At 68.0% G+C, this 52,457-nt stretch carries 50 protein-coding genes; 26 read left to right on the top strand and 24 right to left on the bottom strand.

The window, feature by feature from the left end; genetic code table 11:
- The 3 genes from QNJ67_11470 to QNJ67_11460 all read left to right on the top strand — a co-directional run.
- Positions 1–843, top strand: an 843-nt coding sequence (locus QNJ67_11470; GenBank protein ID MDJ0609585.1) for a CoA-transferase, incomplete at its 5' end; no start/stop codon positions are given.
- Positions 840–1,589, top strand: a complete 750-nt coding sequence (locus tag QNJ67_11465; protein MDJ0609584.1) for a CoA-transferase — start codon at positions 840–842, stop codon at positions 1,587–1,589. The genes QNJ67_11470 and QNJ67_11465, both read left to right, overlap by 4 nt.
- Entirely contained in the window at positions 1,586–2,788 is a 1,203-nt protein-coding gene (locus QNJ67_11460; protein MDJ0609583.1) for a CoA transferase, read from the top strand. The genes QNJ67_11465 and QNJ67_11460 overlap by 4 nt, the downstream gene beginning before the upstream one ends.
- Before the next feature lie 35 nt (positions 2,789–2,823).
- Here QNJ67_11460 and QNJ67_11455 read toward each other — a convergent pair whose 3' ends face one another.
- From QNJ67_11455 to QNJ67_11435, 5 genes are all read right to left on the bottom strand, one after another.
- Positions 2,824–3,585 (bottom strand): SDR family oxidoreductase, encoded by a 762-nt coding sequence (locus QNJ67_11455; GenBank protein ID MDJ0609582.1) that lies wholly within the window; start codon positions 3,583–3,585, stop codon positions 2,824–2,826.
- A gap of 74 nt (positions 3,586–3,659) precedes the next feature.
- Positions 3,660–5,744 (bottom strand): hypothetical protein, encoded by a 2,085-nt coding sequence (locus QNJ67_11450; GenBank protein ID MDJ0609581.1) that lies wholly within the window; start codon positions 5,742–5,744, stop codon positions 3,660–3,662.
- The gene (locus QNJ67_11445; GenBank protein ID MDJ0609580.1) at positions 5,741–8,473 is read right to left on the bottom strand and encodes a DUF4159 domain-containing protein; all 2,733 of its coding nucleotides are present in this window, start codon (positions 8,471–8,473) and stop codon (positions 5,741–5,743) included. The genes QNJ67_11450 and QNJ67_11445 overlap by 4 nt, the downstream gene beginning before the upstream one ends.
- Before the next feature lie 3 nt (positions 8,474–8,476).
- Complete coding sequence (locus QNJ67_11440; protein ID MDJ0609579.1) at positions 8,477–9,373, bottom strand: DUF58 domain-containing protein; 897 nt, start codon at positions 9,371–9,373, stop codon at positions 8,477–8,479.
- Positions 9,373–10,329, bottom strand: coding sequence for a MoxR family ATPase (locus QNJ67_11435; protein MDJ0609578.1), 957 nt, complete (start codon positions 10,327–10,329; stop codon positions 9,373–9,375). The genes QNJ67_11440 and QNJ67_11435 overlap by 1 nt, the downstream gene beginning before the upstream one ends.
- A 113-nt stretch (positions 10,330–10,442) precedes the next feature.
- Here QNJ67_11435 and QNJ67_11430 point away from each other — a divergent pair, with 113 nt between their 5' ends.
- The 4 genes from QNJ67_11430 to QNJ67_11415 are packed head-to-tail and all read left to right on the top strand — an operon-like array spanning position 10,443 to position 13,157.
- On the top strand, positions 10,443–11,012 hold the full coding sequence (locus tag QNJ67_11430; protein MDJ0609577.1) for a DUF1285 domain-containing protein: 570 nt from the start codon (positions 10,443–10,445) through the stop codon (positions 11,010–11,012).
- Entirely contained in the window at positions 11,009–11,644 is a 636-nt protein-coding gene (locus QNJ67_11425; protein MDJ0609576.1) for a CoA pyrophosphatase, read from the top strand. Before QNJ67_11430 ends, QNJ67_11425 begins: the two co-directional genes overlap by 4 nt.
- Complete coding sequence (locus QNJ67_11420; protein MDJ0609575.1) at positions 11,641–11,931, top strand: hypothetical protein; 291 nt, start codon at positions 11,641–11,643, stop codon at positions 11,929–11,931. Before QNJ67_11425 ends, QNJ67_11420 begins: the two co-directional genes overlap by 4 nt.
- The gene (locus tag QNJ67_11415; GenBank protein ID MDJ0609574.1) at positions 11,928–13,157 is read left to right on the top strand and encodes a CCA tRNA nucleotidyltransferase; all 1,230 of its coding nucleotides are present in this window, start codon (positions 11,928–11,930) and stop codon (positions 13,155–13,157) included. Before QNJ67_11420 ends, QNJ67_11415 begins: the two co-directional genes overlap by 4 nt.
- Positions 13,158–13,163: 6 nt before the next feature.
- Here the strand turns inward: QNJ67_11415 and speE are convergent, their stop codons facing one another.
- The 4 genes from speE to QNJ67_11395 form a co-directional block, all read right to left on the bottom strand.
- Positions 13,164–14,015: a polyamine aminopropyltransferase gene (speE, locus tag QNJ67_11410; protein ID MDJ0609573.1), complete on the bottom strand. Its 852-nt coding sequence runs from the start codon at positions 14,013–14,015 to the stop codon at positions 13,164–13,166.
- Positions 14,016–14,136: 121 nt separating this feature from the next.
- A complete protein-coding gene (locus QNJ67_11405; protein ID MDJ0609572.1) occupies positions 14,137–17,124 on the bottom strand; it encodes a DUF2914 domain-containing protein in 2,988 nt (995 codons plus the stop codon).
- Positions 17,125–17,353: 229 nt separating this feature from the next.
- A complete protein-coding gene (hemF, locus tag QNJ67_11400) occupies positions 17,354–18,217 on the bottom strand; it encodes an oxygen-dependent coproporphyrinogen oxidase (protein MDJ0609571.1) in 864 nt (287 codons plus the stop codon).
- Entirely contained in the window at positions 18,204–18,686 is a 483-nt protein-coding gene (locus QNJ67_11395; GenBank protein MDJ0609570.1) for a tRNA (cytidine(34)-2'-O)-methyltransferase, read from the bottom strand. Before QNJ67_11395 ends, hemF begins: the two co-directional genes overlap by 14 nt.
- A 347-nt stretch (positions 18,687–19,033) precedes the next feature.
- Between QNJ67_11395 and petA the strand changes: the two genes are divergently transcribed.
- From petA to QNJ67_11380, 3 genes are read left to right on the top strand one after another with little or no spacing between them, the layout of a single operon-like run.
- Positions 19,034–19,582 (top strand): ubiquinol-cytochrome c reductase iron-sulfur subunit, encoded by a 549-nt coding sequence (petA, locus tag QNJ67_11390; protein MDJ0609569.1) that lies wholly within the window; start codon positions 19,034–19,036, stop codon positions 19,580–19,582.
- Between the two features lie 14 nt (positions 19,583–19,596).
- The gene (locus tag QNJ67_11385; GenBank protein MDJ0609568.1) at positions 19,597–20,895 is read left to right on the top strand and encodes a cytochrome b/b6; all 1,299 of its coding nucleotides are present in this window, start codon (positions 19,597–19,599) and stop codon (positions 20,893–20,895) included.
- The gene (locus QNJ67_11380; protein ID MDJ0609567.1) at positions 20,895–21,662 is read left to right on the top strand and encodes a cytochrome c1; all 768 of its coding nucleotides are present in this window, start codon (positions 20,895–20,897) and stop codon (positions 21,660–21,662) included. The genes QNJ67_11385 and QNJ67_11380 overlap by 1 nt, the downstream gene beginning before the upstream one ends.
- Positions 21,663–21,735: 73 nt before the next feature.
- Here QNJ67_11380 and QNJ67_11375 read toward each other — a convergent pair whose 3' ends face one another.
- From QNJ67_11375 to QNJ67_11360, 4 genes are all read right to left on the bottom strand, one after another.
- A complete protein-coding gene (locus QNJ67_11375) occupies positions 21,736–22,023 on the bottom strand; it encodes a DUF2312 domain-containing protein (GenBank protein MDJ0609566.1) in 288 nt (95 codons plus the stop codon).
- 92 nt (positions 22,024–22,115) lie between these two features.
- Positions 22,116–22,421 (bottom strand): DUF1244 domain-containing protein, encoded by a 306-nt coding sequence (locus QNJ67_11370; protein MDJ0609565.1) that lies wholly within the window; start codon positions 22,419–22,421, stop codon positions 22,116–22,118.
- 82 nt (positions 22,422–22,503) lie between these two features.
- Complete coding sequence (locus QNJ67_11365) at positions 22,504–23,637, bottom strand: carboxylate-amine ligase (GenBank protein ID MDJ0609564.1); 1,134 nt, start codon at positions 23,635–23,637, stop codon at positions 22,504–22,506.
- A complete protein-coding gene (locus tag QNJ67_11360; protein ID MDJ0609563.1) occupies positions 23,634–24,521 on the bottom strand; it encodes an N-formylglutamate amidohydrolase in 888 nt (295 codons plus the stop codon). The genes QNJ67_11365 and QNJ67_11360 overlap by 4 nt, the downstream gene beginning before the upstream one ends.
- Here QNJ67_11360 and QNJ67_11355 point away from each other — a divergent pair.
- The 4 genes from QNJ67_11355 to pyk all read left to right on the top strand — a co-directional run bounded on the left by QNJ67_11355 (position 24,520) and on the right by pyk (position 29,607).
- The gene (locus QNJ67_11355; protein ID MDJ0609562.1) at positions 24,520–25,521 is read left to right on the top strand and encodes a 4-hydroxyproline epimerase; all 1,002 of its coding nucleotides are present in this window, start codon (positions 24,520–24,522) and stop codon (positions 25,519–25,521) included. The two genes, QNJ67_11360 and QNJ67_11355, sit on opposite strands and share 2 nt — an antisense overlap.
- 27 nt (positions 25,522–25,548) lie before the next feature.
- The gene (locus QNJ67_11350) at positions 25,549–26,841 is read left to right on the top strand and encodes an MFS transporter (protein ID MDJ0609561.1); all 1,293 of its coding nucleotides are present in this window, start codon (positions 25,549–25,551) and stop codon (positions 26,839–26,841) included.
- Positions 26,838–28,121 carry a glycerate kinase gene (locus QNJ67_11345; protein MDJ0609560.1) on the top strand — a complete coding sequence of 428 codons (1,284 nt, stop codon included), beginning with the start codon at positions 26,838–26,840 and terminating at the stop codon, positions 28,119–28,121. Before QNJ67_11350 ends, QNJ67_11345 begins: the two co-directional genes overlap by 4 nt.
- 67 nt (positions 28,122–28,188) lie before the next feature.
- Positions 28,189–29,607 carry a pyruvate kinase gene (gene pyk / locus QNJ67_11340; GenBank protein MDJ0609559.1) on the top strand — a complete coding sequence of 473 codons (1,419 nt, stop codon included), beginning with the start codon at positions 28,189–28,191 and terminating at the stop codon, positions 29,605–29,607.
- A 179-nt stretch (positions 29,608–29,786) separates the two neighbouring features.
- Here the strand turns inward: pyk and QNJ67_11335 are convergent, their stop codons facing one another.
- Positions 29,787–30,341 (bottom strand): tetratricopeptide repeat protein, encoded by a 555-nt coding sequence (locus tag QNJ67_11335; protein MDJ0609558.1) that lies wholly within the window; start codon positions 30,339–30,341, stop codon positions 29,787–29,789.
- Positions 30,342–30,479: 138 nt separating this feature from the next.
- On the opposite strand from QNJ67_11335, the gene QNJ67_11330 reads away from it, so the two are divergent.
- Both QNJ67_11330 and QNJ67_11325 read left to right on the top strand, forming a co-directional pair.
- Positions 30,480–31,223 carry a hypothetical protein gene (locus tag QNJ67_11330; GenBank protein ID MDJ0609557.1) on the top strand — a complete coding sequence of 248 codons (744 nt, stop codon included), beginning with the start codon at positions 30,480–30,482 and terminating at the stop codon, positions 31,221–31,223.
- 19 nt (positions 31,224–31,242) lie between these two features.
- Positions 31,243–32,331 carry a M14 family metallopeptidase gene (locus tag QNJ67_11325; protein MDJ0609556.1) on the top strand — a complete coding sequence of 363 codons (1,089 nt, stop codon included), beginning with the start codon at positions 31,243–31,245 and terminating at the stop codon, positions 32,329–32,331.
- Between the two features lie 5 nt (positions 32,332–32,336).
- On the opposite strand, the gene glcF is transcribed toward QNJ67_11325, so the two are convergent.
- The 5 genes from glcF to QNJ67_11300 all read right to left on the bottom strand — a co-directional run bounded on the left by glcF (position 32,337) and on the right by QNJ67_11300 (position 37,988).
- A complete protein-coding gene (gene glcF, locus QNJ67_11320) occupies positions 32,337–33,662 on the bottom strand; it encodes a glycolate oxidase subunit GlcF (GenBank protein MDJ0609555.1) in 1,326 nt (441 codons plus the stop codon).
- Positions 33,663–33,666: 4 nt separating this feature from the next.
- Entirely contained in the window at positions 33,667–34,905 is a 1,239-nt protein-coding gene (gene glcE, locus QNJ67_11315; GenBank protein MDJ0609554.1) for a glycolate oxidase subunit GlcE, read from the bottom strand.
- Between the two features lie 145 nt (positions 34,906–35,050).
- Positions 35,051–36,538 (bottom strand): FAD-linked oxidase C-terminal domain-containing protein, encoded by a 1,488-nt coding sequence (locus QNJ67_11310; protein MDJ0609553.1) that lies wholly within the window; start codon positions 36,536–36,538, stop codon positions 35,051–35,053.
- 222 nt (positions 36,539–36,760) lie between these two features.
- Positions 36,761–36,886: a type B 50S ribosomal protein L36 gene (ykgO, locus tag QNJ67_11305; GenBank protein MDJ0609552.1), complete on the bottom strand. Its 126-nt coding sequence runs from the start codon at positions 36,884–36,886 to the stop codon at positions 36,761–36,763.
- A gap of 130 nt (positions 36,887–37,016) precedes the next feature.
- Positions 37,017–37,988 carry a class I SAM-dependent methyltransferase gene (locus QNJ67_11300; GenBank protein MDJ0609551.1) on the bottom strand — a complete coding sequence of 324 codons (972 nt, stop codon included), beginning with the start codon at positions 37,986–37,988 and terminating at the stop codon, positions 37,017–37,019.
- Between the two features lie 167 nt (positions 37,989–38,155).
- Here QNJ67_11300 and QNJ67_11295 point away from each other — a divergent pair, with 167 nt between their 5' ends.
- Complete coding sequence (locus QNJ67_11295) at positions 38,156–38,668, top strand: thermonuclease family protein (GenBank protein ID MDJ0609550.1); 513 nt, start codon at positions 38,156–38,158, stop codon at positions 38,666–38,668.
- Between the two features lie 58 nt (positions 38,669–38,726).
- Here QNJ67_11295 and QNJ67_11290 read toward each other — a convergent pair whose 3' ends face one another.
- Positions 38,727–39,230 carry a DUF192 domain-containing protein gene (locus QNJ67_11290; protein MDJ0609549.1) on the bottom strand — a complete coding sequence of 168 codons (504 nt, stop codon included), beginning with the start codon at positions 39,228–39,230 and terminating at the stop codon, positions 38,727–38,729.
- 159 nt (positions 39,231–39,389) lie between these two features.
- On the opposite strand from QNJ67_11290, the gene QNJ67_11285 reads away from it, so the two are divergent.
- Positions 39,390–40,151, top strand: coding sequence for a pentapeptide repeat-containing protein (locus QNJ67_11285; protein MDJ0609548.1), 762 nt, complete (start codon positions 39,390–39,392; stop codon positions 40,149–40,151).
- 362 nt (positions 40,152–40,513) lie between these two features.
- On the opposite strand, the gene QNJ67_11280 is transcribed toward QNJ67_11285, so the two are convergent.
- Positions 40,514–40,939: an NUDIX hydrolase gene (locus QNJ67_11280; protein ID MDJ0609547.1), complete on the bottom strand. Its 426-nt coding sequence runs from the start codon at positions 40,937–40,939 to the stop codon at positions 40,514–40,516.
- A gap of 200 nt (positions 40,940–41,139) precedes the next feature.
- Here QNJ67_11280 and QNJ67_11275 point away from each other — a divergent pair, with 200 nt between their 5' ends.
- The 6 genes from QNJ67_11275 to QNJ67_11250 all read left to right on the top strand — a co-directional run bounded on the left by QNJ67_11275 (position 41,140) and on the right by QNJ67_11250 (position 47,013).
- Positions 41,140–42,693, top strand: coding sequence for an acyl-CoA carboxylase subunit beta (locus tag QNJ67_11275; GenBank protein ID MDJ0609546.1), 1,554 nt, complete (start codon positions 41,140–41,142; stop codon positions 42,691–42,693).
- Positions 42,694–42,708: 15 nt separating this feature from the next.
- Positions 42,709–43,038, top strand: a complete 330-nt coding sequence (locus QNJ67_11270; protein MDJ0609545.1) for a hypothetical protein — start codon at positions 42,709–42,711, stop codon at positions 43,036–43,038.
- Positions 43,039–43,079: 41 nt separating this feature from the next.
- Positions 43,080–43,469, top strand: a complete 390-nt coding sequence (locus QNJ67_11265; protein MDJ0609544.1) for an acetyl-CoA carboxylase biotin carboxyl carrier protein subunit — start codon at positions 43,080–43,082, stop codon at positions 43,467–43,469.
- A 17-nt stretch (positions 43,470–43,486) separates the two neighbouring features.
- Positions 43,487–44,692 carry a sodium ion-translocating decarboxylase subunit beta gene (locus QNJ67_11260; GenBank protein ID MDJ0609543.1) on the top strand — a complete coding sequence of 402 codons (1,206 nt, stop codon included), beginning with the start codon at positions 43,487–43,489 and terminating at the stop codon, positions 44,690–44,692.
- An 18-nt stretch (positions 44,693–44,710) separates the two neighbouring features.
- Positions 44,711–45,271, top strand: coding sequence for a histidine phosphatase family protein (locus QNJ67_11255; protein ID MDJ0609542.1), 561 nt, complete (start codon positions 44,711–44,713; stop codon positions 45,269–45,271).
- A gap of 320 nt (positions 45,272–45,591) precedes the next feature.
- Positions 45,592–47,013, top strand: a complete 1,422-nt coding sequence (locus QNJ67_11250) for a HAMP domain-containing protein (GenBank protein ID MDJ0609541.1) — start codon at positions 45,592–45,594, stop codon at positions 47,011–47,013.
- 94 nt (positions 47,014–47,107) lie between these two features.
- Here QNJ67_11250 and QNJ67_11245 read toward each other — a convergent pair whose 3' ends face one another.
- Positions 47,108–47,542, bottom strand: coding sequence for a universal stress protein (locus tag QNJ67_11245; GenBank protein MDJ0609540.1), 435 nt, complete (start codon positions 47,540–47,542; stop codon positions 47,108–47,110).
- Between the two features lie 437 nt (positions 47,543–47,979).
- Between QNJ67_11245 and QNJ67_11240 the strand changes: the two genes are divergently transcribed.
- Both QNJ67_11240 and QNJ67_11235 read left to right on the top strand, forming a co-directional pair.
- On the top strand, positions 47,980–48,660 hold the full coding sequence (locus tag QNJ67_11240; protein ID MDJ0609539.1) for a TIGR00153 family protein: 681 nt from the start codon (positions 47,980–47,982) through the stop codon (positions 48,658–48,660).
- Between the two features lie 31 nt (positions 48,661–48,691).
- Complete coding sequence (locus QNJ67_11235) at positions 48,692–49,957, top strand: inorganic phosphate transporter (protein ID MDJ0609538.1); 1,266 nt, start codon at positions 48,692–48,694, stop codon at positions 49,955–49,957.
- 117 nt (positions 49,958–50,074) lie between these two features.
- On the opposite strand, the gene QNJ67_11230 is transcribed toward QNJ67_11235, so the two are convergent.
- Both QNJ67_11230 and QNJ67_11225 read right to left on the bottom strand, forming a co-directional pair.
- Entirely contained in the window at positions 50,075–51,541 is a 1,467-nt protein-coding gene (locus QNJ67_11230) for a metallophosphoesterase (GenBank protein ID MDJ0609537.1), read from the bottom strand.
- A gap of 6 nt (positions 51,542–51,547) precedes the next feature.
- Positions 51,548–52,396, bottom strand: coding sequence for a hypothetical protein (locus QNJ67_11225; protein MDJ0609536.1), 849 nt, complete (start codon positions 52,394–52,396; stop codon positions 51,548–51,550).
- Positions 52,397–52,457: the final 61 nt, after the last annotated feature.

The following is a 52,457-nucleotide window of genomic DNA, read 5'->3' as shown; positions in this document are numbered from 1 at the left end:
GGGAGCCGAAAGGATGCCCCGATGACCGACTTCGCCGCTTCAGCCGACGAGATCGCCGCCCTGGTGCCGGACGACTGCCTCCTGGCGCTGCCGCCGGACTACTCGGGCTGCGCCATGGCGGCCGTGCGCGCGCTGATCCGCCGCGGCGCCCGGGACCTGAGCTTGCTCGCCGTGCCGCAGATGGGGTTCCAGGCCGACCTGCTGATCGGCGCCGGCTGCGTCGCCGCCGTTGAGGCGGCCGCGGTGACCTTGGGCGAGCACGGCCCGGCGCCGCGCTTCACGGAGGCCGTCAAGACGGGGCGTATCGAGATCCGCGATTCCACCTGCCCGGCGATTCACGCGGCGCTGCAGGCGGCTGAGAAGGGCCTGCCGTTCCTGCCGCTGCGCGGCATCCTGGGCTCCGACCTGCTGACCCATCGGCCGGACTGGCACGTGATCGAGAACCCCTTCGAATCGGACGATCCGATCCTGGCCCTGCCGGCGATAAAGCCGGACGTCGCGCTGTTTCACGCGCCGCTGGCGGACCGGGAAGGCAACGTCTGGATCGGCGTCCGGCGCGAGCTGATGACCATGGCGCACGCGTCGCGGCTGACGCTGGTGACGGTCGAGGAGATCACCGACGAGGACCTCCTCGCCGACGACACGCGGGCGGCCGGCACCATCCCGGCGCTCTATGTCTCGGCGCTCGCCGAGGCGCCCCGGGGCGCCTGGCCGCTGGGCCTTCGGGGCTGCTACCCGGCCGACGCGGACGAGCTCCGCCGCTACGCCGAGGCGGCGCGCAGCGAGGCCGGTTTCGCGCGCTATCTGGCGCAATCGGCGGGCCCCAGGGCGGCCGCCGAATGATGGCGTATTGCAAGGAAGAGCTGCTGATCGCGACGATCGCGCCGATGCTGGAAGACCTCGACCACGTCGCGGTCGGCGCGGCCTCGCCGATCCCGGGCGCCGCCGCGCTTCTCGCCAAGGCGCGGAGCGGCGGCCGGCTCAGGGTCTCGCTGCTCGGCAGCGAGCGGGACAACTTCTTCACCGATGGCGCACGGGAGCTGTTCGACTGCGCGGCCCAAGGGCGGATCGACGCCTTCTTCCTGGGCGGCGCCCAGATCGACGGCGGCGCCAACATCAATCTGGTCGGCATCGGCGGCTATCCGCGGAGCGAGGTGCGCTTCCCGGGCAGCTTCGGCTCGGCCTACCTGGCCTTCCTGGTACCGCGCATCATCCTGTTCCAGCCCGAGCACTCGACCCGCACGCTGGTGCCCAAGGTCGACTTCGTCAGTGCGCCGGGCACCAGCCCGGCCGAAGTCTACCGCCCCGGCGGGCCGATCGCCCTGGTCACCGGCCGCTGCGTCTTCGCCTTCGACCGCGCCGCCGGCCGCTTCCGCCTGGCCAGCCGGCATCCGGGCGAAAGCGTCGCGTCGATCGCCGAGAACACCGGGTTCGACTTCGACCTGGACGAGCCCGTGCCGGAAACCGCCAAACCCGACGAAGCGACTCTGGCGATGATCCGCGGCGCGGTCGGCGCCGCGATCGCCGAGACCTATCCGCACTTCGCCGCCCGGGTGCTCAACCGCGAGACAGCGAGGGCCGCATCGTGACCGGAACCGGGGGCGCTCTCACCGGGCTGGTGGTGATCGATCTGACCCGGGTGCTGGGCGGCCCCTATTGCACCCAGGTCCTGGGCGACCACGGCGCGGAGATCGTCAAGATCGAGCCGCCCCAGGGCGACGAGGTGCGCGACTGGGGCCCGCCGTTCCGCGACGGCGACGCCTCCTATTTCATCGGGGTCAACCGGAACAAGCGGTCGCTCGGCCTCGATCTGTCGAAGCCGGAAGGCCGGGAGGTGCTGCTGCGCCTGCTGGAGCGGGCCGACGTCCTGATCGAGAACTACAAGCCGGGCGCCATGGAAAAGTGGGGCCTCGGCTACGAGGAGGTCTTGAAGGCGCGCTTTCCGCGGCTGATCCACTGCCGCATCAGCGGTTTCGGGTCCGACGGCCCCCTCGGCGGCTACCCGGGCTACGACGCCGTGATCCAGGCCATGACCGGCATGTTCTCGATCAACGGCACGACCGAGTCGGGCGCGACGCGCCTCGGCATTCCCATGGTCGACATCGGCACCGGACTTTACGCCGCCATCGGCATCCTCATGGCGCTGCAGGAGCGCGAGAGGTCGGGCCAGGGTCAGTACATCGACCTGACGCTCTACGACTCGGGGATCGCGCTCATGCACCCCCACATCCCGAACTACGCCCTCTCCGGCAAGGTCCCGGTACAGACCGGCAACGGCCACCCCAACATCGCGCCCTACGACAAGTTCGAGACCAGAACCGTCGATATCTTCATCGCGGCGGGCAACGACCGGGCGTTTCAGCGCATCTGCCAAGCCCTGGACCGGCCCGACCTGGCGGCGGACGAGCGCTTTCAGGACAACGCGGGCCGCGTAACCCACCGCGAAGACCTGAACGCGGCCCTCCGCGAGAGCCTGGCCCAGGTCGACGGCGAAGAGATCTGCGAGCGCCTGCTGGCCAAGGGCGTCCCGATCGGGCCGGTGCACGACGTCGCCCAGGTCATGGCCCACGCCCACACCCAGCACCGAGAAATGGACCTCCAGCGCGACGGCTACCGGGGCTGGGGCTTGCCGATCAAGTTCTCGCGGACGCCCGGTTCGCTGCGGCACACGCCGCCACCCTTCGGCACCCAGGGACGCGAGATCCTGGCGGAGTTCGGCTTCTCCGCCGAGGAGATCAAGGGCTTGGCGGAGGGCGGCGTGCTGATCGAGGAACGGCGCAAGATCTAGCCCGAACTTCTCAAAAGGGCCGGAATTGCGGGGCCCTATTTGTCGCCGGAGGGCGTCACGACAATCTGGGCGATGTTGACCCGCTCGGGCTGTTCGAGAGCGAAGAGAACAGCGGCGGCGATGTCTTCCGGCTCCAGGGCGGCAAGGAAGGAATCATAGAAGGCGGCCGCCTTGTCGCTGTCGCCCCGGTGACGGGCCTCCGCGAAGCCGGTCCGGACCAGGCCGGGAAGAATCTCGGTGATCCGGATCGGATCGTTCTTGTAGTCCTTGCGCAGCCCCTCGGTGAAGGCTCGGACGGCGTGCTTGGTCGCCGCATAGATCGAGCCGCCCGCGTAGGTGCCCAGGCCGGCGATCGATCCCAAGGTGACGACATGGCCCCGGCCGCGCGCGAGCATGCCGGGGATGACCGCGTGGCAGACCCCTATCAGGCCGGTCACGTTGGTTTCAATCGTGGAGGCCCAGTCGGCCATATCGCCCCGGTCGAAGCGCTGCCGGCCGCCGACGTCCGAACCGGCGTTGGCAATCAGGACGTCGATCTCCCGCCAGTTCTCGGGCAGGGTCTCCAGCAACTGGGCGACCGCGGCGCGGTCGGTCACGTCCAGACAGAGCGGGTATGCCGTTTCGAGCCGGGCGGCGTAGAACTCCTCCAGCCGCTCCTGCCGCCGCGCCGCGCAGATCACGCGGAGCCCTCGTTGGAGCAGGCCTTCGGCGACGGCGTGGCCAATGCCGCCGCTCGCACCGGTCACCAAGGCGACGGCCCCGGGCCGAATGGTCTCCGCGGTTTCCGAGCTTGCCATGGCGGTCCAGGCTAGAGCGGATCATGATTAGATGGAACCACTACGTGGTTGCCATCTAAACATGTGAATCTGCTCTAGCGCCCTTCGCGCCACCAGGCCATCATGATTCCGCCAATCGTCAGGAGCAGGACCAGGATCGCCGGGAGCAGCGGCGCCTGCGCCACCCCGGTCACGACATAGCCGCCGTTCGCCTGCAGGCCGATCCAGTCCCGCCCGTGGCGGTCCCGGCCCGGCTTGACCCGGCGCAGATCGGGCAGACCCTGGGCGGCCAGCTTGACCACCGCGCCGCCGCTCTCGTCGACCAGGGGCTCCAGCCGCTCGGCGGTGGCGCGAAGGTCCTCGAATTCGGCGGGATTGAGCGGGCCGACCGCGGCCAGCGCAGTCCGCTCACCGTCGCTGGCCCGGTAAAGTCCCGATTCGGTCACCTCCATGACCGCGACCGACTTGCCGTCCGGGCCCGCCTGGAGGGTCAGCTGCTCGACCGCGCCCGAAGGCAGAGTCACCCGGATTGGCGGCAGATCGAGGTCGAGGGAGCGGCGCTGCACCTCGAGCCGGTTCCCGTTCACCGTGGCCCGCAGATCCTCTTCCTCCAGGTCGGGCTCCTTCATCAGCCAGTGGGCGACGCGGCGCAGCAGCTCGGCCTGCGGGCCTCCGCCCTCGAAGCCGCGCGACCAGAGCCACATGTGGTCGCTCATGATCTGGGCGACCCGTCCCTCGCCCACCCGCTCGAGGATCAGCAGGGGCCGTCCGCCGATCCCGTTCATCACGGTGGCGCCGGCGGCGGGATAAACGTCGATCTGACGGAACCAACGGCCCCAGGACGGGCCTCCGTTCGGGCCGTCGTCCGAGCCCGGCAGGGCCGCGGTCACGGGATGCCGCCGACCGAGTTCGGTCAGGGCGGGGCGGAAGCCCTCCTCGAAGATGTTGCCGCTCGGCTCGGCCGGCAGGATGCGGCCCAGCGGCGTGCGATAGAGCGAGAGCGGCGTCGCGAAGGTCGGCCCGACCGCCTCCAGCAAGGCGCCGCCCTTCTCGACGTAGCGCGCGATGTTATCGAGGTAGATGGTCGGCAGCACGCCGCGGCGCCGGTAGCGGTCGAAGATGATCAGATCGAACTCGTCGAGCTTGACCTCGAAGAGCTCGCGGGTCGGAAAGGCGATCAGCGAGAGCTCCCGGATCGGCGTGCCGTCCTGCTTCTCGGGCGGCCTGAGGATCGTGAAGTGAACCAGATCGACCGAGGGATCGGACTTCAGGATGTTGCGCCAGGCCCGCTCGCCGCCGTGCGGTTCGCCCGATACCAGAAGTACGCGCAAGCGGTCGCGCACGCCGTTGACCTCGACGGCGGTGCGATTGTTGATCAGCGTCAGCTCTTCCGGGCCGGCCTCGGCCTCGAGCTCGATGATGCTGCCGCCGCGACGCTTGAGGCCGAAGGTCACCTCCTGCTCGACGCCGGTCGGCACCTGCAGGATCCGGGGCGGGCCGCCGTCCTGGCGCAAGGTGACGACGACGGGTTCTCGCGAGTCACGGTCGGGCAGCGCGTCGACCTGGAACTTGAGCGTCAGCTCGCGGCCGACGATGCCGAAGCGCGGCGCGTGAGTGATCACGATGCGCCGGTCCCGCTCCTCTTCGCGACCGGTCAGCAAGAGGTGGATCGGCGCATCGAAGCCGAGCGCGTCCAGATTGTCCGGCACGTCGTGGATCTGGCCGTCGCTGACCACGATCACGCCGCCGACACGCTGGCGCGGCACCGTGGAGAGCGCCTGCCGCAGCGCGGAGAATAGCCGCGTGCCCTGCTGGTCCTCGCCGAGACCGCCGCCGGCGACCCGGACGACCCGGGTGTCAAGGTCGCTTATTCCCTCGAGCGTTTCCGTCAGGTGGGCGAGCGCCGCTTCGTTCTGTTCCGGTCTCGGCTCGACCCGCTGGCTCGGGCTCTCGTCGACGACGATGAGCGCGATGTCGTCGAGCGGGTCGCGCTCCTCCTCGACCAGCGAGGGGTTGGCCAGCGCCAGCAGCAGGACGCCGGCGCCCAAGACCCGCCACCAGGCGCCGGGTGCCCGGCGCCACAGGACCAGCAGCAGGACCAGCAGGGTCGCGACGCCCAGCGCGATCATCACCGTCGAAGGCAGCAGCGGCGACCAGGCGATGCTGAGCTGCCCGGTCATTGGCCCAGGCGCTCCAGGATGAAGGGTACGTGCACCTGATCCGCCTTGTAGTTGCCGGTGAGCGCATACATCACGAGGTTGACGCCGAAACGGTAGGCCAGCTCGCGCTGCCGCTCACCCCCCGGCACGACGGCGAAGAGCGGCCGGCCGAACTCGTTGACGGCCCAGGCGCGGGCCCAGTCGTTCGATCCGATGATGACCGAGGCGACCCCGTCGTTGACCCGGCCTTCCGTGGCGCCGATCCAGACCGCGCCGCCGGAGAAGCGTCCGGGAAAGTCCTGCATCAGATAGAACGACTTGGTCATGACGTGGTCCGGCGGGACCGGCGACAGCGGGGGAATCTCCAGGCCCGCGGTCAGGCGCCGCAGCGCCTCGGTGCCTCGGCTGACCCGGCCCAGCAGCTGAACGCCAGTGCTCTGCTCCTGGAGGTCGAAGAGCACCGTCCCGCCGTTGATCAGAAAGTGGTCCATCTTCCGGCGGGCGATCTCCGTGAGGTCGCGCTGCTCGGCCGTGATGGGCCAGTAGAGCAGCGGGAAGAAGGACAGCTCGTCGCGGTCGAGATCGACGCCGAGTGGCGCCGCCGCCTCGATCGAGGTGCGGCGTTGCAGCACCCGGCTGAGGCCGAACAGACCGGCCCGGCTGGCGTCGTCGACCGCCGGCACGCCGGTCTTCACGTAAGCCAGGCGGGTATGCAGCGTGGCCTCCATGGCGAAGCGGTCGGCGGCGGCGCTCTGCGCGGCGAGGTCGCTGACCGGCAGGAAAACGAGCAGCGCGACGGAAGCGGCGCTGGCGCGCAGCGCCGGGCGGAGCATACCGCGCAGCGCCAGCGCGATCAGGAGATCGAGCAGGAGCAGGACGAGCGCGGCCGCCAGCAGCCAGGGCTTCAGATCGTTCTCCGCGTCCCGGCTGTAGGTCTCGACCGCCACGTCGGCCGGCAGGTCCCGGATCGGTGTCAGCGACGGCGCGGCGTCCACCAGGTTATGGGCCCGCTTCCAGCCGACGTCGCCGTAGTAGCCGGGCGGATGCCGGGGGCCGACCCGGCCCTCGTCGAAGACCTCGGGCCCGGCGGAGAGGGCCGTGGGCGGCGGCGCGCCCAGCCGGCCGAAGCCGTCGATCGTTTCGAGCGGCGCCAGCGCCCGGGTCTCGTCGCTCTCGCTGCGCACGCCCTGGCTCGTCGCCACGGTCCGCCGCAGCATCTCGACGAAGAGACCCGAGAGCGAAAGGTTCGCCCAGTCCGTGTTCGCTGTCGTGTGCACCAGCACGACCCAGCCCTCGCCGCGCGGCTCGGCCGTAACCAGGGGAGTGCCGTCGGCCAGCCGGGCCCAGGTCTTGTCCGCCAGATCGAGCGCCGGCTCGGCCAGCACCTGGCGATTGACCAGCACGTCCTGGGGCACGCTCAGCCCGGCGAAGGGGCTCCGGGCATCGAACGCGGCCAACCGCACCGGCGTGTCCCAGGTCATGATACCGCCGAGCGTGCGCCCGCCGCCGCGCAGGGTGACCGGCAGCAGACTGTCGCCGGAATCCTCCGCCAGCCGGGCGCCGGCGAATCGGAGCAGGAGGCCGCCTTCCTCGACCCAGGCGCTCAGCTTGTTCGACGCCTCCGCGGGCAGACCGCCGAGATCGGGCAGGACAATGACGGCGAGGCGCCCGCGCAGCAGCCCGTCGATCTCGCCCTTGCGCAGCTCGGTGAAGGGCGCCAGCGCGCGCTCGAGGTAATAGATCTCGCTGAGCAGAGGCTGGCTTTCCTTGAGCGGACCAGTCGCGACAAGGCCGACCGGGCGCCGCCGCCAGCTCTCGTCGAGCAACAGCACGGCCCCCGCGTGCTCCTGGCCTTCGATCGCCAGGCGCGCTATGCGGTTGCGCAGCTCGGCCGGCAGGTCGAGGCTGACCGCGGCCAGGCGCTCGTCGGCCTCGAAGCTTACGACGCTGCGGGCGACCAGGGTGCCGTCCTCAGCCGTCGCCAGGATCACGACCTGCTCCGGGGCGCCCGCCACCGCCCGCTCGACACGCAGCCGAAGCGCAACACCGTCCAGTTCCGGGGGCCGGATCAGGTGCGGCATGGCGCCGTCGCCGTCGCGCAGAACCCGCACCGAGCCGAGCGCGCCGAGCCGGTCGACGAAGTCGCGGGCCGCGCCGTCGTCAAAGCCGTCGGACAGCCAGACGACGTCGGCCGCGCCTTCGAAGCTCTGCTCCTCTAGGGCGGCGAGGGCGGCCGCGCGGTCGACCGGCCAGGGTTTCGGCACCAGGCCGCCGAGCCGGCGCCGCGCCTCGCCGGCGGTCATGACCCCGGAAACAGAGACCGGCTCGTCCAGCTCGCTCGCCGCCGTGGTCAGGACGACCGCCGAACGGCCCTCCCGTTCCGCCTGGGCGAGCAGGCTCTCCATCGCGGCGCGCCGGTCGCCCCAATACCGGCCGGCGGCCCATCCGTCGTCCACCGCCACGATCAGCGGTCCGTCACCGCTCAACCGATCGGCCGGATTGAGGATCGGCTGCGCCAGGGCGAGAATGACGAGGACCGCGATTGCAGTGCGCAGCAGGATCAACCACCAGGGCGTGCGCGCCGGCGTCTCCTCCGGCGGCTCGAGCCCGAAGAGGAGGCGGATCGCCGGGAACCGCAGCATGCGCGGCGCCGGCGGCGTCACGCGCAGCAGCCACCAGAGCAGCGGCAGCGCGAGAAGCCCGGCGAGGATCCAGGGCTGGGCGAAGGCGAGAGGACCGAGTTCCAGCATGGTTCAGGTCCCCAGCGACTGCGACAGGGCGACGTAGAGCGCCAGGAGAGCTGCCTGCGGCGGCCGGTCGGTGTGGTGGCAGGAGAAGGTCCAGCCGACGGTCCGGGCCAGCGCAGCGAGGCCGTCGTGATGGGCCTCCAGTCGCTTCAAGTAGGAGCCGCGCACGGACTCGACGCGTGACAGCAGCCACGAGTCCTCGCCCTGCAGCCCTTCGAAGCGGACCCGTCCCTCGTAGGGCAGCTTCACCTCCGCCGGATCGAGGATCTGCAACAGGTGTCCCTTGACGCTGCGCTCGGCGAAGCCTCGCACCACGCGGTCGACTTCCTCGAGCGGCGACAGGAAATCGCTCAGCAGAACCACGTGGGCGTTGCGCGGCAAGGGCAGCACTGGCGGCAGATCGGCTTGCGGTTGTTCCGTAGCGGGCGCGTTGTCCCCGGCGATCGCGAAGGCCAGCCTGCTGAGCGCGCCGCGGCCGGTCATCGGCCGTTCGCCCGTGCCCAGCAGTGCGACGTGTTCGCCGCCGCGGATCAGCAGCACGCTCAAGGCCAGAGCCAGAAGATCGCCGCGCTCCCGCTTGCGCACGATGGCGTTGCCGGAAGACCAGTCCATGGAGGGCGAGTGGTCGCGCCAGATCCAGACTGATTGCGCGGCCTCCCACTCCATCTCGCGCACGAACACGTGGTCGGACTTGCCGGACTGCCGCCAGTCGATCAGCTGCGGCGTGTCACCGGACTCGTAGTGGCGGTACTGCCAGAAGGTCTCGCCCTGACCGACGCGCCGGCGCCCGTGCACGCCCTGCAGCACGCTCGCCGCGACCCGTTCCGCGGCCACCAGGAGCGGTGGCAGAGTGGAAGCGAGCTGCTCAGCGCGTCTCCGCAGGGGCAGAGCGGAAGAGGCCATCACGCGTAGGGAGCCGCCAGTCGTTCGATCACCTGATCGATGGTCACGCCGTCGGCGCGCGCCGCAAAGTTCAGCGCCATGCGGTGGCGCAGGATCGGCCCGGCCATGGCGACCACGTCGTCGACCGAGGGCGCCAGTCGGCCTTCCAGCAGCGCGCGGGCGCGCACAGCGAGCATCAGCGCCTGGCTGGCGCGGGGTCCCGGACCCCAGGCGACCTGGTTGCTGACATCGGTGATGTCCGTGGTGTCGGGCCGGCCGTTGCGCACCAGCCCGAGGATCGCATCGACGACGCTCTCGCCGACCGGGACGCGGCGCACTAGGCGCTGTGCGGCCATCAGTTCGTCGCCGTCCATGACCTGCACCGCGCCGGCCTGCTCGGCGCCCGTAGTCATGATGAGCATCCGCCGTTCGGCCTCGATATCCGGATAGGGGACCTCGATCTCCATGATGAAACGGTCGAGCTGCGCCTCGGGCAGCGGATAGGTGCCCTCCTGCTCCAGGGGGTTCTGCGTCGCCAGCACATGGAAGGGACGCGGCAGCTCGTGGCCGTGGCCGGCCACGGTGACGCGCCGCTCCTGCATGGCCTGCAGCAGCGCCGACTGGGTGCGCGGGCTCGCCCGGTTGATCTCGTCGGCCATCAGCAGCTGGCAGAACACCGGACCGGCGATGAAGCGGAAGCCGCGCCGGCCGTCCTCCTGTTCCTCGAGCACTTCCGAGCCGAGGATGTCCGCCGGCATCAGATCGGGCGTGCACTGAACGCGCTTGTCGTCCAGACCGAAGACGGTGCCGAGGGTCTCGACCAGCCTGGTCTTCGCCAGTCCCGGAACGCCGATCAGGAGCGCGTGACCGCCGGCGAGCAGCGTGATAAGTGTTTGATCGACAACCTCCTGTTGGCCGAAAATGACGCGTCCGATGCTGTTTCGCACCTGCTGCAGCTTGCGGCCGAGAACCTCGATTTCGCCGGCGAGCTTTTCCGGATCGGCGCTCTCAACGGGAACTGTCGGCGTTGCACTCACCTGTTCGATCTCCTGATTGCGAGGGGCCCGATGGGGCTGATACTTGAGACGTCATGACCAAGCCGAAAAACGGGTCCGCTGACACCCCGTCAAAGATAGGTATTTCCGACCCCGCTTACCAGCGCGAGAGGTCGAATGGTCGTGAAGCCGACGGCGATACCGGGCTGCGGATCGCGCGCGACGGCACCTGGAGCTACCAGGGCAGTCGGATCACGCGCAAACCGCTGGTCAAGCTTTTCTCCACCGTGCTGCAACGGGACGCGGCGGGTGACTACTGGCTGGTGACCCCGGTGGAGCGCGCCCGCATAACCGTCGAGGACGCACCTTTCACCGCGGTCGAGCTGGCGGCGCGCGGCAGCGGTCCGCAGCAGGTGCTCGCCTTCCGAAACAATGTCGACGACTGGGTCGAGGCCGGTCTCGACCATCCGATCCGCGTCTCGGAAGACCCTGCCACCGGAGAGCCGAGGCCCTATATCTTAGTCAGGGACAATCTGGAGGCACTCATCCTGCGCAGCGTCTACTACGAGATGGCCAATCTGGCGGACACCAGGAGAGTCGACGGCGTCGAATGGCTCGGCCTGTGGAGCCACGGCTCGTTCTTTCCCCTCGGCAGGCCTGCGTGACGCCGGAGAAGATCCTCCAGCGACTGCGCGCGCCCGGCCCGACGACGATCCGCACCGCGCCCAGCGGGCCGGCGGGCGCGGAACGCCCGCGCGGCGATCACGACCTAAATCCCGACCTCTATCGCCCCGGCATGGCCCTGACGCCGGCCGCGGTCCTGGTGCCCCTCGTCAAGCGCCCGTCCGGCGTGACGGTCCTGCTCACCAAGCGCACCGATCACCTGCACGACCACGCCGGGCAAGTCAGTTTTCCCGGCGGCCGCATCGATCCGCAGGATCGGGACGCCGAGGCCGCCGCGCTGCGCGAGACCGAGGAGGAGGTCGGCCTGCCGCGCCGCCACGTCCGGATCGCCGGCCGCCTGGATACCTACGTCACCCGCACCGGCTTCGAGGTGACGCCGCTGGTCGGCCTCGTGACCCCGCCCTTCCCCCTGGCCCCGGACAGCTTCGAGGTCGCCGAGGTCTTCGAGGTGCCGCTGGACTTCCTGCTCGACCCGGGCAATCGGCAGACGCGGAGCCGCCACTACGAAGGCAAGGAGCGCTATTTTTACGTCTACCGGTTCGGCGGCCATACGATCTGGGGCGCGACCGCCGGCATGCTGGTGAACCTCGAGGAGGTCCTAAGCCGTCCATGATCCGTAAGCTCATCACGGTCGTTCTGCCGATCGTTCTGCCCTTCATCGTCTACTGGCTCTATGTCTACTTTGCGCGCGTAAAGGCGCGGTTGGCCGGAAAGCCGGAGCCTAGCTTCAAGGAGGGGCCCTGGGGATACATCGCCCTCGTCGGGGCTCTGCTCGCCGTCGCCTCCCTCGTGTTCTGGCGCTTCTATAGCGGTCAGGAGCTCGGCTCGCTGCTGGTTCCCTTCTCGATCCTCACGCCGGGAACCGCACCAGGCCTGGGCCCACCCTTGACGCCGCCATGAAACCCGGGGGGCGCCTCGACGAACAGGAGTGGATGACGGCGCCGGAGACCCGGGCCGTCGTCGAGGCGCTCACCGCCGAAGGCACGGAGGTGCGCTTCGTCGGCGGCTGCGTGCGCGACGCGGTGGCCGGCCGGCCGGTGCGCGACATCGATCTCGCAACGCCGGACCCGCCCGAAAAGGTGATCGCCCTGCTCGAGGCGGCCGGTCTGAAGGCCGTGCCGACCGGACTGGCCCACGGAACAGTCACCGCGGTCAGCAGCCACCAGCCCTTCGAGGTCACGACCCTGCGCCGGGACGTGGAAACCGACGGCCGCCGCGCGACGGTGGCTTTCACCGACGATTGGGAAGCCGACGCGGCGCGCCGCGATTTCACCTTCAATGCCCTGTCCTGCGGCATAGACGGGCGATTATTCGATCCCTTCGGCGGGCACCGCGACCTGATAGAGGGACGGGTGCGTTTCGTCGGCGAGGCGCGCCAGCGGATCGCCGAAGACTACCTTCGCCTGTTGCGGTTTTTTCGGTTTCACGCCTTCTACGGCCGCGGCGAACCGGACCCGGAGGGCCTCAAGGCAGCCGCCGCGGCGGCCGGCGAATTGACGCGCCTCTCGGGCGAGCGCGTGCGGGCGGAGCTGCTCCGCCTGCTGCAGGCCAACAATCCCGTGCCCGTGCTCGAGGTCATGGACCAGGAGAAGATCCTGGCTTCCGTGCTTCCCGAGCTGGGCGCGCCGGACGTCCTGAAAAGCCTACTGTCGCTCGGGATCGAATCGCCCCGGCCCGACACCCTGCTGCGCCTCGGCGCGCTTCTGCGCTCGGACCCCGCGGCGGTGGCCGAGCGGCTACGCCTGTCCAACGCGGAGCGGGACCGGCTGATCGCCATGGCCGGCCACGGCGCCACACCGCGCGTGGATATGCCGGAACGGGAACTGCGCCGAGCGATCTATCGGGACGGCGGCACCGCGATCCGGGACCGCTTGTGCCTCGCCTGGGCTGTGCATCCGAAGGGGCCCGACTCGGACGCCGCCCACCGCAATCTGGCGCTTGCGGTGTCCTGGAGCCCGCCGCGCTTTCCAATCAAGGGCCGCGACGCGCTCGACCTCGGGCTCGCGCCCGGCGCCAGCCTGGGAACTCTGCTGGAGGCTGTCGAGGCCTGGTGGGTCGAGCAGGACTTCGAGCCGAGCCGCGAGCACTGCCTGGCGCGCCTGCGCGACCTCGCGGCCGCTTCCTGATTTAAGCTATTCGAGCAGCGCCGCGACGGGCTTGGGCAGGGCGAAGCTCGCGAGATGAACATCGGCCGTATAGAACCTCGGCGCGAGGCCGGCGCCGTCGAGTCGCTCGGCTAGCACATCCCGCCCGACGCGGCGCAGTTCCGGTCGGTCGGTCGCCCAGCCGAAAGCCATGGCGCCGCCGGCGAAGACGGGCACGGCGACGGTATAGAGCGCGACGTCGGCGAACTGCGCCTGCAGGCGCTGAATCGCGGCGGAGATCGGATCGGGATAGAGCGCGGGCATGCCGAACTGCGTGATCAGCACGCCGCCGTCGCCGAGCAGGCGCCGGCAATCGCGATAGAAGGCGTCCGAGAAGAGGACCTCGCCTGGTCCCGGCAAGGGATCAGTCGAATCGACAACGATCAGGTCGAAGCGTTCCCGGCTCCGGGCGGCATAGGCGAGACCGTCCTCGAACAGCACCTCGGCCCGTGGATCGTCGAACGCGCCGTCCGACAGCATCGGCAGGTGTTGCCGGCAGAGCTCCACCACCTGTTTGTCGAGCTCGATCATCGTGACCTTCTCGACGTCGCGGTGCTTCAGGATCTCTCTGAGTGCACCGCCGTCCCCGCCGCCGATGATCAGGGCCCGGCGCACGGACCCGTGGGCCAGCATCGGCACCTGGATCAGCATTTCGTGGTAGGCGGCCTCGTCCTTCTCAGTTGTCTGCACCACGCCATCGAGCGCCAAGGCGCGGCCGAACAGCGGCGTGTCGAAGATGGCGAGGTCCTGGAACTCGGTCCGGGTGCGGCAGACGTAGCGGTCGACCGCCAGCCTGGCCGAGAAGCCATTCGTATCGATCTCTTCGAACCAGGTTGTCACGCCGCGCTACCCCGCGTCGGAGAGCCGAACAAGCCGACCGGTGTCTCCGGATACCACGAACGCGGCGGCGGCGGCCAAGCGAAAAAACGTGGTTCGGCCGGTTTCCGACGCTTGTAGTCGGCTACTCGACCAGGAACTCCGCCTGAGCGAGCACCTCCCCGTCTTCCTCGACCAGGGTCACACGCCACGCGCCGGGCCGAAGCTCGGCCTGGCTCCAGGTGCGCCACCGGACGGAGCTGCCGATCGTCGTCCGATAGCGCGAGATCAGTCGGTCGTCCCGGCGCCAAAGAAACTCGACCTTGGCCGGAGCGCCCAGATTCCGGACCCGCGCGAAGGCGTAGCCCAGGCGCTCACCCGCCGAGAACACACTGGTCTTGCCGACCGGCTCGCGGTCCTCGACCTCGCGGCTCACCACGAAGTCGAGCACGGTCAGATCGCCCTGCGGCGCGAAGGCGGCGCCCGATGACGCGGCAGCGGCCTCGACCGCCGCCACGGCGCCGATGGCGCCGGCCACCTTCACGCTGGAGTCGCCGTTCAGCACCACGGTGTCGCCGCGCAGCACCATGCAGTCCTGACCCCGGTTGGCCATCTCGACGCAGGTGTCGTAGGCGGTTTCTCCATCGTCGAGCGGCGATGAACGGACGCGGTAGAAATCCCGTCCTTCGACGTCGCCCTTGGTGATGGTGAGGTCGTAGACGCCGAGGATATCCGAATGGCGCTCGACCAGCCGCGCACGCTCCCGCTCTGCATCGGATCGTGAAGCCAGGGAGGCGAACTGGAGCCGGTAGGGCTCGGCGCCCGCCTCGCCGCCCCGCGGCACCGCGGCAGCGAGACCGACAGGGCCGATCCGATCGCCGGCCTCCGGCTCGGGTCCCGGGCGAACCACCCTTTCGCTGGGCCCGGCTCCGGCCGGATCGGGCGTCTCCGCCAGTCCGGGCGGCAGCAGCGACATCGGCTTGCCGGCATCGTCCGGCGCGGCGCGCGTCTGCGCCTGTCGTCGCGTGATCTGCGCGGCGGCGGCCAGTGGATCGTTTGCGACCGGCGCGGTGGCGCGCGGCCGGGCGACCGAAGCGATTGGCGCCGCGACCCGCGGATTGCGGTCCGACGCCGCCGCCGGCGAGGCAGGCCGCAGGCCGCTATCAACTGGCGGGGCGAGCGCGATGACCTTCCTCTTCGGCGCTCGAACGGCGGTGGGAGCGGGCGGCGCCGGAACAGCGGTGGGAGCGGGCGGCGACGCATCGGACGTCGGCGACGCTCCGCCGTCCGATCGTTTGCGTTCCTGCGCCGCGGCCAGCAGGTCGGGGCGCGGCTTCTGCCGCGGGACGACCGGCGGCACCCTCGGCGGGTCGGGCGCGCTGGTCACGGGAGCGTTCTCCGCCGGCGCCGGCGGCTCTGGAATCCTGATGGCTTCCGACGAAGCCGTTGCGTCGGCCGGCGCCGTCGCCAAGACGACCGGATCAGGCACCGTTTCGGCCGACCCGTCCGGCGCCGGGCTCGCTCTGGTCTCTGCTGGAGCAGCCGCGACTCTGCCATTGCTCGCCGGTGCGACGGCATTCCGGGAGACGGGGGCCGGATCTTCTTCGCCGGCAGTTCGGGCAGCCTGCGTGGCTTCGCCGGGGGCGGGTCCGGCGGCCTGCGTGGTGGCGGAAGAGGAGGCGGCGGCGAGCTCGGAGGCGCTGGTCGATCCGGCGTCGTCCGGCCTGGATGACCTGGGTACGGGGTCTTCAGTCAGATTGGAGACGTCGTTCCCTGGCCCTCCGGAGTCCTGGAGCGCCACGAGGCCGGAACCGGCGTTGCCCGAGAACCAGAGCGCGCCCACGCCGGCGCCGCCGAACAGCAGACCGACCAGAAACATGGCCGCGATCACCCCGCGATTGCGCGGACGCGACCGGGCCGCGGCGACGGCCTTGCCCGGCTCGCGCGTCTCCCTCACGGAGCTGTCCGGATAGAGAGGCACCACCTTGACCGGCTTTGCGTCGGACGACTCCACGCCACCGCGCCGGCGGTCGGCCAGTCCAGCCTCGAGCGATCCCCAATCGATGGCAACCGGCTCCGGCTCGCCATCGGGATCCGCGACGGGGCCCGCCGCGGGTTCAGGCGCCGGCCCAGGGAGATCGGGCGAGCTCGGCACCTCGTCTTCGGCGAAGGCCTTCTCGAGCCAGGCTTCCTCCTCGACCACCTCGGTCTTTTCCAATGGTCCCTGGTCGGGAACGGCAGCTCGGTGGCGGCGCGCCTCTTGGCTTGGATGCGGCTCGCTCGGCGCCGGGTCGGCGCTCGGGGAGGGTGCGGCCGATTCATCACCGCTGAAGAGATCGTCGGCGGCGGCATCGACCTGTTCCTGGGAGACCTTCGGCGACTCTTCCAGACCGGCCAGCTCGAGGCTGACGCCGCAGAGCTGGTTGATCACCTGAGGAACGCCGGCCGAGAGCAGACCGATCCGCTTGACCGCCTTGGCGGTGAACAGCGGCCCACGATGTCCCACCCGGTCTAGGCGAAAGCCTATGTAGTCCTTGATCTCGGCCTTGCCGAGGGCTTCGAGGTGCCGGTAGGCGATCGCGCAGTCCTGCACGAAGGGCTGATCCGAGGCGCTCAGGCGTTCGACCAGCACGGGCTGGCCAGCGAGGATCACCTGCAGCAGCCGAGTCCCGGCTTTTCTGATGTTGGTCAGCCGGGCGAGGCTTATCAGGAAGTCGTCGGACACCGCCTGGGCGTCATCGATCAGGATCGCCGTCGTGCTGCCGTCGTCGACCTGGCGGATCAGCAGGTTGGTGAAGGCGTGCACCTTGCCGATGCGCTCGACCTCCTCTCCGTCGATTCCGGCAGCCTGACAGCAGGTCTCGATCAGCTCGTCGAAGGACAGCATTGGCCGGCGGGGATAGACGATCAGACAGCCGGCCTCTTCCAGAGCGTCCTGCAGGTTGAGCAACAGCGTGGTCTTGCCCATACCCGCTTCGCCGACCAGCAGCATCATACCCTGGTGCTCCAGGACGCCGGTCAGGAGGCTGTCAAAGCACGCGCGGACGGAGCGCCCCCGGTAGAAGAGGCGCGCGTCCGGCATGATGCTGAAAGGATGAACGCCGGTCAGATCAGTTTCGTTCGAACCGCCCACGGACTGCTCTCCGGTAACTGCTTTCGCCCCTCGGCCCCAGAAACAGCGCCCGCCGACGCAACGGCAAGCGACGCGGCAGACACTCGGCCTGCGCGTCAAGACTCGCCGGACGGGCCCGGACCCTGACTAATGATCTAGCATCGACCGGCGGCCCGTGGCCGACCAGTGTCAAATTTATGGTGTCTTTCAATCAAATCCGCCACCGCTTACTTGGCCGCGCCAGCGAGTCTCAGGGCCATGCGGCCTCCGGCGGCAGCGACATCAGGATCGCCTCCGGATTGCCACCGGTCATCAAGCCGAACTTCGTGCCGCGATCGTAGAGCAGGTTGAATTCGGCGTAGCGGCCGCGCCGGAACAGCTGATGCTGCCGGTCCTCATCGGTCCAAGGCTCTGCCATATGGCGCCGAACGAGTGTCGGGTAGATGTCCAGGAAGGCGAGACCAACATCGCGGGTGAAGGCGAGGTCCTCAGCCCAGTCGCCCGTATCGACATAGTCGTAGAAGATCCCGCCGACGCCCCGCGCCTCGCCGCGGTGCTTGATGAAGAAGTACTCGTCGCACCAGGCCTTGAAGCGCGGATAGTACTCGGGGTCGTGCTTGTCGCAGGCGGCCTTGAAGGCGGCGTGAAAGTCTTCCGTGTCGGCGGCCACGGGCACCATGGGGTTCAAGTCCGCCCCGCCGCCGAACCAGGACTTGGTGGTGATCACGTGCCGGGTGTTCATGTGGACCGCGGGCACCTTGGGCGAGCGCATGTGGGCGACCAGCGAGATGCCGCTGGCCCAGAAACTGGGGTTTTCATCGGCGCCCGGGATCTGCTTGGCGAACTCGGGCGAGAAGCTGCCCCAGACCGTGGAAATGTTCACCCCGACCTTCTCGAACAGGCGGCCGCGCATGATCGACATGGTGCCGCCGCCGCCGCCCTCGCGCGCCCAGGACTTGCGCTCGAAACGGCCGGGCGGGAGACCACCGCCGCCACCGCCGTTCTCCTCGGTCTGCGCATCCTCCAAAGCCTCGAAGGCCGCGCAGATCTTGTCGCGCAGCGACTCGAACCAGGCGGCGGCCTCCTTCTTCTGCTCTTCGCTAGGCAACGGCATCGCTCTTCTTCCCCGTGCATGTTGCTGGTTGCAGACCGGTCTGGCGCAGGGCCTCGCCCAGAGCCATCGCCGCCGCCAGGGCGACGTTGATCGACCGCATGTTCTCGCGCATGGGAATGCGCAGACGGGCGTCGGCGGACGCATGGACCGCCGGGGGCACGCCCGCCGATTCCCGTCCGACCATCAATGTATCGGCCGGCAGAAACCTGAAATCCGAATAGACCCGGTCACCGGCCGTGGTCAGCAGGACGAGGCGTCCCTCGAGGGTCGGCCGAAAGGCCGTCCAGGATACGTGGCGCCGCCAGCTGCTCTCCTTCAAGTAATCCATCCCGGCCCGCCTGAGCTTGCGGTCGTCGAATTGAAAGCCGCAGGGCTCGATGACGTCCACGGGCACGCCGAGGCAGGCGCCGAGGCGCAGCAGGGCGCCCGCGTTCTGCGGGATATCCGGTTCGAAGAGCGCAAGTCGCATGGTCGAAGGCGGATCCGTGCTGTTTCCCTGTTAAACGTACCGGGCGCACTCTCGTCCATATCGACGGATTGGCGCAAGCCGGCCCGTGCGAGGGCGCCGAACAGGGCCCAGGAGCAGGCTGGGTGAAGTCCGGCCGTTTTCAGGCTTCTGGGCTTTGCGTTCCTGGAGAAATTCCTCTAAATCAAGGGCTGGTCCAGGTCGGATCGAAGGCAGCGCCCCGACCGGGGTAGCGCTTGGTCCGGCCTGCGGGCCGGAGCGTAGATTGTCGAGGACGACGGCAGGGATCTTGGTGAGCACGGGGCGGGCGGAACGAACCCGCCGCGTTGCAACGGAGAGGACGCTATAGGATGGCAGACACAGTTAACGAGGCCGGGTCGGAAGACGGCGAGACACGGCGCGATTTTCTCCACCTGACGGCAGTCGCCGTGGGCGCGGTCGGCGCCGGGTTCGCGGTCTGGCCCCTCATCAGCTCGATGAACCCCTCGGCGGAAGTGCTCGCCCTGGCCGAGGTGGAGGTGGACATCTCGCCGATCGAGGTCGGTCAGGCGATCACCGTCACCTGGCAGGGCAAGCCGGTCTTCATCCGCCACCGGACGCCCGAAGAAATCTCCGCCGCGGACGCCGTCGACATCGCCGATCTGCCTGATCCGGAGACCGACGCCGACCGTACGGAAAAGCAAGATTGGCTAGTCATTGTCGGCATATGCACCCATCTGGGTTGCATCCCGAAAGGACAAAAAGCTGGTGAGCCGAAAGGGCAGTACGACGGCTACTTTTGCCCCTGCCACGGCTCCCACTACGACACCTCCGGGCGAATCCGGAAGGGCCCAGCGCCGAAGAATCTGCTGGTACCACCCTATGAATTCGTCGACGACACAACCGTCAAGATCGGTTAGGAGGCGTTGAGGCCATGAGCGATGTGCAATTCAAGAATCCGGTGGTCCGCTGGATCGAGTACCGGATGCCTATTTTCTCGTTCCTCGACCACTCGCTCGGTTCGGGCTACCCCTGTCCTAAGAACCTGAGCTACTGGTGGAACTTCGGGTCGCTGGCCGGACTGACCCTGGTCATCATGATCGTGACCGGCATCACGCTCGCGATGCAGTATACGCCGCACGTCGATCACGCCTTCGACTCGATCGAGCGGATCATGCGCGACGTCAACTACGGCTGGCTGATCCGCTACATCCACATGAACGGCGCCTCGTTCTTCTTTATCGTGGTCTTTATCCACATGTTCCGCGGGCTTTACTACGGTTCCTATAAGGCGCCGCGAGAACTGCTCTGGATGCTGGGCGTGGTCATCCTGCTGCTCATGATGGCGACCGCTTTCATGGGCTACGTGCTGCCTTGGGGCCAGATGAGCTTCTGGGGCGCGACCGTGATCACCAACTTCTTCACGGCGATCCCGCTGGTCGGCGATGCCATCACCACTTGGCTCTGGGGCGGGCCGAACGTTGACAACCCGACGCTCAATCGCTTCTACGCTTTGCACTACCTCCTGCCCTTTGTCATCCTGGGCGTGGTCGTGCTGCACATCTGGGCGCTGCACCGCTTCGGCTCGAACAACCCGATCGGGATCGACACCAAGGGTCCGCAGGACACGATCCCCTTCCACCCCTACTACACGGTCAAGGACATGTTCGGGGTGGGCGTCTTCCTGATCGCGCTCTGCACCATGGTGTTCTTCGCGCCCGAGTTTCTGGCCCACCCGGACAACAACATCGAGGCAGACCCGCTCTCGACGCCGGCGCACATCGTGCCCGAATGGTATTTCCTGCCGTTCTACGCGATCCTCCGCGCGGTCGACTTCGATCTCTTCTGGATCGTGCCGGCCAAGCTGGGCGGCGTAATTCTGATGTTCGGATCGGTGCTGATTCTCTTCGTGCTGCCGTGGCTCGATCGTTCGCCGGTGCGCAGCGCCGCTTTCCGCCCGTGGTTCAAGGGTTTCTTCTGGCTCTTCGTCTTCGTCTGCTTCGTGCTCGGCTGGGTCGGTGCCAACCCGGCGGAGGGCGAGGTCTATGGCGTGCCTTTCGTCGTGATCGGCAAGATCGCGACCTTCTGGTACTTCGCCCATTTCCTGCTGGTGCTGCCCCTGCTCAGCATCCTGGAGACACCGAGACCCATACCAGCGTCGATATCTAAGCCGGTCCTTGGGGGTGGTGGCATGGCCGCCGGGGCGACAGCGAAGCCGATGGAGAAGGCGTGATGATCAGAAAGACCCTGGGCGCCATCTGCCTTGTTGGCCTGCTCGGCACCGCGCCCCTCGCGGCGCGGGCTGCCGAGGCGGTAGCGGTGCCGAAGCAGGATTGGTCTTTCAACGGCATCTTCGGCCAATTCGACCGGGCGCAGCTTCAACGCGGTTTACAGATCTACCGCGAGAACTGCGCCGCCTGCCACGGGCTCAAGTACGTCGCTTTCCGCAACCTGATGGACCTGGGCTACACCGCCGCGGAAGTTAAGTTGATCGCCCGGGAGTATGAGGTCATCGACGGTCCCGACGATGAGGGCGAGATGTTCACCCGCGCGGCCTTACCGTCGGACCGCATCCCCTCGCCGCACCCCAACGACAACGCGGCGCGGGCGGCGAACGGCGGCGCCCTGCCGCCGGACATGTCGCTGTTGGCAAAAGCACGCGCCGGCGGTCCCGACTACATCTACGCCTTGTTGACCGGCTACGTCGAGCCGCCGGCCGACTTCGAGATGTCGGAGGGCATGAACTACAACGCCTACTACCCCGGGCATCAGATCGCCATGGCGCAGCCGCTCTGGGGCGACGATGTCGAGTTCGCGGACGGCACCGAGGCGACGATCGAGCAGTCGGCGGCCGACGTCTCCGCTTTCCTGATGTGGGCAGCAGACCCGAAGATGGAGGAACGGAAGTCGACCGGCGTTTCGGTGATTTTGTTCCTCATCGTGCTGACCGGCCTGTTCTACGCCAGCATGCGCAAGATCTGGGCCGACGTGCAGAAGTAGCTAGCGCCCGCGTCGCCTGACCAGAAAAGGGCCGCCTCAAGGGCGGCCCTTTTTTCGTTGCGCGAGTCAGCGCTCAGTCGCCCATGCCAAGCGCCCGCATGTAGAGCTCCAGCAGGTGCTCCTGCTCCTGGCGGTCGTTGGTCTCCATTTTCCGCAGGCGGATCACCTGGCGCATGATCTTGGTGTCGAAGCCGTTGCCCTTGGCCTCGGCGAAGACTTCGCGAATGTCGGCCGCCAGGGCGGCCTTTTCTTCCTCGAGCCGCTCGATGCGCTCGACGTAGGATTTCAACTTGGCCGTCGCGATGCCGCCCACATCGGCGCCCGTTTCGGTTCCGGGGATTTCGATTCCCGCCTCGGCCATGGGCCGCCTCCTTCCCTCAAGCTCGTATCGAAAGAAGAGCGCCCGGCGCTCGGCCGGGCGAGCCCGAAAGCTAACCCTCCGGGCGGCGAAGATCAATCGAAGCCGAAGTGCTCCTTGGCCTTCTTGTAAGCCGCCTTCTGCTCTTCCGAGGCCTCCTGCTGATACTGGCCCTTCCAGTCCTGGTAAGGCATGCCGTAGACCATCTCCCTGGCCTCGTCGTAGCTGACCTCCAGGCCCCGATCCTCGGCCGCCGCCTTGTACCACTTGGACAGGCAGTTGCGGCAGAAGCCGGCCAGAGACATGAGGTCGATGTTCTGGACCTCGGTATGGGTCTTCAGGTGCTCGACGAGGCGGCGAAAGGCGGCCGCCTCGAGTTCGGTCTTGGTCTGCTCGTCCATCGGCCTCGCAACTCCCTTCGCTGCGGCTTGTTCCTCAAGCCTATGTCGGCGCGTCGAGCGCGCATTTCCAGGGCGGCTGCCGTTAGTCTATACCTTCCAGCGTCTCCTCGATCAGGAAGTCGACCACCCGCTCCAGCGCTTCCCGGTGCTCGGCGCCCTCTTCCATCGCCTGCTCGTAGATCTGCTCTTGGCGGTGGGCGCTGGTGCCGCGCTGCACGATCTCGCGCGCGTGGCGGACCTCCTCGACGCAGTCGAGCGCCAGGGCGTCGACCTCGGTCAGGGCGATGATCTCCTCCAGCAGGTTCTTGTAGGGCACGATCTCGCCCTTGCCGAAGTCGACCAGGCCTTCGTCCAGCCCGTAGCGCTGGGCGCGCCAGCGGTTCTCCTGCACCAGCATGTTGGTGTATTCGCGCCAGCGCTGGTTGTCGCGCTTGAGGCGGTAGAGCATGCGCAGCAGACAGACGTAGATCGCCGCGATGGCGAAGCCGTCCTGGGCCCGGGTGCAGATGTCCGCGATGCGCATCTCCAGGGTGGGAAAGCGGCAGGACGGCCGGACGTCCCACCACAGCTTGGAGGCATCCTCGATCAGGCCGGCGCCGACCATGATGTCGAGGTGGCGCTGATACTCGCCCCAGGAGTCGAAGCTCTCCGGCAGCCCGGTGCGCGGCAGCTCATCGAACACCGCGAGGCGGTAGGACTTGAGGCCGGTCCTTTCGCCGTGCCAGAACGGCGAGGAGCTGGACAGCGCCAGCAGGTGCGGCAGGAAGTAGGCGATCTGCCCCATCAGGTCGATGCGCAGCTCGTCGTCGTCCAGCCCGGCGTGGACGTGCATGCCGCAGATCAAGAGGCGCCGCGCCACGGCCTGCATGTCCTGGGCCAGGATGTTGTAGCGCTCCTTGCGGGTGTGCTTCTGGTCGTGCCACAGCGCGAAGGGGTGGGTCGATGCGGCGATCGGCGCCAAGCCGTGTTCGGCGGCGACCTCGGCCACGGTCTTGCGCAGATGGCGGATCTCCTCGGCGGCCTGCTTGATCGTGTCGCACTTGCTGGTGCCGACCTCGATCTGGGCCTGGAGGAATTCCGGGCTGACCCGGCCTTCGAGGCGGCGCTCGCACTCCGCCATCACCGCGTCGGGCGCCTCGCCGACCAGGTCCCGGGTCTTCCGGTCGACCAGGAGGTACTCTTCCTCGATCCCGATGGTGAAGCTCGGCTCGGTCATGCCGCGACACCCCGCTCCAGGATCGCCGGATCCGACAAGATGGGCGCCAGGGAGCGCTCCAGAACCTCTGCCCACTCGGCGGCGCCGTGACGCGTGTCGATCAGGTCTTGGCGCAGCTCGATCAGCACGTTGGCCAGGCCGCGCGGGTCGGCATGGTGCTGCATGGTGTAGCCGTGGATATGCCGGCCTGAGTACGGCTCGTTGTCGCCGACCATCAGGCCTTCGTCCCGCAGGCGGTCGATCAGCGGCTGGGGCAACCTGGGGTCGGTGTTCCACAGGATGGCGACCTGCCAGGGCCGTTCGACCCCCTCCATCACCGGGGTGAAGCTGTGCACCGAAATCACCGCCGGGCCCGGGCCGCGCGCTGCCAGGCGATCGAGCGCCTGTTCGACAGCCCGATGATAGGGACGATGGAAGGTCGCCAGCCGCCGCTCCTTCTCGACCGCCGACAGGCCGAGGTTGCCGGGGATCGTCACGCCGTCGACCTGCTCGGGGATCAGGCTCTCGACGCCGGGCTGGCGGTTCGGGTCGACCAGCAGCCGGGAGAAGTGTGACAGGATCGCCGGGGCGTCGAGGCTCCGCGAGAGCTGCCGGGTCACCTCGGCGGCGCCGATGTCCCAGGCGATGTGCCGCGCCAGCTGAGCCTCGTCCAGACCCAGGGCGGCCCACTCCGACGGAATGAAGTTGCTGGCGTGATCGCACAGCAGAAGCACCGGCGCCGCGCCTTCGGCATTAACCGTTTCGAAGAAGGGGCCTCCGGCGCCGGGCGCCGCCTCCGGCCCGGAATCAGCGGGTTCCAGGGTATCCGACATGCCGCGACTATAGCCGCCCGGGGCCGGTTGCAACAGTCCCGGACAGACCTGATACTGCCCTATGGACAGCATACGGCCGAACACCTTCTTCTGTATCGACGGCCACACCTGCGGCAATCCGGTCCGCCTGGTGGCCAGCGGCGGGCCGCCTCTCGAAGGTGCGACCATGAGCGAGAAGCGCCAGGACTTCCTGGCCCGCTTCGACTGGATCCGCACCGGCCTGATGTTCGAGCCGCGGGGCCACGACGTGATGTCCGGCTCGATCCTCTATCCCTCGACCCGCGACGACTGCGACATAGGCGTTCTCTACATCGAGACCAGCGGCTGCCTGCCGATGTGCGGGCACGGCACGATCGGCACGGTGACCTTCGCGCTGGAGCGCGGCTTGGTCCAGCCGAGCGAGGACGGCCTGCTCAAGCTGGAGACCCCGGCCGGCCGGGTCGACGCCCGCTTCCGTCGCGAGAACGGCTACGTCGAGGCCGTGCGCATCACCAACGTGGGCGCCTACCTGGCGGCCGAGGGGGTCGCGGTGGACTGCCCGGAACTGGGGCCGATCACCGTCGACGTGGCCTACGGCGGCAACTTCTACGCCATCGTCGAGCCCCAGGAGAACTACCGGGACCTCGACCAGATCGGCGCCGCCGGCGTGCTGCGCCTCTCGGCGGAACTGCGGCGACGGCTTAACCAGGTGTTCGAGCCGGTTCACCCAGAGGATTCCACGATCCGAGGCGTCTCGCACATCCTCTGGACCGGCGCGCCCAAGTCGCCGGAAGCCACGGCCCGCAACGCCGTCTTCTACGGCGACAAGGCGATCGACCGCAGCCCCTGCGGCACCGGGACCTCGGCCCGCATGGCACAGCTGGCGGCCCGGAGCGAGCTCGCCGTCGGCGACGCCTTCGTCCACGAGAGCATCATCGGCTCGCTGTTCAGCGGCCGGGTCGAGGCCGAGACCCGGGTCGGCAACCACCGGGCCATCGTCCCCTCGATCGAGGGCTGGGCCCGCATCACCGGCTTCAACACGATCTTCATCGACCCCCGCGATCCCTACGCCCACGGGTTCCAGGTTGTCTGAGGCGCCGACGGGCCCGTAAAGGCGGCCATGCCGAGAAAAGGTCACGAAAAGCCGGCCCAGGCCGACTGGATGCCCTGGCTGGTCTGGGGCCTGGGCGCGCTGCTGTTCTTCTACGGCTTCTTTCAGCGGGTCGCGCCCAGCGTCATGATCGACCACCTAATGCGCGACCTGGCGGTCGGCGGGGCGCTGCTCGGCAACCTCTCCGCCCTCTACTTCTATGCCTACGCGGGTCTGCAGATCCCGGTCGGTGTCATGGCCGACCGCTGGGGGCCGCGCCGGCTCCTGACCGGCGGCGCCCTGGCGTGCGGCTCGGGCAGCCTGCTGTTCGCCCTGGCCGAGGGGCTCTGGTCGGCCTACGCCGGCCGCCTCCTGATCGGCATCGGCGCCAGCTTCGGCCTGGTCGCGACGCTCAAGCTGTCCACGGCCTGGTTCCCAAGCGAGCGCTTCGCGCAGGTCACCGGCCTGACCATCGCGATCGGCATGCTCGGGGGAATCGCCGGACAGGCGCCGCTCGCGGCCCTGGTCGAGACTGCGGGCTGGCGCAGCGCCCTGGCGACCGCAGCCGCCTTCGGCATCGCGCTCGCCGTCTTGACCTGGCTGATCGTGCGGGACCGCCCCGCCGGCGTCGCCGACCCCCAGCGTTCCGCTCCGGGCGCGGCGGCCTTGCTGGCCGACCTCCGGTCGATCGTCCGCGCGCCGCAGAACCTGATCCTGGCGCTGCTCTGCGCCGCGATGACCGCCCCGATCCTCGGCTTCGCCGGACTCTGGGGCGTTTCCTGGCTGATGCAGACCAGGGACCTCGCGCGGGCCGAAGCGGCGGCCATGACGTCGCTGATCCTGCTCGGCGTGGCGCTGGGCAGCCCGCTGTTCGGCACCCTTTCGGACCGCCTCGGACGGCGCAAGCCGCCTCTGCTGGGCGGCCTCGTGCTCGGCCTCGCCAGCCTCTCGGCGCTGATCTATCTGCCGCCGGCGCCGCTCTGGCTTGTCGCGCTCCTGTTCCCGGCTCTCGGGCTCGGGCTCGGCGCCATGGTGATCTCCTACGCCGCCGCGCGGGAGAGCAACCCCGGCGGCACCGCCGGCCTGTCCTACGCCTTTGTGAATTGCGCCGCCGTCGCGAGCGGCGCGGTGTTCCAGCCGCTGATCGGCTGGCTGCTCGACCTGCAGTGGGACGGCGCCTCAGCGGCGGGCGCCCGGGTCTATTCGCCGGAGGCCTACCGCTGGGCCTTCAGCGCCCTTACCCTCTTTCTTCTCTTCGGGCTTGGCGCCGGGCTCCGCCTGCGCGAGACTCACCCGCGGCTGAACCGAGAGACGCCGAGATGACTATGCACGCGCCCCGCAACCTGCTCCGCGCCCTGTTCGACGCCGCCCTCGGCGCGGCCGATCCGGCGCGGGCCGTGCCGCCCCACCTGCCGGCGCCGCCGTCCGGACGCACCCTCGTGGTCGGCGCCGGCAAGGCCGCGGCCGCCATGGCCAAGGCGGTGGAGGACAATTGGCAAGGGCCCCTCGAAGGCCTCGTGGTCACGCGCTACGGCCACGGCGCGGACTGCCGGCGGATCGAGGTGGTCGAGGCGGCCCACCCGGTGCCCGACGCGGCGGGCCAGGAGGCGGCGGCGCGGATCCTGCAAAGCGTCCAGGATCTGACCGCGGACGACCTGGTGCTCTGCCTGATCTCGGGCGGCGCCTCGGCCCTGCTCTCCCTGCCCGCGCCCGGGCTGGACCTGGCGGACAAGCAGGCGGTCAACCGCGCCCTGCTGCGGTCGGGCGCCGACATTACCGAGATGAACTGCCTGCGCAAGCACCTCTCTGCGATCAAGGGCGGGCGGCTGGCGGCCGCCGCGGCGCCGGCCCGGGTCGTGACCCTGGCGATCTCCGACGTGCCCGGCGACGACCTGGCGGTGATCGGCTCGGGCCCAACGGTCGCCGACCCGACCACCTTCGCCGACGCGGCCGCGATCCTCGACAAGTACGGCATCGAGCCGCCCAACGCCGCCGCCGCCTACCTGGCCGCCGCGGCGGAGGAGACGCCGAAGCCCGGCGACCCGCGACTGGCGGCGGCCGAGGCCGAGCTGATCTCGCGGCCTCAGGACTCGCTAGAGGCCGCCGCCGCCACCGTGCGGTCGCTCGGCCTGAAGCCCGTGATCCTGGGCGACGCCATCGAAGGCGAGGCGCGCGAGGTCGCCCGGGTCCTGGCGGGCATCGCCCGGCAGGCCGCGCGCCACGGGCAGCCCGCAGCGCCACCTTGCGTGCTGTTATCCGGCGGCGAGACCACGGTGACCCTGCGCGGCAGCGGGCGGGGCGGGCGCAACGCCGAGTTCCTGCTGGCCCTCACGCTGGCGCTCGACGGCCATCCGGGGATCCACGCGATCGCCTGCGACACCGACGGCATCGACGGGGTCGAGGATAACGCCGGCGCCGTGATGGGGCCCCAGACCATCGCCCGCGCGGCCGACCTGGGGCTCGACCTCAAGGCGATGCTCGCGGACAACGACGCCTACGGCGCCTTCCACGCCCTGGGAGACCTGGTGGTCACCGGCCCGACGCGCACCAACGTCAACGATTTCCGCGCCATCTTGATCACGGGCCTCGACGAACCGGCCTGAAACGCCGTCCAACCTTGCCGCTTTTTTTGTCTGTCAGCCGACCCAAACCCAGCTAAGCTCGCCGCCCATGCGACGCCAGAGAAAAGCCAAGATCATCGCCACCCTCGGGCCGGCGACCTCCGATGCCAGCGCCATCAAGGCCCTGTTCGAGGCCGGCGCGGACGTCTTCCGCCTGAACTTCAGCCACGGCGAGCGGGCCGATCACGAAGCCCGCGTCGCGTCTATCCGCGCCTTGGAAAAGGAAGCCGGCCGGCCCATCGGCATAGTGCTCGACCTGCAGGGGCCAAAACTGCGCATCGGCAAGATCGACGGCGGCGAGACCGACCTGGTGGCCGGCCAGCCCTTCCGCTTCGACCTCGAGATGCTACAGGGCGACCGCCTGCGCGCGCCCCTGCCCCACCCGGAGATTTTCGCCGCCCTCGAGCCCGGAACGATCCTCCTGGTCGACGACGGCAAGCTGCGGCTGCAGGTGGAGAAGTGCGGCAAGGACTTCGCCGACACCATCGTGCTGGCGGGCGGCAGGCTGCGCGACCGCAAGGGGGTCAACCTGCCCGGCGTCATCCTGCCGATTTCTCCGCTGACCGAGAAGGACCGCTCCGACCTCGAGTTCGGCCTGGGGCTCGGCGTCGACTGGGTCGCGCTCTCCTTCGTCCAGCGTCCGGAGGATCTGGAAGAGGCCAAGGCGCTGATCGCCGGGCGCGCGCCGGTCATGATCAAGATCGAGAAGCCGGCCGCGATCTCCTGCCTGGACCAGCTGGTGGCGATGTCCGACGCCGTCATGGTCGCGCGCGGCGACCTCGGCGTCGAACTGCCGCCCGAGGACGTACCGGGCCTGCAGAAGGACATGATCCGCGCCTGCCGCCTGGCCGGGAAGCCCGTTGTGGTGGCGACCCAGATGCTCGAATCAATGATCGCCTCGCCGGCGCCGACCCGGGCCGAGGCCTCCGACGTGGCCACGGCGGTCTACGACGGGGCCGATTGCGTCATGCTCTCGGCCGAGACCGCGATCGGCGAGCACCCCGTGGAGGCTGTGGCGATGATGGATCGGATCATCGCCAGCACCGAGCAGGACCGCTCCTACCGGCGCATTCTCCACGCGCTGCACTCGGAGCCCGAGGCCACGGCGGCCGACGCCATCTCGGCCGCGGCGGCCCAGGTAGCCGGCACGATCGATGCGGCCGCGATCGTCAGCTACACCATGTCCGGCTCGACCGCCCTGCGCGCCGCGCGCGAGCGGCCCGTGGCGCCGATCATCGTGCTGACCAACAACGTCGAGACGGCGCGGCGGCTCGCCCTGCTCTGGGGCGCGCACTGCGTGCATACCGAGGACGTCAAGACCACCACCGAGATGGCCGACAAGGCGCGGCGCCTCGCGGTCAAGGAAGGCTTCGCCGGCCCGGGCGCCAGGCTCGTGGTCACCGCCGGCATGCCCTTCGGCACCCCGGGCACTACCAACCTCCTGCGGATCGCCCGCATCAAGGAGTGAGAGGCTTCGGGTGTTCGCCCGCATGAGCGCTGCTAGAAGGCCGCTGGATTAATCCAAGCCCTTGATCACGGTCACCCTTCGACGAGCTCAGGATGAGGGTATGTTCTGGATACACCTCGCCCTCACCCTGAGCTTGTCGAAGGGTGATGGTGCCAGCGAGGCACTTCTCCAGCTGCCTGCTAGATGTCCCGTTCCTTGAGGTCCCGCCGGATCGCCTCGGCGTTCTGCTTCGCGCCGGGCATGTGCGGGTTCACCGCCAGCGCGGCCTCGAAGGACTCGAGCGCCAGATCCCACTCCTCGAGGGCGACGTAGACCAGCCCGCGGCCCGAGAGGGCGCCGAAATGCCGCGGCTCGCGGGCCAATGTCTCCGCGATGTCGGCGAGAGAGGCTTCGTACCGCCCCATGAAATAGAACAGCGTCGCCCGGGCGTTCCAGCCCTCGGCGAACTCGGGTTGGAGTGCGACGACCTGGTCGAAGGACCGCAGCGCCGAGGCGTAGTCGCGGCGGCCCATGGCGCCCCGGCCCTGCTGCATCAGAAGGACGACCGCGGGGTCGTCATGCTCCGACCAGATCCGCCAAATCTCTTGTTCCAGGGCGCCGGCGTCCTCGGGGTCGGCGACGTCCTGGAGCTTCTGGAAAAGTATATCCAGGCGCACGTCGCTCTGGTCTGCCCGCGCCGCAGCGTTGGCGATCAGAAGGGTCAGAGCCAGCACGAAGGCGCGCATCCAGATCATGGCCGGGAGTATGCCGGAACCGCCCGGCCCGTGAAAGCCTGCCCTGTCGGCAGCACAGCGCCGCGCAGACCATGGAGAGTCCGAGAAATACGGGCTAGACTACATCCCAGACGTGTCGGACAGGAGGGACAGGCAGAGATGGCCGCGACGTCGACGCGACGCGAACAAGCGGGCACGGGGCCCGGCCTCATCGCCCTGGCCGTGGTGGCCGCGCTGGCGCTCGGGGCCTGCAGCACCGATCAGGAGGCCGTCCAGCCGGACTCGCGGCGCGCGATCTCCGACGCCGACGACGGGACCCGGGCCATGGTCCTGGTGCTGCGCGAGGATGTGCTGGCGCAGAGGGCCGGCGCGCAGCAGCAGGCGGTCGAGGAGGCGCAGTCGCTGGGCGACGTGCGGCTCTACCAGCTCTACGACGACCCGCTGCTGCGCCGCAAGCTGCAGCGGATTCTCTACCTGCACGGCACGCCCGCCGCGATCCTCGACGACCCGGTGCTGCTGCACGACACCTGGCAGAAGGAACGCTTCGAGATCGGTGCCAGTCCCCTCCAGGTCGAGCTACCGGTCTTCGTCGACCAGGTATCCAGGCAAAGCCGCGCGCTCGCCTCCGCGCTGGCGCGCGGCGGTCTGTTCGACGAGGTGAAGGTGGTCGAGACCTATGCGCCCGGCTTCCAGCGGGTCGCATTCGGCGACTCGCGCTTCGACTTCCTGATCTGGCCGGAACCGGACTACCGAACGCGGTCGATCCGCTGGCACGTGATCGGCCGCGGCGCGCTCGACAAGCGGGAGGTTTTCAACAACCCGCTGACCGAGGGGCCCAACCCGGTCAACCTGGAGAACTGGCTCGACGCCCTGGGCGAGAAGGCCCAGGCGCTGCAGCCGTGACCGCGACCCGCCCGACGGCATGAGCGCGGCGTCCTATTTCTCGGCCGACTACGGCACGGCCCGCGCGGCCTTCCTCGGCGCCTGCGAGCGGGCCGGCGCGTCGGTTCGGAGCCACCGCTGTCCCGCGCCCGGGCCGGCGGGCGAAGCCCTCTTCACCGACGCCGCCTGGCTCGGCCCGCGCGACGCCCGCGCCGTCCTCGTGACCCTTTCGGCCACCCATGGCGCCGAGGGGTTCTGCGGTTCCGGCGTCCAGGTTGGCTGGCTGGATAGCGGCCTCTACGAAGAGATGCCGGCCGACACGGCGCTGCTGCAGATCCACGCGATCAACCCCCACGGCTTCGCCTGGCTGCGCCGGGTGACCGAGGACAACGTCGATCTCAACCGCAACTTCGTCGACCACGGCGCGCCCTACCCGGTCAACGAGGGCTACGCGGCGCTGCAGGAGGCGATCTGCCCCGAGGAATGGAACGACGCGGTGATCGCCGAGACCCAGGCGACGCTCGACGCCTACGCCGAGGCCCACGGCCCGCGCGCCCTGCAAAAGGCGATGACCGGCGGGCAGTACGGCCACGCCGAAGGAATCTTCTTCGGCGGCCACGCGCCGACCTGGTCCCATCGGCTGCTGCTCGATCTGTTCCGGGACGCGCTCGCGGCGGCCCGGGAGGTCGCCGTGATCGACTACCACACCGGCCTCGGCCCCTACGGCCACGGCGAGCGGATCTGCATTCACGAGCCCGGGTCCGGCGGCCTGGACCGGGCCGGCGACTGGTACGACGGAGACATCACCTCGCCCTACCTGGGCACGTCCTCGTCGGTCGAGCTCTTCGGGTTCAACGTCATGGGCATGGAGAGCGTCCTGCCTAAGGGCGCCGCGCTGACCGCGATCGCGCTCGAGTACGGTACCCTGCCCTCGCCCGAGGTCCGCCTGGCGCTCCGGGCCGACAACTGGCTGCACGTCCACGGCGACCCGGCTTCGGCCAAGGGCCGCGCCATCAAGGAGCAGATCCGCGCCGCCTTCTACCAGGACGAGGACGACTGGAAGCAGATGGTCTGGGACCGCGGAGTGGAGACCCAGAGCAAGGCGCTGACGGGGCTGGTGGGGGGCTGAGCCCGCTACTCGGCGGCTTCCGCCTTCGGCGTGGCGGGCGCGAGTCCGCTCAGGGCGGCCGGGGCCGGCCCGCCGGTCGCCCAGTCGAGCAGCTCCACCGTATGCACGACCGGAAGCGCCGTGCCGCCCGCGATCTGCACCTGGCAGCCGATGTTGCCGGTCGCGACCAGGTCCGGCCGCGTGCTCTCGATGTTGGCCACCTTGCGCGCCTTGAGGCGGCCGGCGATTTCCGGCTGGAGGATGTTGTACACCCCCGCCGAGCCGCAACAGAGGTGGCCTTCCGGCGGGGTCAGCACCTGGAAGCCGGCTTTGCGCAGCAAGGCCTTGGGCTCCTCGGTGATCTTTTGGCCGTGCTGCATGGAGCAGGCCGAGTGATAGGCGACGGCGAGCGGCGGCAGGCTCTTCGACGGCTGGAGGCCAAGGCCGGAGAGGAACTCGCTGACGTCCTTGGTCAAGCCCGAGATGCGGGCCGCCGGCCCGGCCCAGGCCGGGTCCTCGCGCAGCATGAAGCCGTAGTCCTTGACCGTGGTGCCGCAGCCCGAGGCGTTGATGACGACGGCGTCGAGACCTTCGCCCTCGAGTTCGCGCGACCAGGCGGCGACGTTGGCCCGGGCCGAGTCCAGGGCCGGACCCTCCATGCCCAGGTGGTGGGTCAGGGAGCCGCAGCAGCCGGCGCCCCGCGCCACCACCACCTCGACCCCGTGGCGGGTCAGGACCCGGACCGTCGCCTCGTTGATCTGGGGCGCCAAGACCTGCTGGGCGCAGCCGGTCATCAGCGCGACCCGGGCGCGCCTCGGCCCCTCCGCCGGGAAGACCTGGGGCCGGTCGACCGGGCTGGGCGACGGCAGGCTTTTTGGCGCCAGGCCGAGCATGGCCCCGAGACGTCCGGGAAAGAGGCCGGCGAAGGGGCGGCCGAACCAGGCGGCGGCGAGCGAGAGCCGGAACAGCGCCGGCCGCGGCACGGACCAGGCCAGGACCCGGCGCAGCAGAAGGTCCATCAGCGGGCGCCGGTAGGTCTCTTGGACCCGGCGCCGGCCGTGGTCGATCAGGTGCATGTAGTGCACGCCCGAGGGGCAGGTCGTCATGCAGGAGAGGCAGGACAGGCAGCGGTCCAGATGCCGCGCCACCTCGGGCTCGGCCGGCTGGTCGTTCTCCAGCATTTCCTTGATCAGGTAGATCCGGCCGCGCGGCGAGTCGAGCTCGTCGCCGAGCAGCACGTAGGTCGGGCAGGTCGCCGTGCAGAAGCCGCAGTGCACGCAGGTGCGCAGGATCTTCTCGGACGCCGCGGTATCGGGATCGGCCAGCTGGGCCAGGGTGAAGTTAGTCTGCATGGCCTCAGCCTCCCGCCACCATGCGCCCCGGATTGAGCACGCCCTTGGGATCGAAGCTCTCCTTGACCCGCCGGGTCAGCGCCGCGAGGCCGGGCTCCTGGGGCTGGAACACCGGAATCGAGGCCCGCGTCGCGTCGGGCGCGCGGACCAGGGTGGCGTGGCCGCCGCAGGGCGCGAGCGCGTCGCGCACGGCCGGGTGCTGGGCGTCGGAGCCAGGGGCATCGGGACTCGGCGCGACCGCGAGCCAGATCAGGCCGCCGCCCCAGTCGTAGAAATGGAAGCTGTCGCCGCGCGGCGCGATCCGGCCGACCACGGCCGGGCCGTCCTGCGGCGGTACCGACAGCCGCCAGACGAAAAAGTCGGGGCGGCTGAGGAACGGCCGGACGTCGCGGATCTCGGCCCAGAACTGCGCCGAGTTGTGGCCGTGCAGCTCCTCCGTAGGGCCCAGGTCCGACAAGCTCTTGCGCAGGGACTCGCAGCGGTAGGCGACCGAGGCGGCCGGGCCCTCGATCCTGAGGGCGGTCACGCCGGCGCCGGCGTCGCGCACGTAGGAGACTTCGGATTCCAGGACCAGGGCCGCGGGCAGGTGGGCCGCCCCGGAGACCTCGTGGGACGAGGCCAGGGCCCGGGTCATGGCCGTCAGCCCGGCCTGCTCGTCCAGGCCCAGGACCAGGACCGTGCGGGTCTTCTCGGGCACCGGCAGCACCTTGACCGTCACCTGGGTCATGGCCGCCAGGGTGCCGTAGGAGCCGGCGAGCAGCTTGCAGAGATCGTAGCCGGTGACGTTCTTGACCACGCGCCCGCCCGACTTGAAGAGCTCGCCCCGGCCCGAGATCGCTTCGGCCCCGAGGAAATGGTCGCGCGCCGCGCCCGCCTTGATACGGCGGGGGCCCGCCAGGTTGCAGGCGAGCACGCCGCCGATCGTCCCGGCGCCCGCCTCGCCGCCGAGCAGCGGGCCGAGGTCGGCGGGCTCGAAGGCGAGCGCCTGGTCCTTCTCGGCCAGCGCGGACTCGATCTCGGCCATGGGCGTGCCGGCGCCGGCCGAGAGCACCAGCTCCTCGGGCTCATAGAGCGCGATCCCGCTCAGCGCCGAGAGGTCGAGGCCGTGGCTCGCCTGGACCGGCCGGCCGAGCGACCGCTTGCTGCCCCGGCCGTGCACCTCCAGCGGCACCTCCTCGGCCGCGGCCCAAGCCACCGCCTCGGCGACCTGCCGGTCGGTCTCCGGCCTGAATACGTCCGCCACCTAACCCTCTCCCCCTGGGAGAGGGTGGCGAAGCGGAGCGGAGCCGGGTGAGGGCGCGTGGGTTCGGTGCCGGCCGCCCCTGGATTGCCGGGTCGAGCCCGGCAATGACAAGCGAGAAATGTTTCCTCCAGGCGCCGCCATCCCGCTAGAACCGCGGCAGGTCGGGGAAGGGCAGCTGGCCGCGGTGGATGTGCATGCGGCCGAGCTCGGCGCAGCGGTGCAGCTGGGGGAAGAGCTTGCCGGGATTGAGCAGCGCGTCGGGATCGAAAGCGCACTTGACCCGCTGCTGCTGCTTCAGGTCTTCCTCGGTGAACATCGTCCCCATGAGGTCCCGCTTCTCGACCCCGACGCCGTGCTCGCCAGTCAGGACGCCGCCGACCTCGACGCAGAGCTTCAGGATGTCGGAGCCGAAATCCTCGGCGCGCTCCAGCTCGCCGGGGTTGTTGGCATCGTACATGATCAGCGGGTGGAGGTTGCCGTCGCCGGCGTGGAAAACATTGGCCACGGCCAGGCCGTGGCGCTCGCTCATCTCGCGCATGGCCTTGAGGACGCGGGGCAGCTGGTTGCGCGGAATCGTGCCGTCCATGCAGTAGTAGTCGGGCGAGATGCGCCCGACCGCCGGGAAGGCCGCCTTGCGGCCGGCCCAGAACCTGAGCCGTTCCTCCTCGCTCTCGGAGATCCGGCTGGTCACCGCGCCCTTGTCCCGGGCGATCGCCTGGACCCGGCCGATCAGCTCGTCGACCTCGGTCTCGGGGCCGTCCAGCTCGACGATCAGCAGGGCCTCCACGTCGCGCGGGTAGCCGGCCTGCACGAAGTCCTCGGCGGCGTTGACCGCGGGCTTGTCCATCATCTCCATGCCGCCGGGGATGATCCCAGCGGCGATGATCGCCGCCACGCAGTCGCCGCCAGCCTCGCTGGTCGGGAAGCCGAGCAGCAGGGCGCGCGCGGTTTCCGGCCTTTTCAGGATGCGAACCGTCACTTCGGTGACCACGCCCAGCAGACCCTCGGAGCCGGTCATCAGGCCGAGCAGGTCGTAGCCCTCCGCGTCGAGGTGCTTCCCACCCAAGCGCACCACGGTGCCGTCCATGGTCACCATCTCGAGCCCCAGCAGGTTGTTGGTTGTGACGCCGTACTTGAGGCAGTGGACCCCGCCCGAGTTCTCCGCGACGTTGCCGCCGATGGTGCAGGCGATCTGGCTGGAAGGGTCGGGCGCGTAGTAGAAGCCCTCGGCCTCGACCGCCTGCGTGATGCCCAGGTTGGTGACGCCCGGCTGGGCCACGACGGCCCGGTTCGGCACGTCGATCTCCAGGATGCGGTTGAACTTGGCCATGCCGAGCAGGACCCCGTCGGCCAGGGGCAGCGCGCCGCCCGACAGGCCGGTCCCGGCGCCCCGTGGCACGACCTTGACGCCCTCCCGGTGGCAGTACTTGAGGACCTCGCTGACCTGCTCCGTGGTCTCGGGCAGCACCACGATCAGCGGCCGCTGCTTGTAGGCGGTCAGCCCGTCGGTCTCGTAGACCGTCAGGGCACGGGGGTCGTCGATCACGCCTTCGCCGGAAACGATCCCCCGGAGGGCGCCGGCGATCGCCGCGCGCCGCGCGAGCACTTCCTGGTCCGGCTCGGGCATCTGCATGGCCGCCCTCTCTCCTCCCGCCTGCTTCGTGCCGGGGCCAGCGGCCCCGGGGCCTCCCGCGACCGACGCGCCCGAGAAAGGCGTCCGGCAGGGAGCCCATCCACTATGGGTTCAGGCACCCGCGCGGTCAATGCGCGGGCGCGCGCAGGCATGCCTGTCCGCGCGCGACGGCGCGGCGGCGGCTTCTCTGGCTGGGGGCAAGCGCGCTGAAGCGGCGCCTTCTTAGCCTTGGCGCGCCTTGAACCGGGGGTTCTTCTTGTTGATCACGTAGACCCGGCCCTTGCGGCGCACGACCCGGCAGCTCTTCTCGCGCCGCTTGGCGGTCTTGAGTGAATTGACGACCTTCATCGCACCGTTTTCCGACTTTGGGGCGGCTCGTTTCCGGCTTATCCGGCGCCTGCCCGTTCAAGGACGCGGGAAGATAGGCGCGCCCGGGCGGCCTGTCAATCGCTCGATCCCGTCTCCGAGTAGGCCCGGATCAGGCCTCGGAATCGCCCCCTTCCAGCAGCGGATCCTCTTTCCGCATGGCGTGGAAGCGGCAGACCTGGAGGTCTCCCGACTCCAGGAGCTCGGCGCGCCGCATCCAGAGCCCGACCTCGAAGGCCAGGGCCGGCGGCGCCGCGCCGCAGGGATTGGCCGCCTCCATCGCCGTCATGTAGGCGCTCCAGGCCGCCGTGATCTGGCCCTTGACCGTGGCGGTGAAGTCTTCGGCCACCCGGACATCGAACTCCAGCTCCTGCAGCGCCGCGACATAGTCCTCCGCGGCCCAGGGATGGGGCCGCACCGGCTCAGCCTTGATCCAGGCCTCGAGCGCCGGCGATCTCTTGCCGGGGTCCGGAAGCACGTAGTCGGTGAAGATCAAATGCCCCGGCTCCTTCACCAGGGACTTGATGGCTTCCAGCATCGCGCGCTTGTCCTCGACGCAGAACAGGAACTCCTTGGAGAAGACGCAGTTGTAGGGCTGCTCGGCGGGCTCCAGAGCGCCCGGATCGAAGGTCTCGATGACCGCCTTCTTCGACAGGTCCGACTGGCGCGAGATCTCCGCGCCGGCGGCGGCCAGATCGGGATCCGCCTCCAGCCCGGTCGCCCAGGCGCCGAAGTGCTTGGCCACGATCCGGGTCGATCCGCCCAGACCAGCCCCCAGGTCGAGCATGCGCATGGCGGGATTGAGCCCGGCCGGCTTGATCAGCCGGATAATGGCCTCGGCGTCGGTGGGGCCGCAGGCCCCCTCGCCCCAGACTTCCTGGGCGAGCGCGATGCGTTCCGGCGTCCAGAGCGGCAGCCTCTCGCCTTCCTCCTCGGCTTCCGGCCCCTCCGCTCCCGGCGTCCCGGCGGCTTCGGCCTGCTTGCGCCGCACGACCAGCTCGTCGCCGTCCCACCACGCCTTGAGGCGCAGCTTCAGCGGCAGCTTGACGTCCTTATGCTTTGTCTCGGGCTGTTCCTGGGCCATCCTGGCATACCCGGCTTGGCGCGCGGCCATCCCGCGGCACGGATAGGGTTCCGGAGGCATTCAACCTATCGGCACCGCGTAAAACCCTGGTTAAACCGGGTTCACCGGCCATAAAGGATCGCCGAGCTAGGATCCCGCCCCGTCGCTTTTCTCGCATGAGTGGGAACATGGATCCTAAGTACTATTGGCGTATCGCCGGCGTGCTGGTGCTGCTGATCGTCGCCCACGTGGCCTGGTATCAGCTGGAGAACCAGATGGACCGGCCGCCAACCGTGCCCGACAACGTCCAGATCGTCGACGGCGACCGTTTGATGCTCGACGGCCAGGCCATGCATCTCTACGGCATCGACGCGCCGGAGCTCGGCCAGGTCTGCAGCCGGGCCGGCAAGAACTACGCCTGCGGCCGCCAGGCCAAGTCGCAGCTCGAGCAGCTCTTCATCAACTCCGGCAGCGTGGTCTGCGAGCAGCGCGGCGAGCCCGAGGACGGCTGGCTGCCGGCGATCTGCAAGGTCGACGGCCGGGACGTGAACGGCGAGATGGTGCGCCTCGGCCAGGCGCTGGCCTACCGCGACGAGGCCTTCTACTACAGCGATCACGAGAAAGAGGCCCAGGAGGCCGGGCGCGGCCTCTGGGGCAGCAAGTTCGATCCGCCCTGGGAATGGCGCGCGAGAGCGAACTGACAAGAGGCCTGAACGGCCTCAAATCATCCCGCACCGGCGGCCGGGCGCCGTCCTGACCTTATTCCAGAGCGTCGTGCACCACCCGGTCGCCGGGCGCGATCCCGAGGCGTGAGACCGTGCCGCCGTTGAGCTCGAGCACCGCGGCCACCGGGCCGTCCGAGGCCACGGCCTTGAGCGAATGGGGCACCGTGCGCTCGACCAGTTTCACGATCCGGCCGTCCTGACCGATGAAGACCATGTCGAGCGGAATCAAGGTGTTCTTCATCCACATGGCGGCCTGGCGCGGCGGCCGGTAGAGGAAGAGCATTCCGGCGTCGCGCGCCAGCTTGCGCCGGAACATCAGGCCCTGGGCCATCTGCTCCGGCGTCTTGGCCAGCTCGACAATGAAGTCGTGCCGCGCCCCGTCGGCGGTCTCGATGGCCAGGGGGCCGGTCTCGAAGGTCACGAGGCCCTGGGCGCCCGCGGCCTGGGCCAGCGCCAGGGACAGGAGCAGCGCGATCGCCCCCGGCAAGGCCGCCGCGCGTCTCGCCAGGGGACCGCGCCGGTCAGCCGAATTTCCCATCTCGTTTCCTCGTCGCCGGTTCTGGCAGAAGCGTCCGATGATGGCACCGAAGGCCGTGCGGCAACAGCCGGATTGCTGAGGATTTTAGCGGAATTTTAGAGGCTTCGTGCCTCGATGGCACCCGGGACCGCGGGGCCCCGAAACCGCAGCGGATGGGATATGAGCGAAACCGACAAGCCTGGCGCGGAAAGGCCGGTACCGCCGGCCCAAGCGGCGCAAACGGCTGCCGAGAAGCGGCCCGCGCCGCGGCCGCCGGCGCCTGACGGGCGGCCCGCTCGCCCGCCGATCGCCATAAAGCAGCAGCACAGCACCTTCGAGGTCGCGCTGGTCTCGGTCCAGGCCCTGACTGCGGCAGTCACCATGGTGATCGCCCTGGTCGGCGCGGTCTACGTCCAGGACGAGTACCACGACCGCCGCCAGGCGCGCATGACCCGGGCCTGGACCCTGCTCTACAACACCCGCGAGGAGCTGTTCCACAACGTGGGCCAGGTCGAGGCCCTGCAGTCGTTGCACGAGTCGGGCGCCAACCTGCGCGAGATCGACATGTCGACCCGCTACCTCCAGGGGATCGTCCTGAACGGCGCGAGCCTCTACCGCGCGACCTTCCAGAGCAGCAAGATGATGGAAGCGGACCTGCAGGGCGCCGACCTCCGGCAGTCCTCGCTCTCGCGCACCAACCTGACCAGGGCCGATCTCAGCGGCGCCGACCTTACCGACGCGCTGCTGACCGGGACCAACCTGACCGGCGCCCGGCTCGCCCGGGCCCGCTTGGGCGGCGCCCTGCTGTCGGGCGCGACCCTGAGCGGCGCCGACCTGACCGGCGTCCGGGGCTTGACCGCGGACCAGATCGGCGAGACCTGCGCAGACCCGGCCGACCCGCCGGCCCTGCCCAACGGCCTCCCCCTGCCGCCGGCCTGCTAGAGACCCCCTTTACTTCGGCAGTTGCCCCGAATTGGGGGTGAGGGGCCGCCATGCAGTGTCATTAAACTGATATACTTCAGCAATTTATCGCTCGGCCGCCGCGACTTCGCGGTTGAATAGCGCATCGATTGCCCTACCCTGCCGGAGAACGCGATGGGCGTCGCCAGAGGAGGGGAAGATGGGGCGGAAGAAGGGCAAGGTCACCAGGCTCGATCTCGGCCTCCAGGGCGGCGGGGCGCACGGCGCCTTCACCTGGGGCCTACGGCGACATCTTCATGGTCGCCATCGCCGCGCCCATGGTCGCGCTCGTCGTGCTGATCACCCTGGCGAGCCTGTTCGGGTCGTTTTGAGCCGACGTCGGATTAGACCCCGGAATCCAGGGCATCGGGCAAGCTGCCGAGAATCGCTCGCAGGTGCTCGTGGTCCAGTCGCTCAGCCGCCTGATTGAGGGAAAGCCACTCTCTGCGCCGGGTTTCGGCTTCGGGCCAATCCGTCAGTTCGGTCGTGACCTCCATGGGAAAGACCTCGACCGCGCAGGTGCCGTGCCACTTGTCGTAGCTATACCAGCCGAGGCTCTGGGCGATGACATTGCCCTCGATACCCGCCTCTTCCCAGGCTTCCTTCGCCGCGGAATCCGCGGCGGTCATGCCGGGCTCGACGATTCCTTTCGGCAGAACCCAGTGAGTTCCCTTGCGTGACGTTATGAGCAAAACCTCGAAGCCGTCGCCTTGCCGACGAAAAGGCACGACAGCCGATTGAACGTAGTGCCAGCTCGGGCGTCGCTCCATATGCCGATCTCCCGGGTTTAACCCGCCATTCGGGTAGGCGGCCGAAACATTGGCAAGGAACAGCACGTCAGACAACCGACTTGCGTCCGACTTCGCGCCGCCGCCGCACAATTCTTGATCAAGATCAATGCCCCCCGACGCGGCGAAGCGAATGCTTGGCCTGGGGGAAAGTCCCAGCAGCTAGACAGGGGTGAAGCGCCATGACTCTCACACGGCGTCTTGCCGAGGAATTGCTAGAGCGGCGTCAAAGGCTCCGTGCCGGCGGCGGAACGGATAAGCTGATGGCGCGCCGCGACAAGGGTCTGCTCGCGGCGCGCGAGCGGATCGAGGCGCTTTGCCAGCCCCACACCTTTCAGGAATCCGGCGCTCATGTGCACCAGGCCGGCTATCGCTTCGGACAGGACGAGAAGGCTCTCGCCGCCGACGGCGTGATCGTCGGAACCGGCTATGTCGACGGACGCCCGGTCGCCGTGGTCAGCCAGGATTTCACGGTGGCGGCCGGCACCCTCGGCAAGGCCCACGCCATGAAGATCGTCGAGGTGATGCGCTTCGCCAAGAAGATCGGCGCGCCCTTAATCGCCTTCAAGGATTCCGGCGGCGCCCGCATTCAGGAGGGGGTCGACGCGCTCTCGGGCTATGGCCGGGTGTTCTACAACAACGTGCTGCTTTCCGGCGTGGTGCCTCAGATCGCGATCATCGCGGGCCCCTGCGCGGGCGGCGCCGCCTATTCGCCGGCCCTGATGGACTTCATCATCATGATCGAGAAGCAGGCCCACATGTTCATCACCGGGCCCGAGGTCATCAAGGCGGTCACCGGGCGCGAGACCACCATGGACGAAATCGGCGGCGCCGCGGTCCACGCGACCGTGAGCGGCAACGTGCACCTGGTCGCCAAGGACGACCGGCACGCCGTCGCGCTGGCCCGCGAGCTGCTCGGCTACCTGCCCTCGAACAACGCCGAGGATCCGCCGCACCGCCCGACGGTCGACATGCAGCTCACCCCCGACGAAGGCATGGGACAGCTCCTGCCCGCAGATCCCGCCGAACCTCTCGACGTGCGCGCGGTGATCGACCGCCTGGTCGATCCGGGCCGGTTCCTGGAGATTCATGCCGGCTGGGCGCGCAATCTGATCGTCGGTTTCGGACGCATCGAGGGCATGGTGGTGGGGCTCGTCGCCAACCAGCCGATGGTCAAGGCCGGCGCACTCGACATCGACGCCTCCGACAAGGGCTCGCGGTTCGTTCGCTTCTGCAACGTCTTCAACATCCCCCTGGTCACGCTGGTCGACGTGCCGGGCTTCCTGCCGGGTGTCGAGCAGGAACGCGGCGGCATCATCCGCCACGGCGCCAAGATGCTTTACTCCTATGCCGCCGCGACGGTGCCCAAGCTTACGGTGATCCTGCGCAAGGCCTACGGCGGGTCCTACCTCGCCATGTGCGCCCTCGAGCTGGGCGCGGACTTCGTCTACGCCTGGCCGAGCGCCGAAATAGCCGTGATGGGCGCGGAGGGCGCGGTGAAGATCCTCCACCGCAAGGAGCTCAAGGAAGCCGAGGACCCGAAAGCCAAGGCCGCCCAGCTCGCCGCCGCCTATCGCGCCGAGTTTGCCTCGCCCTATCTTTCCGCGTCCCACGGCTACATCACCGACGTGATCGATCCCTCGGAAACGCGCTGGATGCTTGCCCTGGCGCTGCGCAAGGCGCTTACCAAGCGCGAGCTTCGCCCGCCCAAGAAGCATGGCAATTCACCACTCTAGAGATTCTGTTCCGGCATGAACGACCTGATACCGCTATCGGCCGGGATCTATGGCATCGCGATCGCGATCTCCTTCGCGGTGGCGCTGCTGATCAAGGGCATCGTGCACGCCCTGCCGCTGCTGCGGCGGTCGCCGAGATCGGAGGCTGCTGCCGATCCCGCCGCCGTGCCGGGCCCGGCTGTGCCCCCGGAGCATGTCGCCGCCATCTCGGCCGCCGCCGCGGCAATGATCGGAGAGCATCACATCATCCACATCGAGGATCCGGGCCGCGGCGCCGTGTGGACGGCCGAGGGACGGATGATTCACCAGACCTCCCACGCCATCGTGCGCCAGCCGAAGCGCTGAAGCCGGCGGCGCGGTCGCGGAGAGCCGAGGGGAACAAGAGCATGCGAAGACGTTTCAAGATCAGTGTCGACGGCCATCCCTACGACGTCGTCGTCGAGGAGGTCGAAACCGGTCCCGGCACCCTCTACCCCGACCGCGGCACCATGACGGCGGCGCCGGTCGCTGCCGAAACCCTCCCGGCCGCGGAGCCGCCGGCCCCGACCGCCTCGGCTGCCGGTCCGGGCGACGTGACCAGCCCCATGGCCGGCGTCGTGATCTCGGTCGATGTCGCCCCGGGAGACGAGGTCACCGATGGCATGCAGGTCGTCAGCCTCGAGTCGATGAAGACCAAGACCGTCATCACCGCCGGTCGGGCCGGAACGGTGGATGCCGTCGCCGTCGCGCCCGGCGACCCGGTGGAAGCCGGCCAGTTGCTCCTGACCATCGTCTAGCATCGGCTCGCCGCGCCGTGGAAAACATCGACCTTCTCGACATCTTCCAGGGCCTCGCCACCCTCAAGGCGGCCGAGCCCGAGGTCCTGGTCATGCGTCTCTTTCTCATCGCACTCGGCATGCTCTTGATCTACCTCGGCCGCAAGGGCGTCCTGGAAGCCCTTCTGATGATCCCCATGGGGCTCGGCATGACCAGCGTCAACGCCGGCGTTCTGTTCCTCGGGGACGGCAGACCGGGCAATCTCTTCGTCGACCCTCTGGTCACGGACGTCGAACAACTGGTGACGGTCCTGCAGATCGACTGGCTGCAGCCGGTCTATACCCTGACCTTTTCCAACGGCCTGATCGCCTGCCTCGTGTTCATGGGCATCGGCGCCCTGCTCGACGTCGGCTACGTGATGGCCAGGCCGTTCCAGAGCATGTTCATCGCGCTCTGCGCCGAACTCGGCACGGTCGCGGTCTTCCCCCTGGCCCACGCCATGGGCCTCTCGGTCGCCGATTCCGCCGCGGTCGCGACGATCGGCGGCGCCGACGGCCCGATGATTCTCTTCACCGCGCTGATTCTCTCCGAAGAGCTCTTCGTGCCCATCACCGTAGTCGCCTACCTCTATCTGGGCTTGACCTACGGGGGCTATCCCTACCTGATCAAGCTGCTGGTGCCGCGGCACATCCGGGGCATGAAGATGCCGGTGGAGAAGGTGCGGGAGGTGACGGCGGGTGAAAAGATCCTGTTCTGCGTCGTTGCGCTCGCGGCACTCTGCTTGCTGTTCCCGGTGGCGGCCCCGCTGTTCTTGTCGCTCTTCGTCGGGGTCGTGGTTCGCGAGAGCGGACTGACCCGCTACGCCGAGCTGTTCAGCGGCCCTCTGCTCTACGGCGCGACGTTCTTTCTCGGCCTCCTGTTGGGCGTGCTCTGCGAGGCCAGTACGATCCTGAATCCCGATGTCCTGATCCTTCTGCTGCTCGGGATCCTGGCGCTGACCATTTCCGGGATCGGCGGATTGATCGGCGGGTACGTTCTCTACTTCGCGACGGGGCGGCGCTTCAACCCGGTGATCGGGATCGCGGGAGTCAGCTGCCTGCCGACGACGGCCAAGGTGGCCCAGAAATGCGTGGCCGAAGTAACCCCAGATGCCGTCGTCTTGCCGCACGCGCTGGGCGCCAGTATCAGCGGCATTATCACCTCGGCGATCTTTGCCGGCATCTTTATCGCCGTCGTCCAGTGAGCAGCGGAGGCACCCGGCTTGGCTGATAGCGATTTCGAGTTCGGCACCACGCCGTTCTACGTGCTGCGCCACGGCGAGACGCGCGAGAGCCGGGACGGCATCCTCCAGGGCCAGAGCGAAACCGAACTGAACGCAGTGGGCCGAAAAATGGCCGAAGGGGCGGCGCAAAGCCTCTCCGGAGTAAAGCTCGGATCGATCTACTCGAGCCCGCTCAAGCGCGCGTGGCGAACGGCCTTTGTCGTTTCCGTGCTGACGCGGGTTCCGGTCTATCCCTTGCCGGGCCTGATGGAGCGCGACTGGGGCGGATACGAAGGGATGCCCAAGGACCAGCGGCCGTCCTCGCCCAACCCCGAAGGCGCGGAGTCTCTGGAGGAATTCACACGACGCATTGTCCAGGCCATCGAATCGGTCCCAGGCCCGTCGCCGGTGCTCTTCGTCACGCACTCCGGCGTCTTTCGGATCATTTGCCAGCACATCGGCATTGCCATGGACCGGCGGATATCCGTTCAAAGCGGATTGGTTCTGAGATTCGATCCGCCGTCGGGACAGAGGCCGAAGTGGCGGATCAGCGTCGTCTAGGGCGGATCCGGGTTGGATCAAATCGCCGGAGGCGATCCATCAAACCCGGTGAATCTGCTCTAAAACCGAGGATGTAGAGCGGATTCCATTCGATCGCGATCTGTTCTAGGCACCTCGGGCCTCCGAAAAGATTGACCTATATCAGCGACAGCCGGGCGATATTGCCGAAGCATTACGGATGTCCCGGCGGAGTTGTCGGTGAACGAGGGTGCCGGTAGGAGTCGAAAACGCGCGGTCCGACGCAGTTTTCCCCTGATCGCGGGGCCGGCCGAGGTCCGGAGGGTGCTTGGCGTCCCTAGGTTCCATCTAAGGGTGAGACGATGGCATATTTACTCAGCAAGTTGCGCATCGGCGAGAAGATCGCACTCAGCTTCGGTCTGGTCGGCTTGCTCTTTCTTGCAGTGATCTGGCAGTACCACGGCACGCTGAATCGCTCGCTCACGGATTATCGCGGGCTGATCGAGATCCATGATGCGAGAAAGGACCTCCTGCTCGAGATCCAGGCCGGCATTCTGGAAGCCCGTCGCGCGGAGAAGAACTTCCTTCTGCATCGCGAGGAAGCCTTCGCCGCGGAGGTCTCGGACCGTGTCGACGCTGTCCTCGCGTTGACGGCGGAATTGGGCCAAATCGACGAGGAAGCCGCCCTGGTCGCCGAGGAGTTTGCGACGCTGATCGGGATCTATCGTCAGCGCTTCGAGGCGATCGCCGAGGCGTGGCGCAGGAAGGGGCTGGATCACAACGCCGGCCTTCAGGGCGCCTTCCGCGATGCGGTCCACGAGCTGGAGGACCTGGCCGGAGAGTTCAAGGTCAGCAGCCCTTACCTGCAGCTGCTTCAGGTGCGCCGGAGAGAAAAGGACCTCGGCCTGAGACGCGAAGAGGCCTACCGCAACCAGGTCTTTACTCTCCTCGGAGGGCTCCGGCAGAACGTCGAAGACTCGGAGCTGGCGCCGGACACCAGGGCCTCTCTCCTCGGAGAGCTCGGCGCCTATGAGCAGAGCTTCGAAGATTACAGCCAAAGGGTCCTGGCGCAGGAGGACATCCAGGGGGGCAAGGGGCCGTTCCGGGAGGCCGCGCACCGGATCGAAGCAATCCTGCGGGCGCATTACATCCCCGGCATGGAGAGCAACATCCTGCAGCTCCGACGGCGCGAAAAGGACTACCTGCTCAGGCACGACAAGCAGTACGTCGAGATGGCGCTGCGTGAATGGCAGCGCATCGCCGAACAGGTCGAAGGCTCCGACATCGCGCAAGAGGACAAAGCCAGGCTGACGGCCCTGCTGGACCAATACCGCCGGGACTTCCTGGCGCTGGTTGACCAGAACGACCGGATCGACCGGCTGTCGAGCGAGATGCACGAAGCGGTTAGGCAGATAACACCGATCGTGAACAGCAAAGTCGAGGCAGCCGATCGATTGGAGGCCGAGATGACGGCGAAGATCGAGGCTTCATCGGAGGCCAGTGAGAGATACATGCTCTGGATCGTGCTGGCCGCGACGGCGCTAGGCGTGTTCTTCGCCGTGGCGATCACCCGCCGGATCACGCGACCTTTGCGCCGCATGATGGGCTTGCTCGGACGCCTGGCCGACGAGGATCCCACCGAGCGGATCGCGACGCGGCCCGGCAGCCGAGACGAAGTTGACCTTATGGCGGAGTCGGTGAACGCAATCGCCGATCACAAGGCCGGGCTGATCCGGTGGTGGAAGGACTCGATGAAGGCGCGCAATCTTCCAACGGCTTCCTGACGGGATCGGAGCGGGATCCGCCTCGCCGGTTGGTACATCCCACACTTGAGTTTCTAGAGCACGACTTCCGACTCAACGTGAACGAAGCAGTCCTTCAATCGCGGATGACCCACACCGAACATTTGGCATGACTCACGATCTGTGATGCGTTGGAGCCCAAGAGGTAGTCCGACATCCCTGGCTTGTGGGCGCCCATGACGATCAGACCGGCGGTGACGTCGCGCGCGAAGGTCAGCGCCTCCTTGTAGACGCTGCCGAGACGAACGACCGGCTGCACATCGAGTCCTTCCACCGCTTGGTCCCGAATGATCGCCGCCAGCCGTTCTTCCGCCTCGTCGGTCAGCTTCTGTTCATAGTCCTCGGGGATGACCTGCGCGACCGCCGTCATCCTGTACATGCCATCGGGCACGACGGTCAGAACGTAGAGCCGCGCGCCGGTCTGTTTGGCATGGTCGATCGCCGTCGGCAGCGCCTTACGCCGGGAGACCTCGTCATCAGGGTCAACGAGGGCAACGATGTTGCGAGGCATGGGGTCGATCCTTCGTCTTTAGTGACTGGCACGGTCGGTTTACTAGCCGGCGCGGTCCGCATCTGTCCTTGATCCAGAACAGGGCTCGCTATGCCTGCGCGCCAGACCGCGGTCGATCAACTCTGACCATCTTGGCGCCGGACGCGCACGCGGAACCCCTCTCGAGCCCCAGGCTTCGGCGGCGAAGCCGCAAGCCGCGCCTGCCAGCGAAGCGCGCTTGTAATGACTTAGTTTGATGTATGTCAAAGAGACTTTCTGAAACAGCTGCAAAATAGCGAGCAAATCTCGCATCTTGTCCACTGAGCGAGAGGAAAACGCGGGGTTTATCAAAGTTTCTGTCTTGGAACCTTGAACAGACCGCAGCCCGCCTGGGATCGCAAAGTCGGCAAGAAGGCGAGTTCGGGGACCGGTCATCACTGCGCAAAGGGGGAAGCGCCATGGTCACAAAATCCACCTTAACCAGCCTGTTCGGACGCTCGCCCTTCAAGCCAATGCAGGAGCACATAGCGGTCGCGACGCAGTGCGCCGCGCAGGTGCCGGATCTGTTCGAGGCCTTGGCCGCCGGCGACCAGGAAAAGGTCACCGCCACCAAGGACCGCATCTTTCAACTCGAAGGAGAAGCGGACAAGATCAAGAACGACCTAAGAGCGCATCTGCCCAAGAGCCTCCTCCTGCCGGTCGACCGGCGCGATCTGCTGGAGGTCCTGGACATGCAGGACTCCATTGCGGACACCGCCCAAGACATCGCCGGGCTCTTGTTCGAACGGCCGATGGAGGTGCCGGACAATCTGAAAGATCCGCTGCTCGCCCTGACCCGCCGCTGCGTCGATGCCTGCGACCAGGCGGTCAAGATCATCGGCGAGTTGGACGAACTGGTGGAGACAGGATTCCGTGGTCGCGAATCGGACAAGGTGGCCGAGATGGTGACCGAACTGAACAAGATCGAGACCGATACGGACCACATGGGTACGGAACTCGTCCGCCGCCTCTTCGCCCAGGAAGACGAGATGAAGCCGGTGTCGGTCATGTTCTGGTACGAGCTCATTCAATGGATCGGCGATCTGGCGGACTACGCCGAGAAGGTCGGGAATCGGTTGCGCCTGCTACTCGCGCGCTAAACCGCAGGCAGCGGAAGGGGAGGACTCATTCATGGATATCATTGCCCAGCACGGCACTCTACTGATCGGCCTTGCCGTAGTCTTTGGCCTCTACATGACTTGGGGCATCGGCGCCAACGACGTGGCTAACGTCATGGGAACGTCGGTCGGATCGGGGGCGATAACGGTCACGACGGCGATCATCATCGCCGCCATCTTCGAGTTTGCCGGCGCGGCTCTTGCCGGCGGTCACGTCACCGCGACGATCCGGAAGGGGATCATTGATCCCAGTCCGATCGTCAACAACCCGGAGATCCTGGTTTTCGGCATGCTGGGGGCGCTGCTCGCGGCCGCCGTCTGGCTGATGGTCGCCTCGACCCGCGGCTGGCCGGTCTCGACGACCCACTCGATCGTCGGCGCGGTGGTGGGATTCGCCATTGCCGGCATCGGCATCGACGCGGTGAAGTGGGACAAGATCGGGCAGATCGTCGCCAGCTGGGTGGTTTCACCCGTCCTCGGCGGCACCATCGCCTTCATCCTGATGATTTCGATCCGGCACCTCATTCTGAATACCGACAATCCCTTCCGGAGCGCCAAGAGGTGGGGGCCGGTTTACGTCTTTCTGGTCGGATTCATCATCTCCCTGGTGACCATGTTCAAGGGCCTCAAGCATCTCGATCTTGAGCTCACGGTGCCCATGAGCTTCCTGATCTCCGTGATTATCGGTCTCGTAATCGCGGGAATAGGCGCGGCCATGATCAATCGGGTCAAGGTCGATAGAGCGGCCGATATGGACTACCACTTCGCCAGCGTGGAGAAGGTCTTCGTGCCGATGATGCTCTTCACCGCCTGCGGTATGGCCTTTGCTCACGGCTCGAACGACGTCGCCAATGGCGTCGGACCGCTCGCCGCCGTCTATGGCCTGGTCCAATCGGGCGGGGAGGTCGCGCAGAAGTCCGAGCTGCCGATTTGGATCCTGCTGCTCGGCGGCTTCGGCATCGTGCTCGGCCTCGCGACCTTCGGCTACCGGGTCATGCGGACCATCGGCACGAAGATCACCGAACTGACCCCGACTCGCGGCTTCAGCGCGACCATGGCCGCCGCTGCAACCGTGGTTCTGGCCTCGCGCACAGGCATGCCGGTATCGACCACCCACATCGCCGTCGGCGCTGTGATGGGCGTCGGCTTGGCACGCGGCATCGGCGCGCTCGATCTTCGCGTCATCGGCGGGATCGTGGTGTCCTGGATCGTCACCCTGCCGATCGGCGGCGTGCTGTCGGCGCTGTTCTTCTTCACCCTGAAGGGGATCTTTACCTAGTCCGGATCGCGTTCAATCGGGGTCACCACCCTGATCCCGATTGAACGCGTGATTTCGCTCTTGGTGACAAGAGCAGAGCAGGTTCACCGGGTTTGAAGGATCGCCCTGGCGATTCGATCAAACCCGGTGAAGCTGTTTTAGAAGGGGCATCCCGGCCTGGGTCGCCGTGTCAGCGGCTTCCATGCGGTTTGCGAACTCCAGAAGAGGCTCGGCCGGATACTCGAGGGGAACCATTTCTCGGCCGACGCGGATGAATAGGGCCAAACTGTCCCGGTTGGCGCTGTAGACCACATGGTGGTTCTTGATGTCCCCGGCATTGATCCAGACCGTACCTTCCGAGGACAGGGGCGTGTGGGAGACGATCAGCGGCAAGCCCTTCTCCGCCCCCAGCTTGGCTCTGAAGGCCTTGACGTCCTGCTTGGTATAGCCCGCCGGGCGGCTCGGGCGCTGCAGACGGTTCCAGGTAAGCTGCCAGGCCAGCTGCGGATGATCGCAGATGTCGATGCACTCCTGCCGGGTGCCGCCTGAACGCGCCGGCCCGGCGTGGACCGCCAGGTAGTCATCGGCCTTGATCACATAGGGTAGGAGTTCGAAAAACTCTGCGAGCCGCTCGACATAGGTCTCGCCCCGGCGCGCCTGCGCCTTCTGATGCAGGAGAAGCCCCTGGGGCACCCCGATCTTGCCGACGCTGTCGTCCAGCGACTCGTGGTTTCCGCGCAGCCAGAACACGCGCGTCGGAAAGCGAATCTTGAGCTTGAAGATCAGATCCAACATCAGGAGCGACGAGTCCATCTCATCCAGGGCATCGAGGTCCTGGGTGTGAACCGTATCGCCGAGAAGGATCAGCATGGCCTCGCCGCTCACCAAGCCGTCCAGGTAGCGTCCAACGCTCAAGATCTTGAGGAGATTGTCCACCTCCGCATGGAGATCGCCCACGATTACGGGGGCAAGCTTGTCCGGAAGCTCCAACAGGCCGCCGGGCCGCCCGCGTGAGTCCTTCGGCCGAAAGGGCTCGTCGCGGAAGATCTTGATCGCCTGCTCGAGCGTGGCCAGCGCCTCCTCCGGCGGCAGCAGCGCGATCGGTCCGCCGAAGATCTCCCGCAGGAGCTTCAGGTTCTTCAGATTGAGGTCTTTGAGGCGGCCGATCTCGTATTTCTCCTCGACAGCGGAGACAGAGGTCACCGTTTCTCCGTCCAAGGGCTTTATGGTGATTTGCCCCTCCTCGTTTTCCAAGGTCAGATGACGTTTGGCGACGCTCTTTGGGAAATCGAAGATCTTGTCCAAGCGCTCGTTGGCGCGGCCGACCAGAATCTTGTCGCCGGACCGAAGGCGTTCAAAGCCGGCGATCTCGGTGTAGAACCGCTCGGGATCCACCAGAATCCAATCCCCGGTCCGCGATTTCTGTTCGGCAGCAACACCGATTTCGGGCCGGAGGTGGAGTTTCTTCTTTCCGAGGACAAGCTCTATCGGTCCACTACCCAGGGCGATCCGAACCGGCTTGGTAACGCGGATAGGCTCGGGTCCCGGCACCAGGGCGGCGCTCTCCTCGCCTTTCGAGAAATAGCCGAGAAGCTTCTCCAGCATTGTGCCCTAGGACCCATTCTCAGGCTTGAGTGAGATTCCCCAATGCCTGGCCTCGTCACACTCCGTAGCCGGCTGACTGGGTTCGACGATATTCTTGGGCGCTCCATCAAATCCGTCCCTGACATAGGTCAACATGCCCGAGCGCTGGAAGTAGAGTGCGGCCTCGAGGTAAACGGCGACCTGCCGTTCAACCTGCTCGAGCGTAACCCCTTGGTCGACCGGGTGAACCTCCCGACGAGACCGGTCGAGGCGCCACTTCAGGATCTCTTCGGGCGGCGGAAGCAGGAATTCGAACACGAAGCGGCGACGCCACTTCACGGCCAGGAAGTGACTCTTTGCGGGGGGCAGAATGATTCGGTCCAGATCGAGCTTCGGAGGCGGTTGCGCGTCCAGCCACTCCTTGTCGAAAACCGTGAGCGCATCGTCGTGGCCGACAAAGGGAAAACCCAGATGAACCTCTCTGGGCCGAAATGTCAGTGATTGGGCTCGCCACCAGTTCTTCAGCGTGAGGTCTATGTAGCCCTCCTCCGGCCAGCCCCCCACTTTCCCGATAAGCCTCGACTTTCCGGAGCCGGGCGGACCGGTCACCAGCAACTGGCGAAATTTCAAGCTCGCCGGAAACGTCACGCCCTTGATGCACTGAAGCTCCTCGACGGGAACGAGGTGCAGGCTCGGTCTTTTGTGCATGGCAACGAGAAGATCGCGGAATTGCTCTGGCCCGGCTTGGCGTCCAGCGAAGTTTGCGGCAATCGTCCCGCGGCGTCCAGCGGTCGCAATAGTCTGCGGGCCGTGCCGGCTGCGACGGAATGACCGGAACGATCGCCCCAGTCCCAGGCGATGGGTCGCCGGGAACAATAGATCTTCTGGGGTCTCCAACAAGAGGGGTAAAGCTCGCTACTTCTTTTTCTTCTTCTTC

The sequence above is a fragment of the Kiloniellales bacterium genome (assembly GCA_030064845.1).
GTDB lineage: Bacteria > Pseudomonadota > Alphaproteobacteria > Kiloniellales > JAKSDN01 > JASJEC01.
The sequence above is the reverse complement of the archived record's forward strand: the minus strand, read 5'-3'. Positions and strand labels throughout refer to the sequence as shown.

Coding starts and splice junctions, on each gene's coding strand:
- QNJ67_11415 (MDJ0609574.1), top strand. CDS start 11,928: ATGAAACCCGGGGGGCGCCTCGACGAACAGGAGTGGATGACGGCGCCG.
- QNJ67_11270 (MDJ0609545.1), top strand. CDS start 42,709: ATGAACGACCTGATACCGCTATCGGCCGGGATCTATGGCATCGCGATC.
- QNJ67_11240 (MDJ0609539.1), top strand. CDS start 47,980: ATGGTCACAAAATCCACCTTAACCAGCCTGTTCGGACGCTCGCCCTTC.
- QNJ67_11465 (MDJ0609584.1), top strand. CDS start 840: ATGATGGCGTATTGCAAGGAAGAGCTGCTGATCGCGACGATCGCGCCG.
- QNJ67_11280 (MDJ0609547.1), bottom strand. CDS start 40,939: ATGGAGCGACGCCCGAGCTGGCACTACGTTCAATCGGCTGTCGTGCCT.
- QNJ67_11440 (MDJ0609579.1), bottom strand. CDS start 9,373: ATGGCCTCTTCCGCTCTGCCCCTGCGGAGACGCGCTGAGCAGCTCGCT.
- QNJ67_11350 (MDJ0609561.1), top strand. CDS start 25,549: ATGCCGAGAAAAGGTCACGAAAAGCCGGCCCAGGCCGACTGGATGCCC.
- QNJ67_11430 (MDJ0609577.1), top strand. CDS start 10,443: ATGACCAAGCCGAAAAACGGGTCCGCTGACACCCCGTCAAAGATAGGT.
- QNJ67_11450 (MDJ0609581.1), bottom strand. CDS start 5,744: ATGACCGGGCAGCTCAGCATCGCCTGGTCGCCGCTGCTGCCTTCGACG.
- QNJ67_11285 (MDJ0609548.1), top strand. CDS start 39,390: ATGAGCGAAACCGACAAGCCTGGCGCGGAAAGGCCGGTACCGCCGGCC.
- QNJ67_11250 (MDJ0609541.1), top strand. CDS start 45,592: ATGGCATATTTACTCAGCAAGTTGCGCATCGGCGAGAAGATCGCACTC.
- QNJ67_11265 (MDJ0609544.1), top strand. CDS start 43,080: ATGCGAAGACGTTTCAAGATCAGTGTCGACGGCCATCCCTACGACGTC.
- QNJ67_11290 (MDJ0609549.1), bottom strand. CDS start 39,230: ATGGGAAATTCGGCTGACCGGCGCGGTCCCCTGGCGAGACGCGCGGCG.
- QNJ67_11380 (MDJ0609567.1), top strand. CDS start 20,895: ATGATCAGAAAGACCCTGGGCGCCATCTGCCTTGTTGGCCTGCTCGGC.
- QNJ67_11395 (MDJ0609570.1), bottom strand. CDS start 18,686: ATGCGACTTGCGCTCTTCGAACCGGATATCCCGCAGAACGCGGGCGCC.
- hemF (MDJ0609571.1), bottom strand. CDS start 18,217: ATGCCGTTGCCTAGCGAAGAGCAGAAGAAGGAGGCCGCCGCCTGGTTC.
- QNJ67_11455 (MDJ0609582.1), bottom strand. CDS start 3,585: ATGGCAAGCTCGGAAACCGCGGAGACCATTCGGCCCGGGGCCGTCGCC.
- QNJ67_11230 (MDJ0609537.1), bottom strand. CDS start 51,541: ATGCTGGAGAAGCTTCTCGGCTATTTCTCGAAAGGCGAGGAGAGCGCC.
- QNJ67_11295 (MDJ0609550.1), top strand. CDS start 38,156: ATGGATCCTAAGTACTATTGGCGTATCGCCGGCGTGCTGGTGCTGCTG.
- QNJ67_11345 (MDJ0609560.1), top strand. CDS start 26,838: ATGACTATGCACGCGCCCCGCAACCTGCTCCGCGCCCTGTTCGACGCC.
- QNJ67_11310 (MDJ0609553.1), bottom strand. CDS start 36,538: ATGCAGATGCCCGAGCCGGACCAGGAAGTGCTCGCGCGGCGCGCGGCG.
- QNJ67_11385 (MDJ0609568.1), top strand. CDS start 19,597: ATGAGCGATGTGCAATTCAAGAATCCGGTGGTCCGCTGGATCGAGTAC.
- QNJ67_11275 (MDJ0609546.1), top strand. CDS start 41,140: ATGACTCTCACACGGCGTCTTGCCGAGGAATTGCTAGAGCGGCGTCAA.
- QNJ67_11300 (MDJ0609551.1), bottom strand. CDS start 37,988: ATGGCCCAGGAACAGCCCGAGACAAAGCATAAGGACGTCAAGCTGCCG.
- QNJ67_11445 (MDJ0609580.1), bottom strand. CDS start 8,473: ATGCTGGAACTCGGTCCTCTCGCCTTCGCCCAGCCCTGGATCCTCGCC.
- pyk (MDJ0609559.1), top strand. CDS start 28,189: ATGCGACGCCAGAGAAAAGCCAAGATCATCGCCACCCTCGGGCCGGCG.
- QNJ67_11235 (MDJ0609538.1), top strand. CDS start 48,692: ATGGATATCATTGCCCAGCACGGCACTCTACTGATCGGCCTTGCCGTA.
- ykgO (MDJ0609552.1), bottom strand. CDS start 36,886: ATGAAGGTCGTCAATTCACTCAAGACCGCCAAGCGGCGCGAGAAGAGC.
- QNJ67_11365 (MDJ0609564.1), bottom strand. CDS start 23,637: ATGACCGAGCCGAGCTTCACCATCGGGATCGAGGAAGAGTACCTCCTG.
- QNJ67_11330 (MDJ0609557.1), top strand. CDS start 30,480: ATGGCCGCGACGTCGACGCGACGCGAACAAGCGGGCACGGGGCCCGGC.
- QNJ67_11335 (MDJ0609558.1), bottom strand. CDS start 30,341: ATGATCTGGATGCGCGCCTTCGTGCTGGCTCTGACCCTTCTGATCGCC.
- petA (MDJ0609569.1), top strand. CDS start 19,034: ATGGCAGACACAGTTAACGAGGCCGGGTCGGAAGACGGCGAGACACGG.
- QNJ67_11325 (MDJ0609556.1), top strand. CDS start 31,243: ATGAGCGCGGCGTCCTATTTCTCGGCCGACTACGGCACGGCCCGCGCG.
- QNJ67_11375 (MDJ0609566.1), bottom strand. CDS start 22,023: ATGGCCGAGGCGGGAATCGAAATCCCCGGAACCGAAACGGGCGCCGAT.
- QNJ67_11420 (MDJ0609575.1), top strand. CDS start 11,641: ATGATCCGTAAGCTCATCACGGTCGTTCTGCCGATCGTTCTGCCCTTC.
- QNJ67_11360 (MDJ0609563.1), bottom strand. CDS start 24,521: ATGCTGTCCATAGGGCAGTATCAGGTCTGTCCGGGACTGTTGCAACCG.
- QNJ67_11370 (MDJ0609565.1), bottom strand. CDS start 22,421: ATGGACGAGCAGACCAAGACCGAACTCGAGGCGGCCGCCTTTCGCCGC.
- QNJ67_11245 (MDJ0609540.1), bottom strand. CDS start 47,542: ATGCCTCGCAACATCGTTGCCCTCGTTGACCCTGATGACGAGGTCTCC.
- glcF (MDJ0609555.1), bottom strand. CDS start 33,662: ATGCAGACTAACTTCACCCTGGCCCAGCTGGCCGATCCCGATACCGCG.